This window comes from Phenylobacterium hankyongense, from assembly GCF_003254505.1.
Lineage (GTDB): Bacteria > Pseudomonadota > Alphaproteobacteria > Caulobacterales > Caulobacteraceae > Phenylobacterium > Phenylobacterium hankyongense.
Map to the genome: position 1 here is coordinate 3,553,098 of NZ_QFYP01000001.1, position 56,401 is coordinate 3,609,498.

Here is a 56,401-nt window from a genome sequence, read left to right on the forward strand (position 1 = left end):
CGGCATCTGGTCGATGATCAGGCGCGAGATGAAATAGGGGCACGACAGGTCGTCGTAGCCGTGGGCGATCAGCACCTTCATCTTAGGATCGGCGGCGACCGCCTGGCGCAGGTCGGTGGCCGCGTCGGTCAGCTCGATCCCCTTCTCCCAGTTCTCATTGACGTCATTGCTGAGCGCGTTGAAGCGGCCCTCCACCTTCCAGCCGACCACGCGGGTGTCGAAGTCGACCATGGCGCTGGTGGTCGGCGCGATGATGGCGTCGAGGATCGGGTCGCCGCGACGGCCGTCCGGCGACCACGGGAAGGGATCGTCCTGGGTGACGTTGGAATCGTACCAGCTGCCGATCCGGCCCTTGTCGCGATAGAGCTCGCGCAGGAAGGCGCGGCTTTCGATCCGGCCGCCCGACTGGCGCACGAAGGTCTCGTTCAGGCCGGTGTAGGCGGTGACCTTGCGCACCACCCTCGCCACCGCGTCGGGATCGCGCCGGCCTTTCAGGAGATCATTGACGAACTCGCCGCGGGCGTAGGCCTCCACCTCGGCCATGGCTTCCGGCGACAGGACCTTGCCCTGCCGCTCGTAGTTGGCGGCGGTCATCGACGGCAGGGTGGCCACCCAGGCCATCGGCGAGAAGTCCGGCGCGCTGTCGGCCGACGGCTCCAGGTAGGGCGAGACCATCACCACGCCGTTGACGCCCACCCCCAGCTTGGTCTGCAGGTAGTAGGTGATCTTCGGCGCCCGGAAGCCGCCGTAGCTCTCGCCGGCCACGTACTTGGGCGAGGCCATGCGGCCGTTCTTCAAGAGCCAGTCGTAGACGATCCGCGACAGGTACTCGATGTCCGGCTTGATCGAATAGAACTGCTTCTTGGTCTCGTCCTTGTCGACCAGCGAGCGTGAGAAGCCGGTGCCGACCGGGTCGATGAACACCATGTCGGTGAAGTCGAGCCAGGTGCCGGGATTGTCGGTGAGCCGGGCGGGGTCCGAGGGGCTGTCGCCCTGGGCGCCGAACTGCACCCGCTTGGGGCCGATGGCGCCGAGGTTGAGGTAGACCGACGCCGCGCCGGGGCCGCCGTTGAAGGCGAAGGTCACCGGCCGGTTCGGGTCCTTCGGGCCGTCGAGCACATAGGCGGTGAACACCACCTCGGCGATCTTCTTGCCCTTCTCGTCGCGCACCGGCAGCGAGCCGACGGTGGCGGTGTAGTTGAGAGTCTTGCCGGCGACGTGGGTGACCTGCTTGACGCTGGCGTCGGCGGGGAACGGCGGCAGCTCGACCTTGTCCTTGTCGCCGTCCTTCTTGGCGGCGTCGGCCTTGGCCGGGGCGTCGTCCGCCCACGCAGCCGGGCCGGCGGCGACCAGCCCGAACGCCAGCGCCAGGGCGGCCGCGGCCGCCATCATCGTCCTTCGCATGCAGAATCCCCTCTCGACCGCGGCAAAGATGGCGCAGATCGGGGCTCCGGCAAGCAAAACCGGGGTTGGGCGAGCGCCGGGAGGCCGATCCGGCCGAGCGGGGCCACCGCGGCTCCGGCGCGGTCCTAACGTCGCCAGGCGACCTGGCGGCAGCCCCGCTCAGGCGGCGGGTTGGCCTTCGTGGATGCCCTGCTTGATCATGCTGCGCAGCTCCGGGGTGTCCTGGTGCTGGTGCACGGCCACGGCGTGCTGCACGGCGGCCTCGAGAAGCTCGGACTCGCTATCGGCCGAGATCGCAACGGTGCAGTTGCGCTCGCTCGGGACCTCGCGGCAGTCGATGTACTTGCGCATGACGCCCTCTCGGTTGGGATGCGTCCGCCTGACGGCCAGGCGGGCTGACCTGGCCGCATCATACCCGATCCCCGCCCCGCCGGCAGCAATCGCCGCAGCGGGCGCGGTCCCCGTTCAGGCCACCGCGCCGAGCCGCGCCAGGGCGCTTTCGAGCTTGGCCTTGGCGGTCTCCGCCTCCGCCAGCCGCTCGCGGTTCTCCTCCACCACCTCGTCCGGGGCGCGGGCCACGAAGTCGGCGTTGGCGAGCTTCTTGGCGGTGCGGTCGATGTCGGACGCCAGGGTGGCGACCTCCTTCGACAGGCGGGCGCGTTCGGCCGTCAGGTCGATGAACTCCGCCACCGGCAGGGCCAGCGTCGCGCCCTCCACCACGTAGGGGATCGCGCCCTCCGGCACGGCGTCGACGAAGCGGATCTCCGACACCCGCAGGAGCTGGGCGATCAGCGGCGCGCTGGACTTCAGCACCTGGGCCTGGGCGGGCGTCGCCTCGGCCACCAGCAGCGGCGGCCGGGCCGAATTGGGCACCCGCAGGCCTTCGCGCACGGAGCGGCCTTCGGAGATCGTCTCGATGATCAGCCCGATCTCGGCGTCGGCGACCGGGTCGATCAGGCTCGACGGCAGGTCCGGCCAGCGCGCGGTCATCAGCAGGCCCTGGTAGCCGCGGGCCGCGCCGAGGTCGGCGGTCTGGGCCCACAGCTCCTCGGTGACGAACGGCATCACCGGGTGCAGCAGCTTGAGGATCACGTCCAACGCCCAGGCGGCGGTCGCCTGGGTCTCGGCCTGGGCCTCTAGGTCGGCCGGCGGCTCGTCGGGCTTGCCGAGCAGCGGCTTGGCGAGTTCGACGTACCAGTCGCAGTACTGGCGCCAGATGAAGCGGTAGAGGCCGTTGGCGGCCTCGTCGAAGCCGCAGTCGGCCAGGGCCGCGGTCACCGCCTGGGCCGTGCGGGTGGTCTCGCCGACGATCCAGCGGTTCAGCGGGACCTTGACCTGCGCCGGGTCGAAGCCCTCCGCCCGGGCGCAGCCGTTCATCTGGGTGAAGCGGGTGGCGTTCCACAGCTTGGTGCCGAAGTTGCGGTAGCCCTCGATCCGCTCGCGCGACAGCTTGATGTCGCGCGCCGCCCCGGACATCGCCGTCAGCGTGAAGCGCAGCGCATCCGCGCCGAACTCGTCCACCAGCTCCAGGGGGTCCAGGACGTTGCCCTTGGACTTGGACATCTTCTTCCCCTCGGCGTCGCGCACCAGGGCGTTGATGAAGACGCGCTTGAAGGGGACCTCGCCCATGAAGTGGATGCCCTGCATCATCATCCGGGCGACCCAGAAGAAGATGATGTCGAAACCGGTGATCAGGGTGTGGGTCGGGTAGAACCGGCGCAGGTCGTCGGTCTCGTCCGGCCAGCCGAGCGTCGAGAACGGCCACAGCGCCGAGGAGAACCAGGTGTCGAGGACGTCCTCGTCCTGGCGCAGGACTTCGTCGTGGCCGTAGTGCTCGCGCGCCTCGGCCTTGGCGGCTTCCTCGGTCTCGGCGACGAAGATCCGGCCGTCCGGCCCGAACCAGGCCGGGATGCGGTGACCCCACCACAGCTGGCGCGAGATGCACCAGGGCTGGATGTTCCGCATCCACTCGAAATAGGTCTTCTCCCAGTGCTTGGGGACGAAGACGGTGGCGTCATCCTCGACCGCCTTGATGGCGGGCTTCGCCAGCTCCTCGGCATTCACATACCATTGGTCGGTCAGGTAAGGCTCGACCACGACGCCGGAGCGGTCGCCATGTGGGACCATATGGCGGGTCTTCTCGATCCCGCGCAGCAGGCCAAGCTCTTCGAACTGCGCGACCACCTTCTTGCGGGCCGCGAACCGGTCGAGGCCGCGGTACTCGGGCGGGGCGTTGTCGTTGATCCGCGCGAAGTCGTCGAAGACGTTGATCATCGGCAGGTTGTTGCGCTTGCCGACCATGAAGTCGTTGAAGTCGTGCGCCGGGGTGATCTTCACCGCGCCGGAGCCCTTTTCCGGATCGGCGTACTCGTCGGCGATGATCGGCACCGGTCGACCCACGATCGGCAGCCGCACGGCGCGGCCGATCAGGTCCTTGTAGCGCTCGTCCTTGGGGTGCACGGCGACCGCGGTGTCGGCGAGCATGGTCTCCGGCCGCGTGGTGGCGACCACGATCTCGCCGGAGCCGTCCTCCAGCGGATAGGCGAAGTGCCAGTAGTGGCCGTCGACCTCGCGCTGCTCGACCTCCAGGTCGGAGATCGCCGTCTGGAAGTGCGGGTCCCAGTTCACCAGCCGCTTGTCGCGGTAGATGAGCTTTTCCTTGTAAAGGGTCACAAAGACCTTGCGAACCGCCGCCGAGAGGCCCTCGTCGAGGGTGAACCGCTCGCGGCTCCAGTCGCAGGAGGCGCCCAGGCGGCGCAGCTGGTTGACGATCTGGCCGCCGGACTTGGCCTTCCACTCCCAGACCTTGGCCACGAAGGCCTCGCGGCCCAGGTCGCGACGGCTGTGATTGCCCTGCTCGGCCAGCTGGCGCTCGACGACCATCTGGGTGGCGATGCCGGCGTGGTCGGTGCCGGGCAGCCACAGCGCCGCCTTGCCGCGCATCCGCTCGAAGCGGATCAGCACGTCCTGCAGGGTGTTGTTCAGCGCGTGGCCGATGTGCAGGGAGCCGGTGACGTTCGGCGGCGGGATGACGATGGAGAACGGCTCGGCGGCCGGGTCGTCGATGGGCGCAAAGCCGCCCGACGCCTCCCAGGCGGCGTAGAGGCGCGGTTCGACGGTCTTGGGATCGAAGGTCTTGTCGAGCATGTCCGAAATTCTGGCTGGGCCGGTCCAATACAAGTCCGCTCGCCCCCACGGAAGCAGGGACCCAGGCTTTTTCCGTTTTCAGCGGGATGGCTGGCGACGGCCTGCGAGCGACAGGCTCAGTAGCACAAAAGCACCGGGGTCCCCGCTTTCGCGGGGATGAGCCGCGAGGGTTAGCGTACTCGGCCGCGGGCGATGCGTTCGACTTCGGATTCCACCGCCTGCTGGACGATCACCGGCAGGTTGTCGTCGAGCCACTGCTGCAGCAGCGGCCGCAGGAGTTCGCGCACCACGTCCTCCAGCGTGCGGCCGTGCTCCGGCATCAGCATCGCCGCGGACAACTGCCCGAAGGACGAGGCCGCAGCCGTCGCGGCGCGCTCGCTCACCAGGGCTTCCACCGCGCGGGCCGCGGGCGCAGCCGGTGCGGACACGGGCGCAGGCGCGACGGCGGCCGGCGCGCTGGGCGTGTAGACGTCGAGATCGCCGTGGGTTTCGACCTTCTCGGTCAGCTCCAGGGCGTCGTCGTCCTCTTCGATCGGCTCGGCGGCGGCCTGCACCGGCTCCGGCTCCGGCGCGGGCGGCGGAGGCGATTCGGGCTCTTCGGCCGCCTCCGGCTCAGCCGCGGCCTCGGCCTCGACGGGGGCCGGCGGCTCGTCAACCTGCGGCGAGGTCTCGTCTGCAGCGGCCGGCGGCGCATCGTCTTCGGAGATGATGCGGCGGATGGAGGCGAGGATCTCCTCCATCGTCGGTTCTTGCGAAGTCTGTTCGGACATGGGCTGACCGCCGAGTGAAAGGGAGAATCCGTTGGCCTAGCCTAGGCCTGCCGCAGCGATCCTGCAATTTCCGGCGCCGCTTTATACGCGCGGCGGATTCGCCCGCCACGCGAGTCGTCGCCGGCGGACCCTTAAGGCCGGGGCGCGGGGGCCGGCGGCGCGGGCGGCGGTTGCAGCCCTGGCGCGATCGGCGCCTCGACCGGCCGGTCCCTGGGAACCGGCGCCGGCGCGGCGGTGACGACCCGGTCGATGATGGAGATCGGCTCTTCCCACGGCACCCAGCCCCAGGTCAGCCGCAGCCGGCGGAAATTGGCCTTGGCGTCGTACTGCGGCTGCGTCGGGATCAGGTCGCGGGCTTCCAGCCGGCCCATGGTCAGCAGCACCGTGGCGGAGGCCACGTACTCGTCGTGGCTGGCGCTGATCTGGTTGAGCTGCGCGGCGCGCAGCTCCTGTTCGGCGTTCAGGACGTCGAGGGTGGTGCGCAGGCCGACCTGCTGCTCCTGGCGCGTGCCCTCGGCGGCGATGAGCGTGGCGCGCACCTGCTCGGCGGTCGAGGCGATGTTGGCCCGGTCGGCGATCAACTGGTTCCACGACTGGGTGAGCGTCTGCAGGACGCTGCGGCGCTGGGTCTCGATGGTGATCCGGTCGGAGTTGTTGCGCTCGATGGCCTGGCGGATGCGCGAGGTGGTGAGCCCGCCGTTGAACAGCGGCACCGTCAGCGTCACCGCCGCCTGCACTTCGGTGTTGTAGCGACCCTGGTTGAAGGGCGCCACGGGGCCGTTGTTGAAGCTCAGGCTGCTCGACCCGGAAAGGCTTGGCATCCGCTCCGCCCGGGCGCCCGCCACCCGCGCGCGGCTCGCCGCCTCGGCGTACTGCTGGGCGCGCAGCGTCGGATTGTTCTGCTCGGCGATGGTGAAGGCGTCGTCGACGTTGCCGGGCATCAGATAGGCCAGCGACGGCTCGGGCGCGAGATCGCCGGGGTTGTGCCCGACCAGGGCGGCGTAGGTCGCCCGGCTGACCGCCAGCTGCGCCTGAGCGCTCTGGAGCTGCGCCTGGGAGGCCGCGAGCCGCGCCTGCGACAGGGCGACGTCGGTGCGGGTGATCTCGCCCACGTCGAACCGGGCCTGGGATTCTTCGAGCTGCTTGCGCAGGACCTCCCGGTCCTGCTGGTGGACGTCCAGCGCCTGCTGGTCGCGGCGCACGTCCACATAGGCCTGGATCACGGATCCGAGCACCTGGCCCTCGACCCGCCGCAGGTTCTCCCTGCCCTGGAGGATGTCGCCGGTGGCCGCGGAAACCGCCGCCGCCACCCGGCCGCCGGTCCAGATCGGCTGCGAGAACGACAGCACCGCGACCCCGAAGTTCGCCTCTCCGATCGTCCGCTGGCCAAACTGGGTCAGAGCCGCGCGCGGGGTGCGGATCTCCTGGTAAGCCGCCTGCGTCTGGAACGTCAGCGTCGGGCGCCATCCGGACCGCGCCTGCACGTAGTTCTCGTCCAGCGCCCGCTGGGTGGCGCGCTGCGCCTGCAGGGTGGGGTTGGAATCGTAGGCCAGCGCAATGGCGTCGGCGAGGGTTTCGGCGCAGGCCGGCGCGGCTGCGACGACGGCGACTCCCCCGCTGAAGATCGCGGCGAGCAACCGTCCGCGAAAGCTCTTCGACATACCTGATCCCCGAGGTCAGAAAAGATTTGGACCCTATATGCCGGGGCATGCCGCCCAGACCAAGTGGCCTTCTGCTTAAGCTTTTGTCACCGAGACATTAATTTCCGGCGGCGTTTCTAATCAGTCCTATAGGGCGAAACCGTGTTGCGCCTCGAACCCCGGCATGACCGGCGGCGTGGCGTCGAAGAGCTCGCGACGTCCGACGCCGTCCTCGGCGCGGACATAGAGGCAGGCCCGGCCCACCGGACCGTCCCGCTCCACCACGCCCAGCCGGCCGCCGAGCGCCAGCGCATCGCGCCAGGCCTGCGGCGCGCGGGCCACCGCGCCTTCGCAGACGATCAGGTCGTAGGTCTCGTCGCCCAGGGCGGTTAGGTCTTCGCCGTCCAGGCGGGTGACCGGCAGGCCGATGGCCTCGATCACCGCGGCCGCGTAGGGCGCGGCGATGGCCAACGCGCGCTCGCCCGGCATGGGCCGGAGCGCCTGCAGCAGCTTGCCCACGTCCCGCGGCTTCAGCAGCCAGCGGCCGGGCTCGTAGGCCACTTCCATGTCGGCGTAGGCCATGTAGACCCGGTCCGGGACGAACCGCTCCCGGGCGATCTCCCGCATGGCGTCGTGGATGCGCACGTCGGTGACGTCGGCGGTGCGCACCTGGCTTTCCACCATGTTCAATCGGGCGGCGGCGAGGTCAGCCATCAGGTCCTCTGGATGGAAGGAAGCGTCGGCGGCTTATAGGTCCGCGCCGCGGCCTTAGGCAATCGGCGCGTGTGCGGAGAGAGATTGCCGCGAGCAGGACCTTTTGTTAGTCATCCGGCCCTTCGGCGGCCTGATGGCGGAGTGGTTACGCAGCGGACTGCAAATCCGTGCACCCGAGTTCGATTCTCGGTCAGGCCTCCAACCCTCCCCCGCGTAAAATCCGGTGGTTAGCCGCCCTGCCCCAGCCCTTCTGGCTGTCGGCCCGTCGCGTCCGCGCCGCAAGTTAAATCCCGAGGGTTTTCAACGGCCGCAATCCGCTGGCGCTGCGCAGCCGGGAGACGCCCCGGCCGGCCCTGAAGCTGGAAGGTAGGGGTCCGGCCCTCATTGGCCGTCTCTACAGTAGCCCTACGTCCCAGTGGCAGAGTGGTTATGCAGCGGGCGGCAACCCCGCAGTCTCCCTCAGGAGCACCGGGTTCTATCCCTGGCTGCTCCTGTGGGGGCACCCAGGTTCGATTCCTGGCTGGGACTCCTACCTCTCAGGGCGATGTTCTCGGCCAGGCCCTCCGCTTTCCCCGACATTCGCAACCACCCGCCGCCGCCGCGGCCGGAACAAAGCTCGGCAGATCAGGTTCTGGCGCCGGGTGTGAGAACGCGGGCGCCGCAAGGCGCGCGGCTTTGGGAATGCCAGGATGGATGGGGCCTTCGCCGGCGCTGACGCCATGCGGGCCGCGGTGCTCTTCGGGCCGGGTCAGATCCGGACCGACAGGGTCGCACGGCCGGCGCCGGGGGCCGGCCAGGTCCGGGTGCGGCTGGAAGGCTGCGGGGTCTGCGCGTCCAACCTGACGCCCTGGGAAGGCCCGGAGTGGATGCGGTTCCCCACCGAGCCCGGCGCGCTCGGCCACGAGGGCTGGGGCGTCATCGACGCGGTGGGCGACGGTGTCGGAGACCTGGCGGTCGGCGATCGGGTGGCCGCCCTCTCCTACAGCAGCTACGCCGAGTACGACCTTGTCGACGCCGAGGCGGCCATCCCCCTGCCCGACGCGCTCGCCGGCCAGCCCTTCCCCGGCGAGCCGCTGGGCTGCGCCATGAACATCTTCCGCCGCAGCGAGATCCGCGCCGGCCAGACGGTGGCCATCGTCGGCATCGGCTTCCTGGGCGCGATCCTCACCCGGCTGGCGACCGAGGCCGGCGCACGGGTGATCGCCATCTCGCGGCGCGAATTCGCCCTGGACGTCGCGCGCCGGATGGGCGCGGCCGAGGTGGTCCCCATGGACGACCACAACGCCATCATCGCGCGGGTGAAGGCGCTCACCGGCGGCGTCTTCTGTGACCGGGTGATCGAGGCGGTCGGCAAGCAGTGGCCGCTGGACCTCGCCGCCGAGCTGACCCGGGAGCGCGGCAGGCTGATCGTCGCCGGCTATCACCAGGACGGGCCGCGGCAGGTCAACATGCAGCTGTGGAACTGGCGCGGGCTCGACGTGATCAACGCCCATGAGCGCGATCCCAAGGCCTATGCCGACGGCGTCCGCGAGGCGATCGGGGCGGTCGCCTCCGGCCGGCTCGACCCCAGCAGCCTCTACACCCACATCTATCCGCTGGAGCGGCTGGACGAGGCGCTGAACGCCACCCGGGACCGCCCCGACGGCTTCCTCAAGGCGCTGGTGATCCCGTGAGCGAGGCGCCGGCCGGCAAGCCGGCGCAAGGCCGCGTCGTCGCCCGCCCCCGCGTGGGCTTCCTCGGCGTCGGTTGGATCGGCCGCCATCGCCTGGAGGCGATCCTGGAAGCTGGCGCGGTCGAGGTCGCCGCCATCGCCGATCCCTCCGTCGAGATGGCCGCGGAGGCGGGCAGGCTCGCGCCCGGCGCCGCCCTGGTCGGCACACTCGACGACCTCCTCGACAGCGGCGTCGACGGCGTGGCGATCGCCAGCCCCAGCGCCCTGCACGCCGAACAGGCGATCCGCGCCCTGGCCTGGGGCGCGGCGGTGTTCTGCCAGAAGCCGCTCGGCCGCACGGCCGACGAGGCCCAGGCGGTGGTCGACGCCGCGCGGGCGGCCGACCGGTTGCTGTGCATCGACCTCTCCTATCGCTTCACCGAGGGCATGCGGCAGATCCGCGAACTGCTGGCGGCCGGCGAGCTGGGCCGCGTCCATGCCGTCGACCTGGTCTTCCACAACGCCTACGGCCCGGACAAGCCGTGGTTCTACGACCCTGCTCTCGCCGGCGGCGGCTGCGTGATGGACCTGGGCGTGCACCTGGTGGACCTGGCGCTCTGGGCGCTCGATTTCCCGCAGGTAAACGAGGCTGCCGGCAAGCTGTTCGCCGGCGGCGAACCGCTGGCCGGCCGGTCCGACACGGTCGAGGACTACGCCGTCGCCACCCTGGAGCTGGCGACCGGCGCCGTGGTGCGGCTCGCCTGCTCGTGGCGGCTGCAGGCCGGGTGCGACGCGGTGATCTCCGCCAGCTTCTACGGCACGGAAGGTGGGGCGGCGCTGAAGAACCTCGGCGGCTCGTTCTACGACTTCACCGCCGAGCGCTACCGCGGCACGGCGCGCGAAACCCTGGCCTCGCCACCGGACGCGTGGGGCGGCCGCGCCGCCGCCGACTGGGCCCGGCGCCTGGCGGCCGGCGAGCGCTTCGATCCCGCCGCCCAGCGGCTGGTGGACGTCGCCCGGGTGCTCGACCGGATCTACGGCCGCTAGGCGTCAGTCCATCAGCCGCTGCGAGAGGTAGGTGTACTCCAACGCCTGGCGCATCGCCCGTTCGTTGAGGTTGGCCGCCGCCGCGTGGCCGCCGTCGATGTTCTCGTAATAGAGGAAGTCGTAGCCGAGCTCCTTCAGGCGCGCGGCGGCCTTGCGCGCGTGCGCCGGATGCACCCGGTCGTCCTTGGTGGAGGTCTCGATCAGCACCTTCGGATAGGGCTGCCCCGCCTTCAGGCGCTGGTAGGGCGAATAGGTCTCGATCACCGCCCGCTCGGCCGGGATCGCCGGGTCGCCGTACTCGCCGACCCAGGAGGCGCCGGCCCCGATGTGGGTGTAGCCGATCATGTCGAACAGCGGCACCTGCACCACCACGGCGTTGTAGAGCTCCGGGTGCTGAGTCAGGGCCACGCCCATCAGGAGGCCGCCGTTCGACCCGCCCATGATGCCGAGCTTCTTCGGGTTGGTGATCTTGCGGTCGATCAGGTCGCGGCTGACGGCGAAGAAGTCGTCATAGACCCGCATGCGGTTCAGCTTCAGGCCGGCGTTGTGCCAGCGCGGCCCGAACTCGCCGCCGCCGCGGATGTTGGCGATGACGTAGACCCCGCCGCGCTCCAGCCACAGCTTGCCCACCGTCGCCGCGTACGACGGGGTCTGGCTGACCTGGAAGCCGCCGTAGGCGTAGAGCAAGGTCGGCGCCTGGCCGTCCAGCTTCAGGTCCTTCGGCCGGACCACGAAGTACGGAACCTTGGTCCCGTCCTTCGACGTCGCCCAGAACTGCTCGACCACGTCCCGGGAGGCGTCGAACCGGGCCGGCGTGGTCTTCAGGAGCTCCGGCTTGCCGGCGGTGGCGTCGGCCAGCCACTGGCTGGAGGGCTCCAGGAAGCTGGTCACGCCGATCAGCATGCGGTCGTCGTGGTCGGAGGCGGAGCTGATGCCGATCGAGGAGTCCTTCGGCAGGTCGAGGCGGGTCGACGTCCAGCCCTGGGGGCCGCGCCGGAAACTCAGCACCTGGCCTTTGACGTTGTCGTAGAGCGCCACGACCAGCCGGCTGCGGGTGGTGGCCACCTGCTCGATCGCCTGGCTCTGCGTCGGCCGCAGCACCAGGGAGGCCGCCAGCTGGGCGGGGTGGGCCTTCACGGCGGCGAGGTCGAAGTCGATCAGGTCGCCCTGTTTGAACCCCTTGGCCGTCCAGTCCTCCTCCAGGCTGACCACCAGGCGCCCGTCCACGAAGCCCTGCACGGTGGACTTGGTCGGCAGGTCCAGCTTCACCACGCCGTTGGCGGTGAGCAGGTGATGCTCGGTGTTGAAGAAGTCGGTCGCCCGCTCGATCAGCACCGCCTGGACCTGGCCGGAGGGGTCGCGCAGGACCGTCGGTGCGACCGACACGTCCTTGACGTCGCCGCGGAACAGCTCCGTGGCCGACGACAGCGGCTGGCCGCGCTTCAGCCGCTTGACCACGTAGGGATAGCCGGACTCGGTCACCTCGCCCTTGGCCCACTCGGTGCCGAGGATCAGGGTGTCGCGGTCGAGCCAGGCGTAGTTGGACTTGGCTTCGGGCAGGCTGAAGCCGCCGGTGACAAACTGGCCGGTGACGGTGTCGAACTCGCGCACCGAAGCGGCGTCCTTGCCGCCGTCCGACAGCTCCACCAGGCAGAGCCGGTCTTCGGGCGCCAGGCAGGTCGCCCCGTGCCAGACCCAGTTGGCTTTCTCGGACCTGGCGAGCGCGTCGAGGTCGATGAGGGTGCGGAACTGCGGCTCGCCGCTGCGGTAGCTGGCCAGGGTCGTGGTGCGCCAGATCCCACGCACATGGGTCGCGTCCTGCCAGAAGTCGCGCAGCTCGCCCGTCCCGGCGAAGCCCACCGCCGGAATGCGGTCGGTGGCGGTGGCGATCTTCAGGGCGTCGGCATAGAAGCCGGCATAGCGCGGATCGTTCTGCAGCTGCGGCAGGGATCGGGCGTTCTCCGCCTTGGCGAAGTCGAGCGCACGGGCGCCGTTGATCTCCTCCAGGTAGGCGTTGGGATCGTCGGTCGGCGCCGGCGCCGCAGCCATCAGGAACACTCCCGCCATCAGCGTCGCGAACGCACGCATCTTCATGTGGTCAACCCCCGCTCCGGTCCCAGATGACGGGAAGGCGGCGGCGAGCTCAAGACGATTTTCCATGCTGCATCGCCGGATCGCGGCGCGCGCCTGGGCGTTTCCGGACAGTCGATATCCGCCCCCTGAAGCGCCGGGATCGTCTTCCGTGTCCCTTGGAGCGCCCGATGCCCGCTTCCGAGGAGCTGACGGGATTCCTGCCCGTCTCAAGGAGAACCGCAATGCACGCAGGCGCAGCGCTTGGCGCAACGGCCGTCCTGGGGCTTGGCGACGCCACCGCCGCGCCGCAGGCCCGAACGCCTGAGACCGCGACGATCCGCCTGAAGGTCAACGGCCAGGAGCGCAGCCTGACGCTCGACACCCGCACCAGCCTGCTGGATGCGCTGCGCGAGCACCTGGAACTGACCGGCTCGAAGAAGGGTTGCGACCACGGCCAGTGCGGCGCCTGCACGGTGCTGGTGAACGGGCGGCGCATCAACGCCTGCCTGTCGCTGGCGGTGATGCACGAGGGCGACGAGGTCACCACCATCGAGGGGCTCGGCGATCCCGACCACCTGCATCCGATGCAGGCCGCCTTCCTCGAACACGACGGCTTCCAGTGCGGCTACTGCACGCCGGGCCAGATCTGCTCGGCGGTCGGCATGCTGGCGGAGTCCGCGCCCGGCGTGCCCAGCTACGTGACCGCCGACCTCGCCGCGGCGGCGGCGCTGGACGACCACGAGATCCGCGAGCGGATGAGCGGCAACATCTGCCGCTGCGCCGCCTACCCGAACATCGTCGCCGCCATCAAGCAGGCGGGAGGCCTGGCATGAGGGCCTTCAGCTACGAACGGGCGGAGACGCCTGAGGGCGCGGTCAAGGCCGCGGCCGGCCATCCCAACGCCAAGTACATCGGCGGCGGCACCAACCTGCTCGACCTGATGAAGCTGGAGATCGAGACCCCGAGCCATCTGGTCGACGTCAACCACCTGGGGCTCGACAGGATCGAGGAGACGCCCGACGGCGGGCTGCGCATCGGCGCCCAGGTGCGCAACAGCGACCTGGCCTGGGATCCGCGCGTGCGGACGCGCTACGGCGTGCTGTCGCGGGCGCTGCTGGCGGGGGCGTCCGGCCAGCTGCGCAACAAGGCCACCACCGGCGGCAACCTGCTGCAGCGGACCCGCTGCTACTACTTCTACGACCCCGCCAAGCCCTGCAACAAACGTGACCCCGGCTCCGGCTGCTCGGCGCTCGACGGCTTCAACCGCATCCTGGCGGTGGTCGGGACCAGTCCCAAGTGCATCGCCACCCACCCCTCCGACATGGCCGTCGCCATGCGGGCGCTGGACGCCACCGTCGAGACGGTGTCCGCCGAGGGTCGCCGCGCGATCCCGATCGCCGAGCTCCACCGCCTGCCCGGCGACCATCCCGAACGGGACACCACCCTGAGCGCCGGCGAGCTGATCACCCACGTCACCCTGCCCCCGCCGCCGCCGGGCGTGCAGATCTATCGCAAGGTCCGCGACCGGGCTTCCTACGCCTTCGCCCTGGTCTCGGTCGCCGCCGTGGTCGACACCCGCGGCGGCGAGATCCGCGGCGGCCGCCTGGCGTTCGGCGGCCTGGCGCACAAGCCGTGGCGGGTGGAGGCCGCCGAGCAGGCGCTGGCCGGACACCCCGCGTCCGCCGCCGCCAACGCCGCGGCCGACCGCGTGCTGGAGGGGGCGAAGGGCTTCGGCTCCAACGACTTCAAGATCCCGCTGACCCGCCAGACGCTGGCGGCGGTGCTGTCCCAAGCGGCCCAGGCCTAGGAGCCGGCGATGGAATTCAAGGCTCCGATCCCCGACACCCCGCTCGACCACCGCCGCAATCCGGTCCTCGGCAAGCCCATCGACCGGGTGGACGGCCGGCTGAAGGTCACCGGCCGGGCGACCTACGCCGCGGAGTACGCCGGCCAGGGCAAGGTCGCCTACGGCTACGTCCTGCCGTCGGCCATCGCCAAGGGCCGCATCGCCGCCATCGACACCGCGGCGGCCGAGCGCGCGCCGGGCGTCCTGGCGGTGCTGACCTACAAGAACGCCAGTCCGCCGCAGGGCCAGGGCAAGCGCAGCCCGGACGGCCCGATCGCCGCCAAGAAGGCGGTGCCGCAGCTCGCGGACCCCCGCATCGACCACTACGGCCAGCCGGTGGCGCTGGTCGTCGCCGAGACCTTCGAGCAGGCGCGGTCGGCCTCGCGGCTGATCCAGCCGGTCTACGACCGCACCCCGCCGGCCTCGGAGCTGAAACCGCACCTCGCCCAGGCGATCAAGCCGGAGGAGCGCGAGCCGGACAGCGCCGTGGGCGACGTCGACGCCGCCTTCGCCGCGGCGCCCGTGAAGCTCGACGTCACCTACACCACGCCGCCGCAGAGCCAGGCGATGATGGAGCCGCACGCCACCATCGCCGCCTGGGAGGGCGACAAGCTCACCCTGCACACCTCCCACCAGATGATCTCGCACGGGATCGGCAGCGTCGCGGCCACCCTGAACATGCGCAAGGAGAACGTCCGCATGGTCAGCCGCTTCGTCGGCGGCGGGTTCGGCGGCAAGCTGGACGTCTGGCCGGACTGCATCCTCGCCGCGCTAGCCTCGCGCAAGTTGGGCGGGCGACCGGTGAAGGTGGTGCTGGCGCGGCCGCAGATGTTCGAGATGACCGGCCACCGCCCGCAGACCCTCCAGCGCCTGAAGCTGGGCGCCGAGCGCGACGGCCGGCTGACCGCCATCGCCCACGACACCTGGTGCGACAACAATCCGAACGAGACCTTCTACGAGACCGCGGCCATGGCGACGCGCAGCCTCTACGCCGCGCCCAACCGGCGCACGAGCCACCGGCTGGTGCACCTGGACATCCCGGTGGGCTGCTCGATGCGCGCGCCGGGCGAGGCGGTCGGCCTCCTGGCGCTGGAGTGCGCCATGGACGAGCTGGCGGAAAAGCTCGACCTCGACCCCATCGAACTGCGCGTCCGCAACGAGCCGAAGGAGGACCCGGAGAAGCACGTCCCCTACTCCACCCGCCAGCTGATCCCCTGCATGCGCGAAGGTGCGCGGCGGATCGGCTGGGAGCGGCGCAAGGCCAGGCCGGGCGACGTCCGCGACGGCCGCTGGCAGGTGGGCCTCGGGATGGCCGCGGCGACCCGCAACGTCATCCTGCAGCCGTCAAGCTGCCGCATCACGCTCAATCCGGACGGCACGGCGACCGCGCGGATGGCGATGACCGACATCGGCACCGGGACCTACACCATCATGACCCAGGTCGCGGCCGACATGCTGGGCCTGCCGATCGACAAGGTGAGCGTGCTGATGGGCGACACGGACTTTCCCCACGCCGCCGGGTCCGGCGGGTCGTTCGGGGCCAACAGCGCCGGCTCGGCCCTCTACGCCGCCTGCGAGGTGCTGCGGGAGAAGCTCGCCCAGGCCGCCGGCGTCGATCCGGCCCAGGCGCGGCTGGAGGACGGCCGGCTGGTGGCGGGCAACGTCTCCAAGACCCTGGTGCAGCTGGCCGCCGGGCAGCCCGTCGAGGCCGCGGCGGAGTTCAAGCCGGGAGACCTGACGGAGCAGTACGCCCAGCAGTCCTACGGCGCCCATTTCGTGGAGGCCGCGGTGGACATGGACACCGGCGAGATTCGCGTGCGGCGGATGGTCAGCGTGGTGACCGCCGGACGGATCCTCAACGAGAAGACCGCCCGCTCCCAGTGCCTTGGCGGCATGACCATGGGGCTGGGCGCGGCGCTCACCGAGGAGCTGGTGATGGATCCCCGCTTCACCTCCTACGTGAACCACGACCTGGCGGAATACCACGTGCCGGTGAACGCCGACGTGGCCGACCTGGAGGTGATCTTCCTGCCGGAGCTCGACGACAAGGCCAGCCCGCTGAAGTCGAAGGGCCTGGGCGAGCTGGGCATCTGCGGGGTCGGGGCGGCGGTGGCCAACGCGGTCTACAACGCCTGCGGCGTGCGGATCCGCGACTATCCGCTCACCCTCGACAAGGTCATGGCCGGCCGTCGACCGGCGTGAAGCGTTCGCGCCAGATCGTCAGCGCCAGGTTCGGGCGCACCAGGAACAGCGCGCTCCAGACCGCGAGCACGCCAAGGTAGCGCAAGCCCCGGCGGCGGCCGCGGACCTTAGTTTCGTAGAAGCTGGCGTAGTCGGCGGTGGCGGTCATGGCGGTCTCCTCGTCTGGTGAGGAGAAGCTCTAGGCGCCGCCTGCGTCAGATCCGGACGTATGCGCGCGCCCGGCCAGCACGATCTGCTCGAGCAGGGTCTCGCGCAGGATAGGCGGGGCCAGCACCTGCACCTTGTCGCCCCAGGTGAACAGGTGCCAGGCGAGCTCCAGCATGCCGCTGGCGCGGAAGCGGACCAGGACGGAGCCGTCGGCCTGCGGCTCGACGCTCTGGTTGGCGTGGAAGCGCCACCGCACCGCCTCGTCGGCGCCCGCCTGGGTGATCCGCAGCACCACGTCCTGCACCTCGTCGTGGTAGATGCCGAAGCTCTCGTCGGCGTAGTCCTGCAGCGAGAAGGCCTCGGGCCGGGCGGCGGGGCGATCGACCACCTCCACGTCGTGGATCCGGTCCAGCCGCCAGTTGCGCGGCCCGGCCTGCACGTCCTCCGCCGCCACCAGATAGTTCGAGCGCCCGAACAACACGCCGAACGGCGTCACCTCCCGCACCCGCCCGGGGGTCGAGCCGCCTTCGTAGCGGAAGCGCAGCGCCGACAGCGACTTCACCGCCTCGCGCACCGCCGACAGCACCGTCTCGTCCTCGAACGGCCGGGGCCCCGCCTGGACGGCGATGGTCTCGGCCTGCAGCAGGGCCTCGAGGTCGGGCGCCAGCCTGCGCCGCGCCGCCGCCCGCGTCGCCGAGAGCACCTTCTGCTCCAGCGACAGGAGGGCGCCGGCCCGGGTCTGGGCGCCCTGGGCTGAAAACATCTCCGCCGCGCCGCGCAACGCCGCCAGCTCGTCGGCGGTGGGCGCCTGGAAGAGCCCGTCGAGCCCCGACGGGATGCGGAAGCGCCGAGTGGGCGGGTCGTCCACCTCTTCGAGCTGCGGGAACACCTCGCGTACGGCGTCGCGCATCCGCTCGGCGGTGCGCCGGCCGACGCCCAGCCGCTCGGCCATCTCGTCCAGGGTCAGCCCCTCGGCGGTGCTGGCCAACAGCCGCGCCAGGTCCAGCAGCCGACCGGCTTTTTCATGGCGCATAAAACCTACGTCCGATTCTGTCGCACCGGGACATCAGAACCGAAGCAGACCCGACCTGCAACGGAGTTTCGCCCGATGGCCTCCCAGTTCCGCCCCCGCAGCTTCGCCCCCAAGGCCGCCCCCAGGACGGCGAAACGTCCCGCCCGCCCGCTCACCCCGGCCCCGCTGCCCGGCGCGGTGGTCGACGCCCTGCTGCGCTACCACGACGAGGAGCTGGACCAGGGCGGCGGCCGCACCTTGCTGCGGTTCAGCGCCCGGCGGCTGCGCGACGCCGAGGTAAAGGCCGCGCTCGGCGACCAGGCGGCCCGTGCGGCCGGCGTCTCGATCCTCTGGAACGCCCGCGAGGAGGAGATCATCCGGGTGTTCGAAGCCGCCGACGCCCGGTTGGCAGCCTAAGCCCCCTCGTGCCGATAGCCCGGCTGGTCGATGGCCAGCTGGTCGACGACGTTCGCCCGCAGCGCGGCCAGCAGCCCCGGCGTGGCCGCGTCCATCCCGCCGTCGCGCAGGCGCTCGCAAAGCTCCCAGGTGAGGCCCTCGTAGGTGCCGCCATGGCCCAGCAGGTCCGACAGCCGCTCCACCGCCGCGGCCTTGGCGGCCTCGCCCTGGGCCAGCTCGCGGCCGACCGCGGCCAGCGCATTGGCCGCCACGCGCGCCAGGAAGGCGTTGCGAGGGTCGAGGCCGGGGCGGATCTGCTCGATCCAGCGGGCCACCGCCTCGGTCAGCTCCTCCGGCTTCGGATGGGTGATCACAGGCCCGCCTCCAGCAGGTTCAGTAGATCGATCTCGGTCTCGGAAACTCTACGCCCGATCATCGGCCGCTCCACCGAGGGCGCCGCCCCGGTGGCCCAGCTGGCGTACATCATCAGGCACATGACGCCCCACTTCAGCGACCCCAGCGCCTGCCAGTAGCGCAGGCGGGCGAGCGCGATCGGTTCGCCGCCCGCCGCGGCGTAGCCCGCCAGCAGGTCCTCGTAGGCGCCGAACCCGCCCACCGGCCGGTCGGGTCGGCCGAACCGCCAGGAATTGACGCAGATCCAGCCCAGGTCCTCCGCCGGATCGCCCAGGTGCGACAGCTCCCAGTCCAGCACCGCCGCCACGCCCTTCTCCGCATCGATCATCAGATTGCCGTTGCGGAAGTCCCCGTGCAGCAGCACCGGCGGCCGCGGCTCCGGCGCATGGGCCCGCAGGTGCTGGAACGCCAGCTCCAGCACCGGCCGCTCGGCGCCGCTGGCCCGATAGATCTCCTCGTAGCGGCCGAGCTCCGCCAGGGCGTCGGCGGTCTTCAGCTGCGCCTGCGGCGGCGCCGGCGTGGCGTGGATCCTCGCCAGGATCTCGCCGCACTGCCGCGCCAGCCTCGGCCGCACGGCCTCGAAGCGCGGGTCGCCGACGATCTTGCGGCCCAGGGTCTCGCCGGCCACGCGGCGGGTGACGTGCGCCTCGCCCAGGCCGTCAGCGGCGTCGCACAGGTGGACCAGCGGCGGCGCGGGCGCGCCGTGGGCGGCCACCGCCCGGATCAACGCGGCCTCCGCCGCCAGGCTGGTGGAACGGGAGCTTTCCGGATCGAAGGCCCCGGCGCGGCGGCGCAGGATCAGGGCCTCGCGCGCATGTCCCCGCACGACCTCGAAGGCCCAGGTCTCCATGCTCGCGCCGCCGGTCAGCCGCTGGGCGTTCTCCAGGCGCGCGCCCGGTCCGGCCAGCCTCACGGCCAGACGCGAGAGCGCCTCTGGAACGTCGACGTCCATGACCCGACGGAACCTCCCTTTTATGTTCTAGTCGGTGATCTGGCGGGGGTTCCGGCGGCTTGTAAATGCCTCCCTGGGGTCAAGCCCGCCCAAGAGCAGATGAGGAAACGCCATGGACTTCGACCTGCCGCAGGACCTCCTCGACTACCTCGACGAGCTTGACCGCTTCATCGAGGCCGAGATCCGGCCGCTGGAGCAACAGGACGACAACATCCGCTTCTTCGACCACCGGCGCGAACACGCCCGCACCGACTGGGACAACCAGGGTCTGCCGCGCAAGGAGTGGGAGGAGCTGCTCGCGGTCGCCCGCCGCAAGGCCGACGCAGCCGGCCACTACCGCTACGCCTGGCCGCCGGAGATGGGCGGCAAGGGCGGCAGCCAGCTGTCCATGGCGGTGATCCGCGAGCACCTGGCCGCCAAGGGGCTCGGCCTGCACAACGACCTGCAGAACGAGCACTCGATCGTCGGCAACAACCCGTTCGTGCTGATGTTCAAGGAGTTCGCCACCAACGCCCAGTACGAGCGCGACGCCGACAAGCTGCTGAACGGCGGCATGCGCACGGGCTTCGGCCTGACCGAGCCCAACCACGGCTCCGACGCCACCTTCATGGAGACCACCGCCGTCCGGCAGGACAAGGACGGCCGGCCCGGCTGGCTGATCCGCGGCGAAAAGATGTGGACGACGGGCATGCACGTGGCGACCCACGTGATGGTCTTCGCCCGCACCTCCGGCAAGGACGGCGACGCCGCCGGCATCACCTGCTTCATCGTCCCGGCCGACACCCCCGGGGTGAAGGTCGAGGAGTACCTCTGGACCTTCAACATGCCCACCGACCACCCGCGGGTGAGCTTCACCGACGTCTGGGTGCCGGAGGACAGCTACTGGGGCCAGATCGACCGCGGGCTGGGGCTGGGCCAGAGCTTCGTGCACCAGAACCGCATCCGCCAGGCGGCGTCGTCGCTGGGGGCCGCGGTCTACTGCATCGAGGAGAGCGTGAAGTACGCCCGCGAGCGCAAGCCGTTCGGCAAGGCGCTGGCCGAGAACCAGGCCATCCAGTGGCCGCTGGTGGAACTCTCCACCCAGGCCGAGATGCTGCGCCTGCTGATCCGCAAGACCGCCTGGCAGATGGACCGGATGGAGCACAAGGAGATCGAGCGGACGATCTCCGACAAGGTCTCCATGTGCAATTACTGGGCGAACCGGCTGGTCTGCGAGGCCGCCGACCGGGCCATGCAGGTGCACGGCGGCATCGGCTATTCGCGGCACAAGCCCTTCGAGCACATCTACCGCCACCACCGCCGCTACCGGATCACCGAGGGCTCGGAGGAGATCCAGATGCGCAAGGTCGCCGCCTACCTGTTCGGCTACGCCGGTCCCAAGCGGCGGGCGTTCGAGGCGGCTCAGGCGGCTACGGCCTCGGCGTAGAGCTCGTCGAACACCGCGGGCAGGCTGTCGGGCAAGCCGAGCAGCGGGCCGGAGGACAACAGCAGGACGACCTCGCCGCCGCTGAGGCCGCTCAGCGCTTCGGTCGCCTCGTCGGCGGTGCGCACGCCCTCGACCGGGATGCCGGTCGCAGCCGCGCGGGCGAGGATCTCCTCGAAGGCGGATTGGTGGTGGCTGTCGGCGCCGTGGGTCGGCGGCGGGACGATCAGCACCCGCGCGGCGCCTTCGAACACCGTGTCGTACCAGGCGAGCGCGTCGCGGCTGCGCCAGGAGAAGGTGTGCGGCTCGAACACCACGGTCAGGGGCCGCTCCGGATAGTGCAGCAGCAGGGCCTCGATGGCCGAGCGCGCCTTCTCGTAGGAGGAGCCGAAGCCCTCGATGATCGGAACGGCCGAGCGCTGCGTCAGACGGTCGAGCCGTCGGCGGATGCCCGCGAAGCTGGCGATGGCGCGCACCAGCGCCGCCTCTCCCACCAGCCCGCGCTCCAGCAGGTAGGCGCAGACGCCGACGATGTTCTCGATGTTGTGCTCGCCGAGCAGCGAGGTGGACAGCGACAGCCGGCGCTCGCCCGGCCCCACCAGCGTGAACCGGGTGGTCTCGCCGAACACCACGGCCTCGGAATACCAGCCGTCGCAGGGGGCGGTGTCGTACCAGACGACGCGGCTGGCGGCCTCGCCGACGATGGCGCGGATGGCCGGATGCTCGCGCGCCGCCAGCAGGCCGTCGGCGGGCAGCAGCCGCAGCAGCTCGTGGAACGGCGCCTCGTAGTCGGCGAAGGTCGTAAAGACGTTGACGTGGTCGTGGATCAGCGAGGTCAGCAGCACGTCGCGCGGGTGGTAGAGCACGAACTTCGAGCGCCGGTCGCCGGGGGCCACGATGTACTCGTCGCCCTCCAGCACCACTTCGGGCGCGCCGCCCCAGTGGCCGGTGGCCGGCAGCGAGGGCGAGATGGCGCCGATCATCCAGCCGGCGTCGTGGCCGGCCTCGCGCAGCACATGGGCCATCAGGGCGGTGCAGGTGGACTTGCCGAACGAGCCGGCGACGACGGTGTTCAGGCGGCCGGCGGTCGCCTCCCCCACCAGCTCGGGGAAGGTGGTGACCTTCACGCCGCGGCGGCGGGCCTCGGCGACCTCGGGATTGGCCTCCCCGCCGAGCTTGGCGCTGGCGCCCAGCACCAGGACGTCGAGGCCGGCCGGCAGGTTGGCGGCGTCGAATCGGCGGTGGAAGGGGAAGCCGAGGCCCTCCACATAGGTCGACATCGGCGGGAAGACGTCCGCGTCGGACCCGGAGACCTCGTGGCCCGCGTCGCGCATCATCAGCGCCACGGCGCTCATGCCGGCCCCGGCCATCCCGGTGAAATGAATGCGCATTCCGACTCTCCGGCCGCTCAGATCCTGTGACTAGACGATCCGTGGACGGCGTCCAGCCGGGCGCGACAATGAACCCGACGGTCGCCGTTCGCCGATCCGCGCCGCGAAGGGATTAAGCGGGTGTTGGAACCCGCTCCCAACGTTAACGCGCCCTTTACCAACTCGGCCGAGTCTCTCGCTTGTCTTCCTTGAAGACACCCCACCATCACCGACTTTTCAAAGCCCGGCGCTCGCGCCGGGCTCTTTTTTCGCCGGTGCGGGCGTATGCCGCCAGAAGCGGTTGACCATGTGCTCCGCACCGGCTTGCATGCCTGCCCGGGCCAGCGTATAGGCCCGGCCCTCGACGGCCTGATCCCCGGTAGCTCAGTTGGTAGAGCAGTCGGCTGTTAACCGACTTGTCGCAGGTTCGAGTCCTGCCCGGGGAGCCATCGCGGTTCAAGACCGCGAAGCTCACTAGCCGTCGAGCATTCCCTAGCGTCCGCCAACGCGCTTATCAGCCGCTCCGGCGCGCGGGTTGAGAATTCTCAACATTCGCCATCGCAGCCGCGGAGCATTGCTTCGCGACACCGAAAAACGCTCGACATTTCAGACCTCTCGCTGCGCCGAGCCAGCAAATCCCGCCGTCCGCTGTCGTGTTTTCTTCATTTGAACCGCGGCCTGCCCGCGACGATGGAGGTCGTGCGGGCGGGACCGGGACGAAGACCTCAAGCCTTACTGATTCCGTCGCGATCGAGCCCGCAGAGCCCATCAACCTGACGACGCCCGTCCCTCGACGCGGCCGTCACGGACGCGAGGAACACGACGATGCGCACCCGATCGAGAACCGCCATGTTCGCCGCGACGGCGGCGCTCCTGCTCTGCGGCGCCGCCGCCAGCGCCGCCCAGCCCGTGGCCGCCGCGGCGCCCACCATGGCCAAGCCGGCGAAGACGCTGAAGATCCTGACGCCGGAGCAGGTCGACCCTGGCCGGCTGCTGCCGCCGCCGCCGGAAGACGGCTCGCCGATCCAGAAGGCCGACCTGGCCGAGGTCCAGCGCATCTATCGCACCCGCACGCCGGAGCGCTACGAGACGGCGAAATGGGACGACGCCCACGAAGACTCGATGATCTTCGCGCGCACGCTCGGCCCCAAGTTCGACCTCGCCAAGCTGCCCGCGACCGCCAAGCTGCTCGCGCTCGTCGAGAACGACCAGTCGGTCAGCGCCAACATGGCCAAGCGCTATTTCCTGCGCAACCGGCCCTGGGCGATCGATCCGAGCATCGTGGCCTGCGACTACAAGCCGAACGCCGCGCCGAAGACCTCCTATCCCAGCGGCCACGCGACGCTGGCCTATTCGGTCGGCGGGGTCCTGGCGGACCTCATGCCCGAGAAGTCGCAGGCGATCCTGACGCGGGCGGCCGAATACGCCTACAGCCGCGAAGTCTGCGGCGCGCACTACGGGTCGGACACCGAGGCCAGCCATGTGCTCGGGACCATCGTGGCGCGGGAGTTCCTGGCCAGTCCCAAGGTCGCGCCGATGTTGCAGGCGGCCCGGGAAGAGCTGCAGGCCGCCCGGCTCACCGGGCCGAACGCGGTGGCGACCGCGAGCCGGTAGCCTCTCGGAACATTGAGCAAATTCAATGTTGTCGTGCGTGCGCCGGCGTCGATGTCACGATGCTGTCGCCGGCGCCGCCTAGCTTGGGCGCATGCAGACCGCGGGTACGATCCCCAACGCGGCCCCCGCAGCGCTCAAGGCGGTTGGCCTCCGGCTCCTCCTCGTCGAGGACGAGCCGGAGGCCGCGCGCGACATGGCCGACAGCCTGGCCGCTGAAGGCCACCAGGTCCAGGTGGTCGGCGACGGCCTGAAGGCGCTGGGCGCGGGCTCCAGCGAAACCTTCGACGTCATGATCATCGATCGCCTGTTGCCCGGCCTGGACGGACTTTCACTGGTCCGCGCGCTGCGCACCCGCGGGATCGGCACCCCCGCCCTGTTCCTGACCGCCCTGGGTACGGTGGCCGACCGGGTCGCGGGCCTGGAAAGCGGCGGCGACGACTACCTGGTCAAGCCGTTCGCCTTCGACGAGCTGCACGCACGGGTGAAGGCGCTGACGCGACGCAGCCCGGAGAAGCGGCGCGAGCCCACCCGCCTGGAGTGCGAGGACCTGGTGATGGATCGCCTCGCCCGCCAGGTGCGCCGCGCCGGCGAGCCGATCGACCTGCTGCCGCTGGAGTACCGCCTGCTGGAGGTCCTGTTGCTGAACGCCGGCGAGCCGGTCACCCGCATGATGCTGCTCGAGCAGGTCTGGGGCTTTCACTTCGATCCGCGGACCAACATCGTCGAGACCCACATCAGCCGGATGCGGTCGAAGCTTGAACGCGGCGACGGGCGGCCGCTGATCCGCACGGTCCGCGGCGCAGGCTATGTGATCGGCGCCGCGGCGGCGAAGCCCTGGTGAGCGGCCTCCTGCCGACGTTGCGGCGCGCCGAGGCCCTGCGCCGGCGCCTCTGGCGACGCACCGGCGTGCGCCTGGCCGCGGTCCAGGTGATCGTGGTGCTGCTGTCGTTCGGCGTCGCCGGGATCATGACCCGGGCCGACATCCACCAGTCCAACCAGCGCACCCTTCAGCGCGAAATCCGCGGCGAGATGGCCTCGCTGCAGGACGAGATCGTGCGCCAGGGCGAGGCGCGGCTGCCAGCCACGGTGGAGCGGCGGACGCGACTCTGGCGGGGCTTCGAATATGGCCTGGTGACGCAGAGAGGCCAGCTTCTCGGCGGGCGCCTCGGGGGCCCGCGCGGTGAGCCGGGCTGGTCGCGGATCCACGGCCGCGGCGCCTGGGGCGCAAGCCGCACCTTCCTGGCCTTCACGGCGCGCACGCCCAGCGGGGCCTGGCTCTCGGTCGGCAAGAACCTCGCCGACGTCGAGCACGAGATGCTGCTGGTGACCTGGCGGCTGGTCATGGCGTCCGCCTGCGGGGCGCTCGTGTGCGTGGCGGCCGGCATCTACTTCGGCCGGCACACGTGGCGGCGCCTCGCCGCGATGTCGGACACGGCCCACCTGGTGGCGGAAGGCCGCCTGAACGTCCGGGTGCCTGCTGCGGGGGCCGGAACGCCCGACGACCTCGACGAGCTCGGCGGCGCATTGAACGTCATGCTGGACCGGATCGGCGGCCTGGTGAGCCAACTGAGGCGGGTGACCACCGACGTGGCGCACGACCTGCGCACGCCCCTCACCCGCATGCGCCAGAAGCTCGAACGCCTGGAGCGGGCGCGCGACCTCGGAGCCCACCACCGCGCCTCCATCGGCGCCGTGCATGGCGACCTCCTGGAGCTTCTCAGGACCTTCGACGCGCTGCTGCAGCTCGCCGAGATCGAGGGGCGCAGCCTGGCCGACGAAGGGGTGGCCTTCGACCTTGCCGACGTGGCGCGCCGGGTCTGCGACGCCTTCCGGCCGGACCTGGAGGAAAGCGGCCGCCGGCTGGAGCTCGACGCCAGCCCCGTCGCGCTCGCCGGCGACCCCGCGCTCATCGCCCAGATGCTGGCCAACCTGATCGAGAACGGGCTTCGTCACACGCCTGTCGGGTCGACCATCAGGGTCACGGTCGCCCCCGCGCCCGAAGGGCCGCGCCTGACGGTGGCCGATGACGGCCCTGGAATTGCGGCGCACATGCGCCAGGCCGTGTTGGCGCCCTACTTCCGGCTGGATGCGAGCCGCGGCACGGCGGGCGCCGGCCTCGGGCTTTCGCTGGTGGCCGCGGTCGCGGCCCGTCACCGGGCGCGGCTGGAGCTGGATGACAATCGGCCGGGCCTTGCGGTCACGGTCGCGTTCCCCGCTTCCGGCGATCGCGTGGCCGCCGGCCAGACGCCGGCGGCAAGCGCCTATCCCCGGGCGGCTTGAGATCAGCCGACCCCAATGTCTCATGCGCGCGTGACGATATTGTAATCGCACGGCGTACCCGTGGCGCACCCTGGATGATCTCGGCGCGCCATAAACATAAAGAAAACTCAATAGTTCTCGCAGAGCCCGGACTTTGGGCGCACACCCCTGATTTTACTGGCGATTTCAAAACTACTGACGCCGATCCCCAGACCTGTCGCATTCTCTTCATTTGAGCCGTCCCCGCACGACTGATGGAAGGGCCCCGCGTGGAGCCGTTCCGGAGCGAGACCTCCGGAGGCGATGGCGTCGAAACCTGGGGACAGACATGCGACTTTCGAACAGCGGCAGGCGCCGCATTGGCTGCTCGGCTTGGGCTCTGATCGTTGCGGCGGGCCTGTCGGCGACCACAAGCCATGCCCGGGCGGCTGACGCCGCGGAGGCGCCGAAGGACGAGACCGAGGTCTCGGAGGTCGTCGTCACCAACCAGGGCAGCCGCGCCGCGGCCGTCGCGCCGGTGCGCAGCTCGCTCACCGCGACCGAGCCGCAGGCGATCATCACCCGCAAGTTCATCGAGGAGGCGGCGCCGCGCGTCGGCGACTTCAGCAGCACGGTGCTCCTGGCCCCCGGCGTTTCGGGCGTCCCGTCGAGCAACGGCGCGGGCCTCTCCGACGGCGGCAAGATCACCCTGCGGGGGTTCAGCGACGGCCAGTACAATGTCACCTACGACGGCATCGCCTGGGGCGACACCAACGGCCCCTCGCACCACGGCACCGCCTTCTTCCCGGCCTCCACCATCGGCGGCGTGATCATCGACCGGGGCCCGGGCGCGGCCACCGACCTCGGCCAGGCCAACTTCGGCGGCTCGATCAACCTGCTCTCACCGGCGCTGGACCAGGAGCGCAGCGTCAGCGAGGTCGCGACGGCGGGCTCGTGGAACACCTGGCAGTCCGTCACCAACCTGCAAAGCGGCGTGGTCCCGCAACTGGCGGACGGCCAGTTCCTCGCCACCTACCAGCAGTACGGCTCGGACGGCTACCTGTCCTACAACCGCAGCCACGGCTCTACCCTGATGCTGAAAGGGGCCGTGCCGATCACCGACCGCCTGACGGTGACCGGCCTCTTCACCCGCACCGACAACTTCTACAACAAGTCCGACATCGGCGACGCCAGCGTCGCCCAGCAGGAACTCTACGGCCCGTCGTTCTCGCTCTCGAACGACCCGTCCATGCAGAACTTCTACGGCTACAACTGGGCGAGCAAGAAGACCGACTTCGAATACGTCAAGCTGGCCGGCGACCTGGGCGGCGGCTTCGGCGTCGATCAGACCGTCTACAGCTACGGCTACGACAACGCGACGATGTCCGGCGCCAACAACCTGGCGACCGCCTCGGCCAACAAGGTCACGCTCACGCCGGGCGCGACCTATCCGGCGCCCGGAGGCGGCTACAGCACCGCCCTGCAGGTGAACGGCGTCCCCGGCTACGAGAAGCTCAACCTCTACCGCGTCACCGGCGACATCCTGAAGTTCACCAAGGCCTTCGACGTCGGGACCCTGACCGTCGGCGGCATGTACGAGGTGGCGCGCACCCAGCGCTTCATCCACGACCTCGACATGCTCACCGGCCAGCCGGACTACCGCCAGAAGGCGGCCAAGCTCCCGGGCCCGTCCGGCGTCTACGTGCAGGTCCCGCTCAACGTCCAGTACGACGAGTACTCGGGCTGGCATCAGTACCAGACCTTCGCCCAGTTCGAGTGGCGGCCGAGCGACAAGCTGACCGTCACCCCCGGCGTCAAGTACGTGAACTTCGACCTCTACGTGCACGCCCCGGCCGAGCTGATCGGCAGCACCAGCCAGCCGCTGTACATCGACCAGACCTACACCAAGACCCTGCCGTTCCTGACGGCCAACTACCGGCTGCGGTCCAATTGGTCGGCCTATGCGCAGTACGCCCAGGGCTTCCTGGTGCCGAAGATCGGCAACCTCTACGTCGGCAGCGCCGAGCAGACCAAGATCGTCCCGCAGGAATCGACCAACTACCAGCTGGGCAGCGTCTTCCAGGCCGGGCGGTTCTCGTTCGACGGCGACATCTACTACATTGAATTCAAACACAAGATCCAGTCGTTCACCGACGCGGTCACCGGCCAGCCCTACGACACCAACAGCGGCGGGGCGATCTATCGGGGCCTCGAGGTGCAGGGCAGCTACCTGCTCACCGACAACCTCAGCCTGTTCGGCAACTGGTCGAAGGCGCGGGCGATCGGCAAGGACGACCCCAGCAATCCGCTGTCGAACGGACATCAGCTGACCGGCGTCGCCGACTGGACCGCCGCGGCCGGCGTCCGCTACGAGCACGACCACCTCCTGACCGACGACGACAACCTGATCGTCGCGCTGAACAGCAAGTGGATTGGCCCGCAGTGGGCGACCGCGGCGAAGTGCTCGTCGGCGCCGAACGGCGTCTGCGCGGCGAACGCGGTGCTGTCGCCGGTGACCGGCCGGCTTCCGACCATCAACACGGTGGATCTCTCGGTGACCTACCGCGTCGGCCGCTACAGCCTGGAGGCCCAGGTCATCAACCTCACCGACCGCAACGACATCACCGCGGTGAAGGGCACAGCCCTGATCCCCGGGACCGATCGGTTCGCAACGACCTCGGCCGATGGCGGCGCGCAGAACGCCTTCCAGAGGCTTCCGCCGCGGAACTACCAGCTCACCCTCAAGGCCAAGTTCTGAGGCCCGGATGGCGGGAAATCAGCGCGCGCGGCCCATTGGGCTGCGCGCCATCCACAAGTGGTCCGGGCTGTTCTTCGCGCCGGCGATCCTGTTCTTCAGCCTGACCGGAGCGGTGCAGACCCTGGACCTGCACAAGGCGTGGCCGAACCAGGCGTCGCCGCCGGAGGTCGTTCGGCGCCTGGCGTCGCTGCACAAGAACCAGACGGCGACCGTAGCGCCGCGTCCAGCGACCGCCCCCGCGCGGGCGGCCGGGCGGCGGGAGCCGGGCGGCGCGGCCTCCATCATCGTGACGGTGCTGAAGGCGTTCGTCCTCTGCATGTCGGTCGCGCTGAGCTGTACGACGGCGCTGGGCGTGTGGATGGCCGTCAAGCTCCCGCGATCTCGGCGGCGGGCCCTTCTGGTCCTGGCCGCCGGCGCGCTCCTCCCGGCCCTGGCGGCCTGGTTCAGCTGAGCCGTCGCCTCCGCGGCTTGGCGCCTTCCGACTTCGCCCCCGCTCGCTCTCATGCCGGCGCCTCGGGACCTATGTTAGGGTCTTTGGGAGTTCGGGAGCGAGCACATGGCCGGCCCTATCCGCATCCTTCTGCAGACCACCATCGAGCCGACCACCGATGACTGGCACATCGGCCGCTTCTCGCGACTGCGTCACCATCTCGAGTCCATGGCGGGCGTGGAGGTCACCGCGCGCGACCGCGAAGCCCGGTCCGGGGACACCGATCCGGTGCTGGGCGGCCTCGACACCTCGGACTTCGACGAGCTCTGGCTGTTCGCGGTCGACACCGGCGACGGGCTGAACACGGACGAGTGCGGCGCGATCAGCCGCTTCCGCAAGCAGGGCGGCGGGCTGATGGTCACCCGCGACCACATGGACCTCGGCAGCTCCGTCTGCACCCTCGGCGGCGTCGGCGAGGCCCACTACTTCCACAGCCGCAACCTCGACCCCGACGAGAGCCGTCGAACCCGCGACGACCCCTACACGACCAACATCGACTGGCCGAACTACCACTCCGGCGCCAACGGCGACTTCCAGACCATCAGCCTGCAGGGCGAGCCGCACCCGGTGTTCCGCAAGCCCGACGGCGGCCTCATCAGCCACCTGCCCGCGCACCCGCACGAGGGCGCGGTCGCCGCGCCGCCCGGCGATCCCTCCGCGCGGGTGATCGCCACCGGCCTCAGCCAGGCGACCGGCCGGCCGTTCAACATCGCCGTGGCCTTCGAGCCCAGCGAGGCGGGCGGGCCGGCCATCGCCCAGAGCACCTTCCACCATTTCGCGGATTACAACCTGGATCCGCGGCTGGGCTCGCCCAGCTTCGTCACCGAGCCGCCGGGGGACGCCGTGCTGCGCGACGAGGCGGCCATGGCCGAGACGGTCGGCTACTTCCAGAACGTCGCGCGCTGGTTGGCCGGCCGACCGCTCTGACCGCCGCCGCCCGCTAGCCGAAGGCCAGCGGATCGGGGCCGATCCGGCCGGCGGGATCGTCCAGCCGGGCGAACGCGGCCATGTCCTCGTCGTCGAGCCGGAAGTCGAAGACGTCGAAGTTCTCGGCGATGCGGTCGGGGTTCACCGACTTCGGGATGACGATCAGGCCGAGGTCGATGTGCCAGCGGATGATCACCTGGGCCGGGGTGGTGGCGTGCTTGGCCGCCACCTTGGCCACCACCGGATCGGCCAGCAGCCGGCCGCGCCCGAGCGGGCTCCAGGACTCGGTGACGATCCCCTGGCCCGCATGAAAGGCGCGCAGATCCGTCTGCTGGAACTTCGGATGCAGCTCGATCTGGTTCACGGCCGGGGCCACGCCGGTCTCGCCAATGATCCGGCGCAGGTGCTCGATCATGAAGTTGGAGACCCCGATCGAGCGCGCGCGCCCTTCCTCCCGCAGCCGCACCAGCGCCCGCCAGCTGTCGAGGTAGCGGTCCTGCGTCGGCGCCGGCCAGTGGATCAGGTAGAGGTCGACCTCCTCCAGCCCCAGCCGCGCCAGGCTGGCCTCGAAGGCCCGGAGCGTCGCGTCATAGCCGTGGTCGTCGTTCCACAGCTTGGTGGTGACGAACACCTTCTCGCGGTCGACGCCGGAGCTTCGCACCCCCTCGCCCACCCCCCGCTCGTTGCGGTAGGCGGCCGCGGTATCGACGGAGCGGTAGCCGACCGTGAGCGCGGCGCGCACCACCTCGGCGGTGACCTCGGCCGGCGCCTGCCAGACCCCCAACCCCACCTGCGGCATGGTCCGGCCGTCGTTCAGAGGGATGGCCGGCGCGGCGGAGAGGGTCTGGACAGACATGGTCGAAGCTCCAGGGAAACGGGGCAGTGGCGCCCCGCCCCAGATGGGTTCGGCGGCGCGGCTCTACCAGACCCCGACGTTGGGCATCGAGGCCCACGGCTCGGCGGGCGGCAGGCGCTCGCCGGCCTGCAGGAGCTCGATGGAGATGTTGTCGGGCGAGCGGACGAAGGCCATGTGACCGTCCCGCGGCGGGCGGTTGATGGTCACGCCGGCGTCCTTCAGCCGCTGGCAGACGGCGTAGATGTCGTCCACCGCATAGGCCAGGTGGCCGAAGTTGCGACCGCCTTCGTAGGCTTCCGGATCCCAGTTGTAGGTCAGCTCGACCATGGGGGCCTTGTCGGCCTTGGCCTGCGCCTCGTCGCCGGGCGCGCAGAGGAACACCAGGGTGAACCGGCCGCCGGAGTTCTCGACGCGCGAGACCTCCGTCAGGCCGAGCTTGGCGCAGTAGAAGTCGAGCGCGGCGTCGAGGTCCGCCACCCGGACCATGGTGTGAAGGTATCTCACTGGCGGTATTTTCCCTTACGATGTAAGTTGCGCGACATGACGCCACGCGGCGCGGCGCACGAGGCCGCGCTGCAATAGCAGATAGGTGCGCGCAGAAAATCCGCCCCACCGCCATCATCATGTCCGCGAATTCATTTGCGCTGACATAACGGTGGCATCAGAAGCCGCGTAGGCGCCTCAGGTGGGTCGCGCGACGGCGGGGGAGGCTGATCGCACGGGCTGGGAGTGCTCGGGGGAGCGGCTATGCGGATCAAATCACAGTATCTTTTCGTCATAGGCATCGCCGGCGTCGTGGCGCTCTACTTCATCGTGCGCGGCCTGTTCGGCGGCGGCCATTCGGACGCCAACGCCAAGCCCATCGCCCCCTCCGGCCCGCCCAGCGTCCAGGTCCAGCTCACCCCCGAGACCGTCCGCGAGTACGAGGTGGTGCTGCGCGGCCGCACCCAGTCGACTCGCACCGTCGTGGTGCGGTCCGAGACCGCCGGCGTGGTCGCCGCGGCCCCGGTGCTGCAGGGCACGGCCGTGGCCAAGGGCGCGGTGCTGTGCCGGCTGGCCGTCGACGCGCGCCAGGCCACCCTCGACCAGGCCAAGGCCACCTTGCGCTCGCGCCAGCTGCAGCAGCAGGCCATGGCCGAACTCGCCCGCAAGGGCTTCCGCTCCCAGACCCAGCTGCTGGAGGGCCAAGCCAGCCTCGATGTCGCCCAGGCCGCGGTGCGCCAGTCCGAGATCGCCCTCAACCAGATGAACATCCGCGCGCCGTTCACCGGCGTCTTCGACCGCCGCGACGCCGAGATCGGGACCTACCTGTCGCCCGGCCAGCCCTGCGGGACGATGATCGAGCTCAATCCCCTGCTGGTGGTCGGCGACGTGCCCGAGACCGAGGCCGCGCGGCTGCACGTCGGCGCGCCGGCCACGGCCCGGCTGGTGTCCGGCCAGACGATCAACGGCCGCATCCGCTACGTCGCTCGGGACGCCGACCCGCAGACCCGCACCTATCACCTGGAGATCACCGCCGCGAACCCGCGCATGGACGTCCGCTCGGGCCTCTCCGCCGACGTGCGCGTGGTGGCCGGCGCGGGGCCCGCGCACCTGGTGCCGGTGTCCGCCCTGGTGCTGGACGCCGCCGGCCGCCAGGGCGTGCGCTACGTGCAGGCCGACGACCGCGTGGCCTTCGCGCCCGTCGCGGTCATGGAGGAGACGCCGCAAGGCGCCTGGGTGACCGGCCTGCGCGGCGCCCTGCGCATCATCACCGTCGGCCAGTCCTATGTGGCCGAGGGTCAGAAGGTTCGCGTCGGCGCGGCCTGAGGCCCGCCGACCCTGGAGACGGATCATGATCGGCGCCCTGATCGACGGAGCCATCAAACGGCGCAAGGTCGTCCTTGGCGTCACCATCATCGCGGCGCTGTTCGGCCTGTTCGCCTACCTGAGCATGCCGCGGGAAGCCGACCCCGACATCCCCTTCCCGTTCGTGGCCGTGGTGGTGCCGTTCCCGGGCGTCAGCCCCGAGGACGCCGAGCGCCTGCTGATCAAGCCGCTGGAACTGCAACTCCAGACCCTGGAAGGGCTGAAGGAGATGAACGCGGTGGCGCGCGAGAACGTGGCCATCGTCCAGCTGGAGTTCGAGCCGAACTTCAAGAAGGACAAGGTGCTGGCCGACGTCCGCGCCAAGGTCGACCTGGCCCGCGCCCGCTTTCCGCCCGACGCCGAGCAGCCGATCATCGAAGAGGCCAACACCTCCGAGAACCCGGTGATCGGCATCGCGCTGCACGGCGTGGCGCCGGAGCGTGAGCTGTTCCAGGTGACCCGCGACCTGCGCGACCGGCTGCTGACCATCCCCGGCGTGCTGGACGCCATCGTCAACGGCGCCCGCGACGAGATGCTGGAGGTCACCGTCGATCCCCTGCGGATGGAGGCCTACAACGTCACGGTCAACGACCTGGCGGGCGTCATCGGCCGCAACAACCAGCTGGTGCCGGCCGGCGACCTGCAGTCGGGCGCCGGCAAGTTCGCCGTCAAGGTGCCGGGCGTGGTGGCCAACCCCGCCGACATCCTGTCGCTGCCGATCAAGAAGGCCGGCGACAAGCTGGTCACCATCGGCGACATCGGCGACGTCCGGCGGACCTTCAAGGAGCCGGCCTCGATCACCCGCTACAACGGCGAGCAGGCCTTCACCCTGGAGGTGCAGAAGCGCAGCGGGGCCAACGTGCTCGCCACCACCGCCCAGGTGCGCGCCATGGTCGCCGCCGAGAGCGCGCATTGGCCCAAGACGATCAGCGTCGACTACACCTACGACAACTCCGAGTTCATCGGCCGCACGCTGATCGTGCTGGAGTCCGGCCTGATCACCGCCACCCTGCTGGTGATGATGATCGTGGTCGGCAGCCTGGGCATCCGCCAGGGGCTGATGGTCGGCGCGGCGATCCCGGTCTGCTTCCTGCTGGCCTTCCTGATGCTCAACGCCCGCGGCGTCACCCTCAACCAGATGGTGATGTTCGGCCTGGTGCTGGCGGTCGGCATCCTGGTCGACGGCGGCATCGTGGTGGTCGAGTACGCCGACCGGAAGATGGCCGAGGGCCTGCCCAAGGAGGAGGCCTTCGCCGCCGCCGGCAAGCGGATGTTCTGGCCGGTGGTCAACGGCACCCTCACCACGCTCTGCGCCTTCGTGCCGTTCATGTTCTGGAACTCGATCGCCGGGAAGTTCATGAGCTTCCTGCCGCTGACCCTGTTCTTCGTACTGGGCGCCTCGATCTTCGTGGCCCTGATCTTCACCCCGGCGGTGGGGTCGCTGTTCGGGCGCAAGGCCGCCATCGACGCCGCGCACCTGGCCGAGATCGAGAAGTCCGAGCACGGCGACCCGCGCGAGATGACCGGCTTCATGGGCTGGTACGCGCGCCTGATCTCCCGGCTCGGCCTGCACCCGTTCGCGACCATCGCCGCGGCCCTGGCCATCGTGGTCGGCATCTTCATGTGGTTCGGCAAGACGCCCCACGAGACCCAGTTCTTCCTCAAGGAAGATCCCGAGTTCGTCGCGGTCTACGTCAAGGCGCGGGGCAACCTGTCCCCCACCGCCGACGACGCCCTGGTGGCCTCGGTGGAGCGGCGGCTGGTGGACATCAAGGGGGTGAAGTCCCTCTACGTCCGCTCCGGTCCCTTGAGCGCCGGCGGCAACCAGGGCGGCCCGCCCAACGACACCATCGGCCGCATCCAGGTGGAGTTCGAGAACTACGAAGGCCGCCACGCGCTTGGCCTGCGCGGCGAGGACATCGCCAAGGTGGTCCGCCAGCGGGTGGCCAATATCCCCGGCCTGCAGATCGAGGTCCGCGAGCCGCAGGGCGGGCCGCCGACCGGCAAGGACGTCCAGGTGGAGTTCCGCAGCCGCGACCCGGTCGCCCTGGGCCGCGCCGCCGACATCATGAAGGCCAAGCTGGCCGCCGATCCGGGCCTCAAGGACCTGGAGGACAACCGCACCTCGCCCGGCATCGAATGGAACCTGACCGTCGACCGCGAGGCGGCCGGCCGCTACGGCGTCGACGTGCTCTCGGTGGGCCAAGCCATCCAGTTCGTCACCGGCGGGGTGCTGGCCGGCCGCTTCCGGCCCGACGATTCCGACAACGAGCTAGACATCCGCGTCCGCTTCCCGCCGGAAGCCCGCAACATCGCCGCCTTCGACGCCCTGAAGGTCTCCACGGCCCAGGGGCCGGTGCCGGCCAGCTACTTCGTCCGCCGCGTGCCGGCCCAGCAGGTGACCTCCATCCAGCGCCGGGATTCCCAGCGGGTGGTGATCGTCCAGGCCAACACCCTGCCCGGCGTCGCCGCCAACCAGAAGCTCGCCGCGCTCAAGCCCTGGCTGGAGAAGGCCGGCATCGACCCGTCGGTGCGCTGGAAATTCCGGGGCGCCGACGAGGAGAACAAGAAGGCGCAGACCTTCTTCATGGTCGCCATGTCGGTCTCGCTGTTCATGATGGGCGTGATCCTGCTCTGGCAGTTCAACAGCTTCTACGGCGTCCTGGTGACGCTCTCGGCCGTCGCCCTCTCCACCGTCGGCGTGCTGCTGGGCATCCAGCTGAACATCGCCCACACCTTCGACTACGTGTCGGTGATCATGCTGGGTACCGGCGTGGTGGCGCTGGCCGGCGTGGTCGTGGGCCACAACATCGTGCTGGTGGACACCTTCTACCAGCTGCGGCGGCAGGGCTTCGAAGCCGACGACGCCTCGGTCCGCGCCGCAGCCCAGCGGTTCCGCCCGGTGATGCTGACCACGGTAGTGACCGTGGTGGGCCTGCTGCCGCTGATGTTCCAGATCCACCCGAACTTCCACGTCGGCCAGCTGGAGTACAAGGCGCCGGGCTCGGAGTGGTGGGTGCAGCTCTCCGGCGCGGTGGTCTGGGGCCTGTCGTTCGCGACCCTTCTGACCCTGGTGCTGACGCCGGTCCTGCTCGCCGCCCCGAAGGTGGTCTCCGTCCGCTTCGGCCGCATGTGGGGCGGGAGCCAGCGGACGCTGGCCGGTCGGCCGCAACCGCAGCCTGAGCCGGCCTATCCCGAGCTGCCCAAGGCCGCCGAGTAGCCGTGAGCGGCCTGTCGCACCGGCTGGCTCGCCTGGAGGACGTCCCGGCGCTGGAACCGCTGATGGCGGCGTCCATCTCCGAGCTGCAGCGCGGCTTCCTCAGCCCGGCGCAGATCGAGGCCAGCCGCACGATCATGGGCCTCGACCGCCAGCTGATCGCCGACGGGACCTATTTCGTGGTCGACGCCGAGGAGCGGATCGCCGGCTGCGGCGGCTGGAGCCGGCGCGCCACCCTCTATGGCGGCGACCACACGCCCGGGCGCGACGCCGCCCTGCTCGACCCGGCGACCGAGGCTGCGCGGGTGCGGGCCATGTACACCCATCCGGAATTCGCCCGGCGTGGGGTCGGGCGCCTGATCCTGCAGCTGTGCGAGACCGCGGCCGCAGCCGAGGGCTTCACCCGCCTGGAGCTGATGGCCACCCTCGCCGGCCGCGAACTCTACGCCCGCCACGGGTTCGTGGCCCTGGAGGCCATCGAGGACTCCCGCGGCGGGGCCGCGGTGCCGTTGATCCGCATGGGCAAGCCGATCGCCGTCCGGAGCCTGCGCTAGCCAGCGGCCCGGGCTTCGTCCCCCAGCACGCCCACAAGCTCCAGGATCTGCCGGCGGATTTTCCGAGCCTTGATCTTCGGGAAGGTGGCGGCGAGTTCCAGTCCTTCGGGCATCAGCATGAAATCGGCGGCCGCCGGCAGGCCGTTGGAGTCCGGATCCTCCGCGCCTTGATAGAAATAGCCGATCGGCACCGTCAGGGCCGAGGCGATGGCCCAGAGCTTCGAGGCGCTCACGCGGTTGGAGGCGCGCTCGTACTTCTGGATCTGCTGGAAGGTGAGGCCGAGCCGTTCGGCCAATTGCTCCTGGGTGATCCTCAGCTCCTTACGGCGCATTCGAATCTGCACGCCGACGTGGACGTCGATGGGATGCGGGCCCCCGGCTCCGGAATTGTCCACTACGGCTGCTGCCCGATGGCTTGAGGTGTCGAAAGTGGTCTGGCGCATAGGCGCTCCCTGCTCGTGAGAGCGCGCCTTGTCTCACCCCGACCAAGACAGAGCCAATCGATTGAATTTGGCATTTGCATAGAGACAGCCGATGGAAAAGCCGCTTCGGTCCGGGCGCTCGCTAGATTGCGGCGCCGAGCCGGAACTCGGCCATGGAGACCGTCGTCTCAAGCTTGGCCTCGTCGCGCGTCCAGGCGTGCACCTGGTGACAGACCGGGCAACGGAAGGCGTGGCCGCCTGTGAAGGCGCCCAGGAGCGGATCGTTGCTGCGGTGGCCGGTGGGAACCGAACCACCGGTCTGGGAGCAGGTCGTCATGATGCGAGGCATGTGACCTTAACTCTTTGAAGATACTTTGGTTCCGGCGGCCGGAAATCCGCCTGCCCTAGCCCAGCTTTTCGCCCAGCAAGCCCTCGACGAAGGGGCTGAGCCAGCCCTGACGGTCCCGCTTCAGACGCTCGGCGTGGTAGATGTGCGCCAGGTCGGCATAGGCCTGGTCGTAGTCCACGTTGACGATCGCATAGTCGTAGACCCGCCACTGGGCGATCTCGTCATAGGCGCGGCGCAGCCGGCCCTCGATCACCGGCACGCTGTCCTGGGCCCGCGCATAGAGCCGGCGCGACAGCTCGTGCATGGACGGCGGCAGGATGAACACCCGCACGCTGTCTTCCGGGGCGTTCTCGGCGATCGACTTGGCGCCCTGCCAGTCGATGTCGAACAGCACGTCCTTGCCGGCCTCCAGCGCCGCCATCACCGGCGTGCGCGGGGTGCCGTAGCGGTGGTCGTGGACATGCGCCCACTCCAGCAGCTCGCCCCGCTCCACCATGTCGTCGAACTCGGCGTCAGAGACGAAGTAGTACTCCCGGGCGTGCTCCTCGCCGGGCCGCGGGGGCCGGGTGGTCGCCGAGATCGACAGGGTCAGGTCGGCGTGGTCGGCCACCAGCCGTCGCGACAGCGAGGTCTTGCCCGCGCCGGAGGGACTGGAGACCAGCAGCAGCAGGCCGCGGCGTCTGCGATGTTCGAGGTGGGCGTTCACGCGTACCAGCTCCACACTTCCGGCCTACTCCACATTCTGGACCTGCTCGCGGAACTGCTCGATCACCGCTTTGAGGTCCAGCCCCACCGTGGTCAAGGCGGCGATGGCGGATTTCGAACACAAGGTGTTGGCCTCGCGCATGAACTCCTGGGTCAGGAAGTCCAGTCGGCGGCCCACCGCGCCGTCGCCGGAGAACAACCCGCGGGCGGCGGCCACATGGCCGGTCAGGCGGTCCAGCTCCTCGCGCACGTCGGCCTTGGTGGCCAGGGCGGCGGCTTCCAGCAGCACGCGATCGGCGTCGACCGCCTCGCCCGCCAGTTCGGCCATGCGCCGCTCGAATCGTTCCTTGATGGCGGCCGGCTGGGCGGCGGCATGGCCCTGGGCCTGGCCGACCAGCTCGGCGATGCGCTCGACGAGCCCGCCGAGCACGCCGTCCAGCGCCAGGCCCTCCTCGCGTCGCGCCGCGGCCAGCGCGTCCAGGGCCGCGGCGATCGAGGCGCCCATGGCGGCTTCGAGCGCGGCCAGGGCGTCAGGGTCGTCCACTCCGTCGGCGGCCTCGATGACGCCACGCAGGCTCAACAGCCCGTCCAGCCGCGGCGGCGCGGCCATGCCGGTGGCCACATAGGGCGCGCCGGCCTGGAGGTAGCGCTCCAGCTGCTCGGTGTTGATGCGCACCGACCCGGCGCCCTCGGTGCGCTTGGCCTGCAGGCCGACGTTCAGCTGGCCGCGCTGGAAACGGGCCTGCGCGCCCTCGCGGGCGACGCGCTCCAGGCCCTCGAAACCCGGAGGCCCGCGGAAACGGACCTCGAGATTGCGCCCGTTCACCGAGCGCGCCTCCACGGCCCAGCTCCAGGCGCCGGCGGCGCCCTCGGCGCGGCCGAAGCCGGTCATGCCGGACAGGCTCATGCTCCACTCACTTTCCGCTCTCCGCCGCCGCATGCTGGCGCTCGACCGCCCGCCAGCGCGCGACGTTCTTCTCATGCTCGGCGAAGGTCGAGGAGAACACGTGCCCGCCGCCGCCGTCGGCGACGAAGAACAGCTCCGTGGTCTTCGGCGGATTGAGCACCGCGGCCAGCGACGCCCGCCCCGGGTTGGCGATCGGCGTCGGCGGCAGGCCGGCGACCAGATAGGTGTTGTAGGGCGTCAAGGTGGTCAGCTCCGCGCGGCTGATCCCCCGCCCGAGCGGCCGTCCCTTGGAGACGCCGTAGATGATCGTCGGGTCGCTCTCCAGCCGCATGCCGGCGCGCAGGCGGTTGATGTAGACCGCCGCGATCCGCGGCCGCTCGGCCGGCAGGGCGGTCTCCTTCTCGACGATGGATGCCAGGGCGACCGCCTCCTCGGGGGTACGGAACGGCAGGTCGGGCTGGCGGCTGGCCCAGAGCTCGGCCAGCACCTTGTCCTGCGCCGCCGTCATCCGCCGCAGCACCGCGGCGCGGGCCTCGCCGCGTTCCACCTGATAGCTGTCGGGCAGGATCGCGCCTTCGGGCGGCGCTTCGGCCTGGCCGGTCAGCACCGGCGAGCGGGCCACGGCGTCGGCCGCCATCTCGCTGGTCCAGCCTTCCGGAACCGTGATCAGGTGACGGACCACCCGGCCGGCGCGGATGTCGCCGAGGATGCGGGCCATGGAGGCGTGGCTCGGCACGTCGTACTCGCCGGCCTTCAGCGAACGTCCGGCTCCGGAGAGCTTGGCGGCGGCGATGAACAGGCTGGACGAGCGGATCACCCCGGCCTTGGCGAGGTCCCGGGCGATCTGCGCCACGCCGGAGCCATGCTCCAGGATGACGGTGGTCGCGGGTCCCTGCCGGGCCGCCGGGCCGGGGCCCGAGTAGGTCCAGACCACCCAGCCCGACGCCGCGATCACGACGATCAGGGCCGCCAGCACGGCCTTTCCCGCCATCCGCAAGGGATGCGGACCCCGTCGGACGGGCGCGCGTCGGCGCGGGCGGCGCTTACGGCTCACGCGACCTTCTTGAACACCACGGAGGCGTTGGTGCCGCCGAACCCGAAGGAGTTCGACATGGCGATGTTGATCTCCCGCGGACGGGCCTTGTTGGGCGCCAGGTCGATGGGCGTCTCCACCGAGGGGTTGTCCAGGTTGATGGTCGGCGGCGCGATCTGGTCGCGGATCGCCAGACAGGTGAAGGCCGCCTCGATGGCGCCGGCCGCGCCCAGCAGGTGGCCGGTGGCCGACTTGGTCGAGCTCATGGTCACCGTGGAGGCCGCGTTGCCGAGCAGGCGTTGGACCGCGTTCAGCTCGATCTCGTCGCCGAGCGGCGTCGAGGTGCCGTGGGCGTTGATGTAGTCGATGTCCGACGGCGTGATCCCGGCGTCCTTGATCGCCGCCTTCATCGCCCGGAAGCCGCCGTCGCCGTCCTCGGCCGGGGCGGTGATGTGATAGGCGTCGCCCGCGAGGCCATAGCCGGCCACCTCGGCGTAGATCTTCGCGCCGCGGGCCTTGGCGTGCTCGTATTCCTCGAGCACCAGGATGCCGGCGCCCTCGCCCATGACGAAGCCGTCGCGGTCCTTGTCGTAAGGGCGGCTGGCGCGCTGCGGCTCATCGTTGAAGCCGGTGGACATGGCGCGGCAGGCGATGAAGCCGGCGATGCCCAGCGGCACCACCGAGGCCTCGGCCCCGCCGGCGACCATCACGTCCGCGTCGCCGTACTTGATCAGCCGCGCCGCGTCGCCGATCGCGTGGGCGCCGGTGGCGCAGGCGGTGACCACGGAATGGTTGGGGCCCTTGAAGCCGTGGCGGATCGACACCTGACCGCTGGCCAGGTTGATCAGGCTGGCGGGGATGAAGAAGGGCGAGATGCGGCGCGGGCCCTTCTCGTGCAGCTCGATGGCGGTTTCGGCGATGGTGCCGAGGCCGCCGATGCCGGAGCCGATCATCACGCCGGTGCGCTCGCGGCCCTCGTCGTCCTGCGGCGCCCAGCCCGAATCGCGCACGGCCTCGTCGGCCGCGGCGATCGCATAGAGGATGAAGTCGTCGACACGCCGCCGGTCCTTCGGCGACAGGGTCTTGTCGGGGTCGTAGGAGCCCTCGATGTCCGGGCCGCCGCCGCCGCGGCCGTCGACGCGGGGCACCTCGCAGGCCACCCGGCAGGCGTAGTCGGTGGCGTCGAAGGCGGTGATCGGGCCTGCGCCCGACTTGCCGGCCAGGATCGCCTGCCAGCTGAGTTCCGTGCCCTGCCCCAGCGGGGTGAGCAGACCGATGCCGGTGACGACGACTCGACGCATGGCGATCCTCAAACGAAGACCGCCGCGGCCGAGGGCTGGACCCTCAGCGACGCGGCGGCCGGAAAGCTGGGCGAAATCAGGGCCTTAGGCGCCCAGGCGCTCCTGGATGAACTTCACCGCGTCGCCGACCGTCTGGATATGCTCGGCCGCGTCGTCGGGGATTTCGATGTCGAATTCTTCCTCGAACGCCATCACCAGCTCGACGTTGTCGAGACTGTCGGCGCCCAGGTCGTCGATGAAGCTGGCCTTTTCAGTGACCTTCTCCGGATCGGCGTCGAGGTGTTCGATGACGATCTTACGGACGCGTTCTAGGACGTCGGACATTAGGTAGGTCCCTCAAGGCTTAGTCAGGCTTTTGCATCGGCGACACGGACGGTGAAGTCAACTGTCGCCGGGGGTGATGGGTGGTTCGGGCCGCCGGGTAGCATGTTCCTCCCGGGGTGGCGAGCGTCAGATCATCGCCATGCCGCCGTTCACATGCAGCGTCTGGCCGGTGACGTAGGCGGCCTCCTGACTGGCGAGATAGACGCAGGCTGCGGCGATGTCGCCGCCCGCGCCCAGGCGTCCGGCGGGGATGGTCGACAGGATATGGCTCTTCTGCTGCTCGTTCAGGGCGTCGGTCATCGGGCTTTCGATGAAGCCCGGCGCCACGCAGTTGACGGTGATCCCGCGGGTGGCGACTTCCTGGGCCAGCGCCTTGGAGAAGCCGATCATCCCGGCCTTCGAGGCGGCGTAGTTCGCCTGCCCCGGATTGCCCATCACCCCGACGATCGAGGTGATTCCGATGATCCGGCCCGAGCGGCGGCGCATCATCCCCTTGATGGCGGCGCGGGACAGCCGGAAATAGCTCTCCAGGTTGACCTTGAGGACCGTGTCCCAGTCGTCGTCCTTCATCCGCAGCAGCAGGCCGTCCTTGGTGATGCCGGCGTTGGCCACCAGGATGTCCAGCGGCTGGCCGGCGGCGGCTTCCGCTGCGTCCACCAGGCCATCCACCGCATCCGGATCGGAGAGGTTGGCCGGGACGGCGGAGGTGCGCTCGCCCAGCGTCTGGGCCAGGTCCTGCAGCACCGCCTCGCGGGTGCCGGACAGCACCACGTGCGCGCCCTGGGCGTGCAGGGCGCGGGCGATCTCGGCGCCGATGCCGCCGGTGGCCCCGGTGACGAGGGCGGTCTTGCCGGTGAGGTCGAACATGCGGGGCTCTCTACAGGGACTTGGCGAAGGCTTCGAGGTCGGCGGGGGTGTTCAGCGGCGTGGCCTCGGCGTCCGGCGCGATCCGCTTGGCCATGCCCGACAGCACCTTGCCGGCCCCGGCCTCGGCGAAGCGGGTCACTCCGCCCTGCTCCACCAGCCACAGCATGCTCTCACGCCAGCGGACCCGGCCGGTGACCTGCTCCACCAGCAGGCGGCGGATCTCCTCGGGATCGTGGGTCGGCCGGGCGGTGACGTTGGCCACCAGCGGCGCGCGCGGCGCGAGGATCGTGGCCTCGGCGAGCGCCCGGGCCATCTCGTCGGCGGCCGGCTGCATCAGCGGGCAGTGGAAGGGCGCGGAGACGTTCAGCGGAATGGCGCGGGCGCCCAGCGCCTTGGCCTTCTCGATGGCGGCGTCGACGGCGGCCTTTTCGCCGGAGATCACCACGTTGCCCTGGTTGTTGTCGTTGGCGACGACGCAGACGCCGATCTTGGCGCCCTCCGCGGCGGCTTCTTCGGCCAGGGCGACGTCGGTCTTCGGGCCGATCAGCGAGGCCATGGCGCCCGCCCCCACCGGCACGGCGCGCTGCATGGCCTGGCCGCGCAGCTTCAGGAGCCGGGCGGTGTCGGCCACGCTGATGGCGCCGGCCGCGGCCAGGGCCGAATATTCCCCGAGGCTGTGGCCGGCCACGAAGGCCGCCTTCTCCACCCCGACGCCGAACTCCCGCTCGAGCGTGCGCATCACCGCCAGGCTGACGGCCATCAGCGCCGGCTGGGCGTTCTCGGTCAGGGTCAGCTGATCCTCCGGCCCCTCGCGCATCAGCCGCGACAGGTGCTGGCCGAGCGCATCGTCGACTTCCTGCAGCACCTCGCGCGCGGAGGCGAACGCCTCGGCGAGATCGGCGCCCATGCCGATCGCCTGGCTGCCCTGGCCGGGGAAGAGGAAGGCTAGGCTCATCACGGCGCTCCGCGCTCTATCGATTCCGAGCGGCGAGGGTTAGGGGATAAGAAAAGCCCCGGCAAGGCGGGGGCGAAGGAGGCGCCGATGCGCGCAGTGGTCCGACGCAACAAGCAGCTGGTGTGCGACGAAATCGCCGAGCTGACTCCGGGCCCCGGCCAGGTGCTGGTCCGCACCCTCGCCTGCGGGATCTGCGGCTCCGACCTGCACGCCCTGCACCACATGGAGCACATGGTGGAGCTCAGCCGGCGGGCCGGGGCGGGCCTGGACTTCGACCCCACCGCCGACACCGTCTTCGGCCACGAATTCTGCGCCGAGGTGCTGGACTACGGCCCCGGGAGCGAGCGGCGGCTGAAGCCCGGCGCGCGGGTGGTCAGCATTCCCGCCACCCTGACCGCCACCGGCGTGGAACTGCTGGGCTACTCCAACCGCCTGCCCGGCGGGTTCGCCGAGCGCATGCTGCTGAGCGAAGCCCTGCTGCTGGAAACGCCGAACGGCCTGCCGACCGAGGCCGCGGCGCTGACCGAACCGTTCGCCGTCGGCGCGCACGCCGTCGCCATGGCCCGCCTGGACGCCGACTCGGCGAGCCTGGTGGTGGGCTGCGGCCCGGTCGGGCTGGCGGTGGTCGCCGCCCTGAAGGCGGCGGGCCACGGCCCGGTGATCGCCGCCGACTTCTCGCCCCGGCGCCGCGCGGCGGCCGAGCGGCTGGGGGCCGACATCGTGGTCGATCCCGCCCTGGAGTCGCCGCACGACCGCTGGGAGGCGCTCGGCGTGCCGAGAACCCGCGCGGCGCAGAACATGATCCGCATGATGGGCGGACGCTTCGGCCGACCCGTAGTGTTCGAATGCGTCGGCGCGCCGGGCGTCCTGCAGGGGCTGATCGAGGCGGCGCCGGCCGGGGCGCAGATCGTCGTCGCCGGGGTCTGCATGGAAAGCGACCGGATCGAGCCGTCGATCGCCATCACCAAGGAGATCGAGCTGACCTTCATCTTCGGCTACACGCCCGACGAGTTCGCCGCGACCCTGCGCCAGCTGGCGGAAGGCGTGATCGACGTCTCCGGCCTGGTCACCGGGACGGTGGGCCTGGACGGCGTGGCCGGCGCCTTCCGGGACCTCGCCGATCCGGAAGCGCACGTGAAGATCCTGGTCCGACCCGCCGACTGATTCGGCTTCGCCGCGCAATGCGCGCGCCGCGTGCAATTTTCGGCAGACCTTCAACCTATACGGTTTTCACTTCCGAAATTGCGAATACCTCTTCGCGATTACATGACCTGACGCGGCCAGGCCCGTACCGCGTTATGCGACGCGAGCCGCAGATCGGCGGCCGCCGTCGTGCCAATACGGCACAAGTTCGCCCGTCGCGGGCTTGAAGCGTCGTTGCGCCGCAATCGAAATCGAGACGTTTCCCCTCGGAAACCCCGTATTCTCGGGAGCCTGGGACCTCAAGGCGGTTGAATTCACCGCTGGCACGGAGCTTGCGCTGCCGTCCAGGTCTAGGACGTCTTGAAGATCGCCCCACCGATCTGAATAGGCGACCTGAAACACTTATAAGTAGATTGGTCACTCCCCCAATATGGGTATTCCCAATTGTCCTCAACCTTGACAGTGAGATACCCAGGTTCTAGATGGCCCAATCGATCATCGGTCACAGCAGAGATTACGCAACCATAAGTCCTCATGGGGTAAAAAATACCCCAAATGCGCGACTTTAAGATGCTATTCAAGTCTATGCCAAGATCAAGTGCAAGCTTACATTGAATCAACTCTCGCCAGGGGCGAACATGAACATCCTCCGGAACATCCTGATCGGCGCCGTGAGCGCCGCCGCCGTGGCCGCCATCGCGACCTCGGCCTCCGCCCAGACCAGCACCGGCACCGGCGCCAGCGCTGACCTGACCGTCTCGGCCAAGCTGATCACCCCGCTGACCATCTCCGGCGTCACCGGCATCGACTTCGGCACGGCTGTGACGCCCTCCGGCGGCAGCAAGACGATCATCATGAGCCCGACGGGCGCCCGGTCCGGTACGGCCACCCTGCTGGCCAGCGCGGCCGGCAGCGCCGGCGCCTTCACGATCGGCGGCGAGCTGGGCCAGGTGTTCACGACCACCGTCACCCCGACGGTTCCCGACGGCTTCACCCTGGTCCCGGCGCTGGCCGGGGACACCAACTGCACCTTCGCCTCGGGCCTTCCGACGACCATCACGACCGGCACGTCCTGCAGCGTCGGCGTGGGCGGGACCCTGACGGTCCCGACCGGCTTCCACGGAACCGTGGCCGACTCCAAGCTGTCGATCACCATCGCCTACAACTAGTCACGTTGCTGACGACGCAGGTGAGCGCCGGGAAACCGGCGCTCACCCTTGCGCAACCTGTTACAGCTAAGCCATGGCCATGACCCGAGCGCCCGCCTACATCATCGCGTCGGTCGTCGCCCTGGCGTTCGGAGCCCAGGCGTTCGCCGCGGCGCGCGCGGACCTTCCGGTCCAGGCGACGATCGTCGAGAGCGCCGGCATCGACATCGTCAGCCCGCTGCTTCTGCCGAGCGTCACCACCAGCGTGGCCGGCCAGACGGCCGGACGGGCCGGCTCCACCTCGAGCTCGAGCGGCCCGGGCAACGCCACATTAACCATTCACGGACAGTCTGGCGACGCTGTGTCGATGGCCGTTCCTGAGAGCTTCAGGGTCGTCCGCAGCGGGGGGACTGAAGCCTTGACGGTGAACACCAGCACAAACGCCGGCCTCAACGACAATGGGGTCGTCCTCGGAACCGTGATGAACGGCGACACCATGAGCGTGAACGTCGGCGGGGCCGTCAACCTGGCCTCCGCCGACCGCCTCGTTCCGGGGCCCTACGCAGGGCTGCTGGTTGTCGTGGTTCAATACAATTGACCCGCGCCGTCCTCGCGGCCGCCGCCGCCCTCCTCGCGGCCTTCGCGGCCGCCCAGGCCACGGCCCAGCCCGCAGCGCCCGCGCCGGTGACCACCGTGACCACGGTCGGCGCCAACCTCAACATCTCGCCCAAGCGGGTGACGTTCGACCGCTCGCGGCGCTCGGCGACCGTCTACATCTATAACCAGGGCTCCGCGCCGGCGACGTTCGACATCGCCCTCGTCGACCGGGCCATGCTGCCGGACGGCCAGATCGTGACGGTCGAGGACGCCGCCGCCAAACCCGACTCCAAGACGGTGGCCGACCAGGTGAAGTCCGCCAAGGCGATGCTGCAGGTCTCCCCCCGCCGCGCCACGCTCGCGCCCGGCCAGGGCCAGACCATTCGGCTGCGGGTCGCCAGCGTGCCGGACGGCGCCAGCGGCGAGTACCGCAGCCATCTGACGATCACCACCATCCCGCCCGCCGACGTCGGCCTGACCGCCGAGCAGGCCGCGGCGGGACAGCCCAACGAACTGCGTTTCCAAATCAACTCCGTCTTCGGCCTCAGCATCCCGGCCATCGTCCGCATGGGCGACCTGGACGTGCGCGCGGGCATCGAAAACGCCCGCGTCGAGTACGCCGACGTCTCGCTCGACGGCAAATCGCCGCCGCGCCGCACCGCGATCATGGTCTTCGACCTCGTGCGCCAGGGGAGCAACTCGCTGTTCGGCAACATCGAGATCCGGCCGGTTGGCCAGCGGCGCGGCGATCCGATCGGGGTCGCACGCGGCGTCGGCGTCTACACCGAGATCGCCCGCCGGACGGTGCGCGTGCCGCTGAGCAGCGCGCCGCCGGCCGGAACCAAGCTGGAGATAACGTTCACCGACGACGACACGTCTCCGGGCAAGCTGCTTGCGAAACAAGCGCCGTAGGTGGTTCGCGTGGTCAGTAACCGCGGCGCTTGCCCTTCTTTGTCTATCTCCTAGCGCGGCCGCTGAGGCCGCCGCTGCGGCTTCGGCCGCGCACGCGACCCCTGCGGCAACCATCGCCGCCGCCCCTAGCGAAATCGACCCGGCCAACCTGCTGCTGTTCTCCGTGGAGCTGGACGGCCTCACGCTGACCGACAGCCTTACGGCCTACGGCGCGCCCGCCGACCCCCTCCTGCCGATCGGCGAACTCACACGGCTGCTGGAACTCGACGTCGACGTCTCCCCCGCCGAACGCCGCATCGTCGGCCGTCTCGGCGAATCCCGCCGCGCCCTGCTGGTCGACCTCGCCTCCGGCGCCGCCCGCGACGGCCCGCGCACGGTCCAGCTCGGCCCCGGCGACGTGGTGGTGAGCCCCAGCGAAATCTATATGCGGGCCTCCGCCGTCCAGAAGCTGTTCCCGCTGAAATTCGACGTCGATCCCGAGGCGCTCAGCATCAAGCTCACGGCCACGGAGCTGCTGCCGATCCAGGGGCGGCTCGAGCGGATGGCGCACCGGCGCGACCCCTCGCAGGACCTGCAGAGCCGCGACCAGTCGCTATCGGTGGCGACGCCGTACCGGCTGTTCTCCTGGCCGGCCTTCGACGTGAACCTTGGGGTCGGCGCCGGGACGACCTCGCCGCGGGAACCGCTGCGATATGACATCCGCGCCGGCGGCGACCTCCTCTACTCAGGTTTCGAGGGCTACCTGGGCTCCGACGAACGCGGCCAGCCGGCCACCGCGCGGCTGCTCTTCGAGCGCCGGTCCCTGGAAGGCCACCTGCTCGGCCCCCTCCACGCGCGCACGGTCAGCGTCGGGGACGTCTTCACGCCCGCCCTGTCGCTGGGACCGCGCAGCCTGGGCGGACCCGGGATCGCCTTCTCCACCGTGCCGCTCGACCAGGCCAACGTCTTCAACCGCATCGACCTGCGCGGCGAGTTGCCGATCGGCTACGACGTGGAGCTCTACGTCAACGATGTGCTGCGAAGCGGTCAGAACACCCCGACCAAGGGCCGCTACGAGTTCCTGAACGTGCCACTGACCTCCGGGGTCAATGTCGTGCGGATCGTCACCTACGGGCCGCACGGCGAGCGCAACGAGGACGTCCGCGTCGTCAACGTCGGCGCAGGCCTGCTGCAACGCGGCGAGGCCACCTTCGCGTTCGGCGCGGTCCAGCAGGACGACTCCCTGATCAGCTTTCCGACGCCGGCCGGCGACACCACCACCACGACCCCGGGCAAGGGCCGGATGCGGATCGTGGGGACCGCCAACTACGGCCTGACGCAATTCCTGACGATGTCCCTCGGGGCGGCTCTCGTGCCCACGACGGCCACGGCCTCGCGGCAGATCTACACCCTCGGCGCGCGCACCTCGCTTTTCGGGTTCGCCAGCAACCTCGACCTGGCGCAGGACAGCCGCGGCGGCACGGCTGCGTCGCTCGGCCTGGCCGGCCAGGTGTTCGGATCCTCGGTGGTCCTGCGCCACGCCGAGTACCGCGGCGGCTTCATCGACGAGAACGGCGCCGGCGTCGACCTCACCCGGCCGCTGTCCAACCGCAGCGAAATCTCCCTCGACAGCAACGTCAAGCTGGGCGGCCAGGTGGTGCCGGTGTCCCTGCACGGCCTGCACGACGTCTATGCGGACGGCGGCAGCGACTATATCGCCTCCGCCCGGGGCTCGGCGACCGCGGTCGACATCCTGTTCTCGGCGGGCCTGGAGTACGCCAGGACCAATCCGGTGCTCGGCTCCAGCACGCAGACCCTCAGCGGCTATTTCGCGGGCTCCACCTTCCGCAGCTACAAGTGGCAGCTCCGCTCGACCATCGACTTTGACATTCTTCCGGATCTGAAGGCTCGCTCCCTGGCCATCACCGCCGACCGGGACATCTCCAAGGTGGCCTCGCTGCGACTGGGCGTCGGCGAGGCGCTGGACGACTTCAAGAGCTTCAACCTGACCGCCAGCAGCACCTTCAAGCTGCGCTACGGGGACCTGGCCCTGACCGCCGACTACAACAACGCCGACCGGAGCTGGGAAACCGGCGTGCAGCTCAACTTCGGCCTCAGCTACGATCCCTCCCGGGGCGGCTACGGCGTGACGCGGCCGGGTCCCGGATCGGGCGGCAGCGTCCTGTTCGAGGCCTTCCTGGACCGCAACGGCAACGGCATCTTCGACGCCGGCGACGAGCCGGTGCCCAACGTCACCGTCGAGGGCGGCGACAAGCATGCGGTGACCGGTAAGGACGGTCGCGTCTTCATCACCGGCCTGGGCGCAGGCCCCACCGCCCGCCTGCTCGTCGGGCTGGAGAACGTCGAGAACACCTCGGTGCAGGCCCCGCCCGGCACGATCCAGTTCACGCCGCACGCCGGCAGCTTCACCATCATTCGCTATCCCATGCGCCCCACCGGCGAAATCATGGTGAAGGTCTCGCTGCGGCGTCCGGACGGAGCCCTTGTTGGGCTTTCGGCGGTGCAGGTGCGGATGGTCGGCGACAAGGCCCAGGTCGTCGAGGCCAAGACGGAGTTCGACGGCTCGGCCAATTTCCAGAGCCTGCCCGCCGGGACCTATCACCTGGAGCTCGACCCCGATCAGGCCGCCCGGCTCCGCATGAGCCTGGTCAAGCCCGTCACCGTCACCATCAAGGGCGACGGCGAGTTCCTTCCCGACGCCGAAGCGGAAGTGAAATTCCAGCCGCGACCCGAGGAGAAGCCCCAAGACTCCGCATCATTGGAAGTTAAGTGATTTCGGTGTAACGAGACTCATGAAGGCAAGTAAGTCTCAGGTGAGATCGGGGCTCCCAAGTATATTTCAACCGCTTGGTGTGTTGTTCGCCCTGCTCGCGGCGATTGCATTCGCGCCGGCCGCGCAGGCCCAGAGCTATAGCGTCGGCAACGCCAGCCTCGGGACGATCGCTGCGGCCGCCAGCGGCGACACCAGCTTCAGCTTCAATTCGGCTAGCGGCGCGGTGACGAAGAACAGCGGCGCCGGCGCCCGGGTGTCGGCCGGAACCGCCCGCGCCAGCGTCACCATCACCTGTTCGGTGGCCTACTGCGACAAGGGCAATACGGTCGTAACGGTGGGATCGGTCGGATCGCCGAGCGGGCGCGCCAAGGCGCTGTCGGCCTTCAATGTCACCATGGGCGCAGGCGCCGTGCTGGCGAGCGGGCCGACGGGCAGCAATCCCGTCACCTTCACGCTCAAGCCGATCGGCAAGAGCGCGGCCGCCACGGTCTACATCGGCGCCAGCCTCTCGATCGCCGGCGACGAGACGACCCTGGCGACGGGTTCCGCCGCCTCCGGCTTCTATCTCGCGACCACCGACTCCAAGGGCGCCAGTTCGTCGAGCACAAGCGGGTCGGCGACGGCCACGGTCTTCCGGCGGCTTTCCATCGCCAAGGGCTCGGACCTGGCGTTCGGCCGCATCGTCAAGCCTGCGACGGGAACCGGGGGCGTCGTGAGCGTGACGACCGCGGGGGCGCGGGTCGCCTCCGGCGGCGCGATCCTGCTGAGCTCCACGTTCTCGCGCGCTGCCTACACCGTCACCGGCGAAGGCGGTCAGACCCTCGCGGTGACCGTGCCGTCCAGCTTCACCATGTCGAACGGGACCAACGCCCTGAGCGTGACCACCAGCAACACCGCGATCGGCATCACCGGCCTGACGGGCAGCCTCGGCGCCGCCGGGACCTACAGCTTCTACGTGGGCGGCTCGATCCCGATCGCGCCCGCGACGCCCACGGGGGCCTACGCCGGGACCTTCGCCGTGACAGTGGCTTACAACTGAGACGCGGCGCCGTTCTTGCGGCGCAGCCGACAAATTCAGCGTGCCGGGCGCCTAGGTTGTTCCCACGGGGATCAAGCTGTACCAGACCGGCACATGGGGACTGACGAATGCCGACGCTCACCTTCGACACGACGCCCGCCGGCCTCTTCGCCAGCTACGGCGAATCCCAGTTCACGTTGACGACGCAGCAGGCGACTGACCTGCACCTGACGGACGTCCTGTGGAACGGCGGCCTGACGTCGCCGCAGGGGACCGGCGGATACCTCATCAACGAATACAGCCAGGACACGGTCGTCCTGAAATACAGCGGCACGACGACGTTCGGGGTCCTTTCGCTGGACGTGAACGGCTACCGGAACGCCGGCTTCGACGCCAACAACAACGTCATTCCCGGCTCATCGACGGTGAGCTTCAACTTTACCGGCGTGCGGGCCGACTACACCGAGGTGCACTTCACCTTCACGACCGATGCGGTCGACGGCTTCCAGCAGGTGGTCTTGCCGACCGACTTCGCCACCGGTCTCACCGCCCTCACCTGGACGACGACCAACCCGGTGGAAGCCTGGGGCGCGTTCGACAACGTGTCGCTCGTGGTCGACACCACGCAGGCGCCGCCGCCGGTGACGCCGCCCCCGGTCACGCCGCCGCCCGTCAACCACGCCCCCGTCGCCGTGCAGGACGTCGCGGCGGCCACGGTCCACGGCACGGTGCTGATCAATGTCCTCGGCAACGACACCGATGCGGACGGCGACACGCTTGGCATCGCCGGCTTCGGGCCCAGCGCGTCGGCGATCAGCGCGAGCCTGAGCGCCAAGAGCGCGCTCGGCGCGACCATCAGCTTCCAGAGCGGGCAACTGCTGTACACCGCCAACGCCGTCAGCTTCGACGCCGTGGCTCCCGGCCACAGCGTCACCGACACCTTCTACTACACCGTGACCGACGCGGCCGGCGCCACGAGCACGGCGTCCGTGACGGTGACGGTCAGCAGCCCGCCCCCGCCTCCCGCGCCGCCGCCGTCGGCCACCGGCCCGGACATCGTCGGCGGCAATCATCCGCAGGTCCTCAACGGCACGGCGCTGGGCGAGCAGATCTTCGGCGGCAACAGCTCGGACGTCCTGATGGGCAACGGCGGGGCCGACACCCTGCACGGCAATAACGGCGCGGACCTGCTCTACGGCGGAGCCGGCAACGACCTGCTGCTGGGCGACAACGGCTCCGACCTGCTGGACGGCGGCGCCGGCAACGACACGCTGACCGGCGGAAACAGCCCCGACGCCTTCGTGTTCAGCCAGCACTTCGGGCTCGACACGATCACCGACTTCGACAGCAAGAACGAAGTCATCACCATGAGCCGCTCGACCTTCTCGTCGTTCAACGACCTGAAGGCCCACGCCGTGCAGAGCGGCGCCAACGTGGTGATCACCCACGACGCCGACGAAGTCCTGACCCTGCTGAACGTGAAGCTGTCGGCGCTCAACTCCGGCGACTTCCTGTTCGTCTAGGCAAGCCGCACCTTCGCCAGGCGACACCGGCCCCTGGCTGCGTATAGACTGCCGGAAACAGGGGAGACCGCCATGAACCGCCTCGTCGCCATCCTTGCCGCCGGCGTCGCGCTGACCGCAGCGCCCGCCTGGGCGGACCTGCAGCCCGGAGCCAAGGCCCCCGAGTTCACGGCCCCCGCCTACCTCGCCGGCCAGCCCTTCACCTACAAGCTCTCCGACGCCCTGAAGAAGGGCCCGGTGGTGGTCTATTTCTTCCCGTCGGCGCATACCAAGGGCTGCAACCTCGAGGCCCACCTGTTCTCCGAGGCCATCGACCAGTTCAAGGCCGAGAAGGCCTCGGTGATCGGCGTCACCGCCGGCAAGGTCGACGAGCTCGCCGACTTCTCCAAGGAGACCGAGCACTGCGGCGGCAAGTTCCCGGTGGCCGCCGATCCCGGCGCCAAGATCGCCAGGCAGTACGACGCGCCCCTGAAGATCGCCGGCGTCACCATCCCGAAGGACCTGTCGGCGCGGACGTCCTACGTGGTCGCTCCCGACGGCAAGATCCTCGCGGCCTACACGAACATGGACCCCTCGGAGCACGTCAACCAGACGCTGGGGGCCGTGAAGGCCTGGCGGGCCAGCCACAAGTAGGCGGCGGGCCACACGTCGCCGGGACGACCGCGGGGCTGAAAAACCTTGCTCGGCGGGCGGATTTCCCTTATTTGCCCGCCTCTTCACGGAAGACGGTCTCACGCGGAACGCGAATGGGCCGGGAAACCCCCGGTCGCCGCGCTTGAGAGCCATCGTATCCGGCGGACCTTCCGCCGCCGGACGCGCCGTCTCCCAACTGGAAGAAGGAACCTATGGCGCTCTACGAACACGTAGTCATCTCGCGGCAGGATATCTCGCCGCAACAGGCCGAAGCCCTCAACGACACCCTCAAGGGTCTGATCGAAACCGGCGGCGGATCCGTCGCCAAGATCGAGTACTGGGGCCTGCGCAACCTGACCTACCGGATCAAGAAGAACCGCAAGGGTCACTATTCCCTGCTCGCCATCGACGCGCCCGCCGACGCGGTGAAGGAGATGGAACGCCAGCTGTCGATCAACGAAGACGTGCTGCGCTACCTGACCGTCCGCGTCGAAGAGCTGGACCTCGAGCTTTCCCCGATCCTCGCCCGCCGCGATCGCGACCGCGAACGCGAACCGCGCCGGGATGATTTCGCTCCGAAGGAAGGGGGCTTCTGATGACCGACGAAACCGCAACCGCTCCCGCCGCGGGAGCCGCCGCGGGCGGCCAACGCCGTCCGTTCTTCCGTCGCCGCAAGGTGTGCCCGTTCTCCGGCGCCAACGCCCCGAAGATCGACTACAAGGACGTCAAGCTCCTGCAGCGCTACGTTTCCGAGCGCGGCAAGATCGTGCCGTCGCGCATCACCGCGGTGTCGGCGAAGAAGCAGCGTGAACTGGCCAAGGCCATCAAGCGCGCCCGCTTCCTCGCCCTCCTCCCCTACGTCGTGAAGTAAGGGAGACTGAGCACATGAAAGTCATTCTGCTCGAACGCGTGGAAGGCTGGGGTGGCCTCGGCGACGTCGTCAACGTCAAGGACGGCTACGCCCGCAACTACCTGCTGCCGCGCTCCAAGGCGCTGCGTGCGAACTCGGCGAACCTGAAGGTCTTCGAAGGCCAGCGCGCCGAGATCGAAGCCCGCAACGCCCGCGCCAAGGCCGAGGCCGGCAAGGCCGGCGAAGGCCTGGACGGCACGTCCTACATCCTGATCCGTCAGGCCGGCGAGAGCGGTCAGCTCTACGGCTCGGTGGCGGGACGCGACGTGTCTGACGCGGTCACCGCGGCCGGCGGCAAGGTGGAACGCGCGATGGTCGTGCTCGACAAGCCGATCAAGACGCTCGGCCTGCACGAGGTGAAGATCCGTCTGCACCCCGAGGTCACCGTCACCGTCACGCTCAACATCGCCCGCAGCCAGGACGAAGCCGAGCGCCAGGCGCGCGGCGAGAACGTGATCAACTCGCAATTCGAGGAAGACCGGATCGCCGACGAACAGGCGGTCGCCGACCTCCTCGAAGGTGGCGCGGGCTCGATCGAAGGCAATTACGTCGAGGCGTAAGCCCTGGCGAAATCGCTGGACTGAATCGCGGCGCGGGAGCTTCTCCCGCGCCGTTTTTCGTCAGCGCTCGTCGTAGAGCCGGCGCAGCACCGCCGGCGCCAGGCCCGGCAGGTCCTCGGCGATCAGGCCCGGGCCGTGCAGGTCGGCCGCCTCGGCGTGGATCCAGGCCGCCGCGCAGGCCGCCTCGAAGCTCTCCATGCCCTGCGCCACCAGGCCGCCGATGAAACCGGCCAGCACGTCGCCGGAGCCGGCGGTGGCGAGCCACGGCGAGCCGTTGACGTTGACCGCCGTGCGGCCGTCCGGCGCCGCCACCACCGTGTCCGGCCCCTTCAGCAGCACCACCGCATCGGCCCGCTCGGCGGCGCGCCGGGCCGCGGTGATCCGCTCCGGCGCGGAGGCCAGCAGGCCCGGGAACAGCCGCTCGAACTCGCCGGGATGCGGGGTGAGCACGTCGTCGCGGTCGAGCACCGAGAACAGCTCTTCCGGATCGTCGCGGAACACGGTGATGGCGTCGGCGTCCAGCACCAGCGCCGCGCCCGTGCGGGCCAGCGCCAGGACGTTGAGCAGGGTGGTCTCGGTGACGCCCGCCGCCGGCCCGATCACCGCCACGTCCACATCGGCGGCGGCCTGCTCCAGCTCCAGGTCGGTCTCGAAGGCGCGCAGCATCACCGCCTCCAGGTGGGCGGCGTTCACCGCCAGCGCGTCGGGCGGCGACAGCACGGTCACCAGTCCGGCCCCGATCCGCAGGCCCGCTCGCGCGGACAGCCGCGCCGCACCGGTGCTCCACGCCTCGCCGCTCACCACGATCAGCCGCCCGCGGGCATGCTTGTGCGACGTCGCGGACGGCCAGGGGAAGCGGCTGAGCCACAGCTCCGGCCCGTTCTCCACCAACCGCGAGCTGGTGGCGCCCAGGCCGATGTCGGCGACGACGATCTCGCCGCAGCGGCCGCGGCCGGGCTCGAGCACATGGGCGGGCTTCTTGGCGTGGAAGGTGACGGTGAGTCCGGCGCAGACGCTGGCGCCCCGCGCCAAGCCCGTGTCCCCCGGCAGCCCGCTCGGCACGTCGACGGCCACCACCCGCTCCGGCCGCTCGGCCATGCGCAGGGCCGCCGCAGCCGCCTCCCCGTCCAGCGGCCGCGAGAGGCCGGCGCCGAACAGCGCGTCGATCCACAGCACCGGCTCCAGGCGGCCTGCCAGCGGCGCGGTCGGGCCGGTCCAGCGGGCCCGTGCGGCCCTGGCGTCATCGGTCGCCGGCTCGCGCAGGGCGCGGACCTCCACCGGCCAGCCCCGGCCGGCCAGGACGCGGGCGATCACATAGCCGTCGCCCCCGTTGTTGCCCGGACCGCACAGCACCAGGGCCGGCTGCGGCCGGAACCGCGCGCAGATCGCGTCGGCCACAGCCGTCCCGGCCCGCTCCATCAGCTCCACGCCGGAGGTCCCAGCGGCGATGGCGGCCGCATCGGCCGCGGCCATCTCCGCCACGGTGAGGATCTGGCGCGGCCCCCCGGCCTGTTCCACGGACCTGTTCAAAGGACCCCGGTGGCGGCTTCCCGCCCCTTCTCGACCAGGGTCAGGGTTTCGCCGTCGGTTTCCAGCACGGTGATCGAAGCG

Annotated in this window: 52 protein-coding genes and 3 tRNA genes (2 of these 55 only partly in view); 30 read left to right on the forward strand and 25 right to left on the reverse strand. The window is 70.1% G+C overall.

What is annotated here, in order from left to right; all coding sequences use genetic code 11:
* The 6 genes from DJ021_RS17050 to DJ021_RS17075 all read right to left on the reverse strand — a co-directional run.
* Positions 1–1,404: the 5' portion of a S10 family peptidase gene (locus DJ021_RS17050; RefSeq protein WP_111458677.1), read on the reverse strand. 126 nt of this gene lie to the left of the window's left edge; 1,404 of the gene's 1,530 nt are visible here — the first part of the coding sequence; the start codon lies at positions 1,402–1,404; its stop codon lies off the left edge, out of view.
* Between the two features lie 159 nt (positions 1,405–1,563).
* Positions 1,564–1,755 carry a DUF1059 domain-containing protein gene (locus tag DJ021_RS17055; RefSeq protein WP_111458678.1) on the reverse strand — a complete coding sequence of 64 codons (192 nt, stop codon included), beginning with the start codon at positions 1,753–1,755 and terminating at the stop codon, positions 1,564–1,566.
* A gap of 114 nt (positions 1,756–1,869) precedes the next feature.
* Positions 1,870–4,551, reverse strand: coding sequence for a valine--tRNA ligase (locus tag DJ021_RS17060; protein ID WP_111458679.1), 2,682 nt, complete (start codon positions 4,549–4,551; stop codon positions 1,870–1,872).
* Positions 4,552–4,721: 170 nt separating this feature from the next.
* Positions 4,722–5,321: a DUF2497 domain-containing protein gene (locus tag DJ021_RS17065; protein WP_111458680.1), complete on the reverse strand. Its 600-nt coding sequence runs from the start codon at positions 5,319–5,321 to the stop codon at positions 4,722–4,724.
* 131 nt (positions 5,322–5,452) lie between these two features.
* Positions 5,453–6,982 (reverse strand): TolC family outer membrane protein, encoded by a 1,530-nt coding sequence (locus DJ021_RS17070; protein ID WP_111458681.1) that lies wholly within the window; start codon positions 6,980–6,982, stop codon positions 5,453–5,455.
* A gap of 126 nt (positions 6,983–7,108) precedes the next feature.
* Positions 7,109–7,678, reverse strand: coding sequence for a protein-L-isoaspartate O-methyltransferase family protein (locus DJ021_RS17075; protein WP_111458682.1), 570 nt, complete (start codon positions 7,676–7,678; stop codon positions 7,109–7,111).
* Positions 7,679–7,802: 124 nt separating this feature from the next.
* On the opposite strand from DJ021_RS17075, the gene DJ021_RS17080 reads away from it, so the two are divergent.
* The 4 genes from DJ021_RS17080 to DJ021_RS17090 all read left to right on the forward strand — a co-directional run bounded on the left by DJ021_RS17080 (position 7,803) and on the right by DJ021_RS17090 (position 10,373).
* Positions 7,803–7,876 (forward strand) — tRNA-Cys (locus DJ021_RS17080).
* 208 nt (positions 7,877–8,084) lie between these two features.
* Positions 8,085–8,203 (forward strand) — tRNA-Cys (locus tag DJ021_RS19010).
* Between the two features lie 161 nt (positions 8,204–8,364).
* Positions 8,365–9,348 carry an MDR/zinc-dependent alcohol dehydrogenase-like family protein gene (locus DJ021_RS17085; protein ID WP_111458683.1) on the forward strand — a complete coding sequence of 328 codons (984 nt, stop codon included), beginning with the start codon at positions 8,365–8,367 and terminating at the stop codon, positions 9,346–9,348.
* Positions 9,345–10,373, forward strand: a complete 1,029-nt coding sequence (locus DJ021_RS17090; RefSeq protein ID WP_111458684.1) for a Gfo/Idh/MocA family protein — start codon at positions 9,345–9,347, stop codon at positions 10,371–10,373. Before DJ021_RS17085 ends, DJ021_RS17090 begins: the two co-directional genes overlap by 4 nt.
* Positions 10,374–10,376: 3 nt before the next feature.
* Here DJ021_RS17090 and DJ021_RS17095 read toward each other — a convergent pair whose 3' ends face one another.
* Complete coding sequence (locus DJ021_RS17095; RefSeq protein ID WP_111458685.1) at positions 10,377–12,467, reverse strand: prolyl oligopeptidase family serine peptidase; 2,091 nt, start codon at positions 12,465–12,467, stop codon at positions 10,377–10,379.
* A 167-nt stretch (positions 12,468–12,634) separates the two neighbouring features.
* On the opposite strand from DJ021_RS17095, the gene paoA reads away from it, so the two are divergent.
* The 3 genes from paoA to DJ021_RS17110 are packed head-to-tail and all read left to right on the forward strand — an operon-like array spanning position 12,635 to position 16,494.
* Positions 12,635–13,279 (forward strand): aldehyde dehydrogenase iron-sulfur subunit PaoA, encoded by a 645-nt coding sequence (paoA, locus tag DJ021_RS17100; protein ID WP_111458686.1) that lies wholly within the window; start codon positions 12,635–12,637, stop codon positions 13,277–13,279.
* Positions 13,276–14,253 (forward strand): FAD binding domain-containing protein, encoded by a 978-nt coding sequence (locus tag DJ021_RS17105; protein ID WP_111458687.1) that lies wholly within the window; start codon positions 13,276–13,278, stop codon positions 14,251–14,253. The genes paoA and DJ021_RS17105 overlap by 4 nt, the downstream gene beginning before the upstream one ends.
* A gap of 9 nt (positions 14,254–14,262) precedes the next feature.
* Entirely contained in the window at positions 14,263–16,494 is a 2,232-nt protein-coding gene (locus DJ021_RS17110) for a xanthine dehydrogenase family protein molybdopterin-binding subunit (RefSeq protein ID WP_111458688.1), read from the forward strand.
* Here DJ021_RS17110 and DJ021_RS19015 read toward each other — a convergent pair.
* On the reverse strand, positions 16,469–16,642 hold the full coding sequence (locus DJ021_RS19015; RefSeq protein WP_165837252.1) for a hypothetical protein: 174 nt from the start codon (positions 16,640–16,642) through the stop codon (positions 16,469–16,471). The two genes, DJ021_RS17110 and DJ021_RS19015, sit on opposite strands and share 26 nt — an antisense overlap.
* Positions 16,643–16,672: 30 nt before the next feature.
* Entirely contained in the window at positions 16,673–17,674 is a 1,002-nt protein-coding gene (locus tag DJ021_RS17115; RefSeq protein ID WP_111458689.1) for a helix-turn-helix transcriptional regulator, read from the reverse strand.
* 75 nt (positions 17,675–17,749) lie between these two features.
* Between DJ021_RS17115 and DJ021_RS17120 the strand changes: the two genes are divergently transcribed.
* A complete protein-coding gene (locus DJ021_RS17120; RefSeq protein WP_111458690.1) occupies positions 17,750–18,070 on the forward strand; it encodes a hypothetical protein in 321 nt (106 codons plus the stop codon).
* On the opposite strand, the gene DJ021_RS17125 is transcribed toward DJ021_RS17120, so the two are convergent.
* Both DJ021_RS17125 and DJ021_RS17130 read right to left on the reverse strand, forming a co-directional pair.
* Complete coding sequence (locus DJ021_RS17125) at positions 18,067–18,423, reverse strand: DUF6285 domain-containing protein (RefSeq protein ID WP_111458691.1); 357 nt, start codon at positions 18,421–18,423, stop codon at positions 18,067–18,069. The two genes, DJ021_RS17120 and DJ021_RS17125, sit on opposite strands and share 4 nt — an antisense overlap.
* The gene (locus tag DJ021_RS17130; protein WP_111458692.1) at positions 18,420–19,415 is read right to left on the reverse strand and encodes a phosphotransferase family protein; all 996 of its coding nucleotides are present in this window, start codon (positions 19,413–19,415) and stop codon (positions 18,420–18,422) included. The genes DJ021_RS17125 and DJ021_RS17130 overlap by 4 nt, the downstream gene beginning before the upstream one ends.
* 112 nt (positions 19,416–19,527) lie before the next feature.
* Here DJ021_RS17130 and DJ021_RS17135 point away from each other — a divergent pair, with 112 nt between their 5' ends.
* Complete coding sequence (locus tag DJ021_RS17135; RefSeq protein ID WP_111458693.1) at positions 19,528–20,841, forward strand: acyl-CoA dehydrogenase family protein; 1,314 nt, start codon at positions 19,528–19,530, stop codon at positions 20,839–20,841.
* Here DJ021_RS17135 and DJ021_RS17140 read toward each other — a convergent pair.
* Positions 20,817–22,229 (reverse strand): Mur ligase domain-containing protein, encoded by a 1,413-nt coding sequence (locus DJ021_RS17140; RefSeq protein ID WP_111458694.1) that lies wholly within the window; start codon positions 22,227–22,229, stop codon positions 20,817–20,819. The genes DJ021_RS17135 and DJ021_RS17140 overlap by 25 nt on opposite strands.
* A gap of 352 nt (positions 22,230–22,581) precedes the next feature.
* Between DJ021_RS17140 and DJ021_RS17145 the strand changes: the two genes are divergently transcribed.
* From DJ021_RS17145 to DJ021_RS17175, 7 genes are all read left to right on the forward strand, one after another.
* Positions 22,582–22,657, forward strand: a tRNA-Asn gene (locus DJ021_RS17145).
* A gap of 376 nt (positions 22,658–23,033) precedes the next feature.
* Positions 23,034–23,822 carry an acid phosphatase gene (locus tag DJ021_RS17150; RefSeq protein ID WP_133255052.1) on the forward strand — a complete coding sequence of 263 codons (789 nt, stop codon included), beginning with the start codon at positions 23,034–23,036 and terminating at the stop codon, positions 23,820–23,822.
* 91 nt (positions 23,823–23,913) lie between these two features.
* A complete protein-coding gene (locus DJ021_RS17155; protein ID WP_111458696.1) occupies positions 23,914–24,663 on the forward strand; it encodes a response regulator transcription factor in 750 nt (249 codons plus the stop codon).
* On the forward strand, positions 24,660–26,102 hold the full coding sequence (locus DJ021_RS17160; protein ID WP_111458697.1) for a sensor histidine kinase: 1,443 nt from the start codon (positions 24,660–24,662) through the stop codon (positions 26,100–26,102). Before DJ021_RS17155 ends, DJ021_RS17160 begins: the two co-directional genes overlap by 4 nt.
* Positions 26,103–26,409: 307 nt before the next feature.
* Positions 26,410–28,818: a TonB-dependent receptor domain-containing protein gene (locus DJ021_RS17165; RefSeq protein WP_111458698.1), complete on the forward strand. Its 2,409-nt coding sequence runs from the start codon at positions 26,410–26,412 to the stop codon at positions 28,816–28,818.
* A gap of 7 nt (positions 28,819–28,825) precedes the next feature.
* Positions 28,826–29,269, forward strand: coding sequence for a hypothetical protein (locus DJ021_RS17170; protein WP_111458699.1), 444 nt, complete (start codon positions 28,826–28,828; stop codon positions 29,267–29,269).
* A 105-nt stretch (positions 29,270–29,374) separates the two neighbouring features.
* Positions 29,375–30,235, forward strand: coding sequence for a hypothetical protein (locus DJ021_RS17175; protein ID WP_111458700.1), 861 nt, complete (start codon positions 29,375–29,377; stop codon positions 30,233–30,235).
* Between the two features lie 13 nt (positions 30,236–30,248).
* Here DJ021_RS17175 and DJ021_RS17180 read toward each other — a convergent pair whose 3' ends face one another.
* Both DJ021_RS17180 and DJ021_RS17185 read right to left on the reverse strand, forming a co-directional pair.
* Positions 30,249–31,091 carry an aldo/keto reductase gene (locus tag DJ021_RS17180; protein ID WP_111458701.1) on the reverse strand — a complete coding sequence of 281 codons (843 nt, stop codon included), beginning with the start codon at positions 31,089–31,091 and terminating at the stop codon, positions 30,249–30,251.
* Between the two features lie 63 nt (positions 31,092–31,154).
* The gene (locus tag DJ021_RS17185) at positions 31,155–31,595 is read right to left on the reverse strand and encodes a VOC family protein (RefSeq protein WP_111458702.1); all 441 of its coding nucleotides are present in this window, start codon (positions 31,593–31,595) and stop codon (positions 31,155–31,157) included.
* A 243-nt stretch (positions 31,596–31,838) separates the two neighbouring features.
* Between DJ021_RS17185 and DJ021_RS17190 the strand changes: the two genes are divergently transcribed.
* The 3 genes from DJ021_RS17190 to DJ021_RS17200 are packed head-to-tail and all read left to right on the forward strand — an operon-like array spanning position 31,839 to position 36,710.
* Positions 31,839–32,900 carry an efflux RND transporter periplasmic adaptor subunit gene (locus DJ021_RS17190; protein ID WP_111458703.1) on the forward strand — a complete coding sequence of 354 codons (1,062 nt, stop codon included), beginning with the start codon at positions 31,839–31,841 and terminating at the stop codon, positions 32,898–32,900.
* Between the two features lie 25 nt (positions 32,901–32,925).
* Positions 32,926–36,159, forward strand: coding sequence for an efflux RND transporter permease subunit (locus DJ021_RS17195; protein WP_165837253.1), 3,234 nt, complete (start codon positions 32,926–32,928; stop codon positions 36,157–36,159).
* Positions 36,160–36,161: 2 nt separating this feature from the next.
* Positions 36,162–36,710, forward strand: a complete 549-nt coding sequence (locus tag DJ021_RS17200; RefSeq protein ID WP_341538143.1) for a GNAT family N-acetyltransferase — start codon at positions 36,162–36,164, stop codon at positions 36,708–36,710.
* Here DJ021_RS17200 and DJ021_RS17205 read toward each other — a convergent pair.
* The 9 genes from DJ021_RS17205 to fabD form a co-directional block, all read right to left on the reverse strand.
* Entirely contained in the window at positions 36,707–37,153 is a 447-nt protein-coding gene (locus DJ021_RS17205) for a helix-turn-helix domain-containing protein (protein WP_111458705.1), read from the reverse strand. The two genes, DJ021_RS17200 and DJ021_RS17205, sit on opposite strands and share 4 nt — an antisense overlap.
* 121 nt (positions 37,154–37,274) lie before the next feature.
* Complete coding sequence (locus DJ021_RS17210) at positions 37,275–37,481, reverse strand: hypothetical protein (RefSeq protein WP_133255053.1); 207 nt, start codon at positions 37,479–37,481, stop codon at positions 37,275–37,277.
* A 55-nt stretch (positions 37,482–37,536) separates the two neighbouring features.
* Entirely contained in the window at positions 37,537–38,187 is a 651-nt protein-coding gene (gmk, locus tag DJ021_RS17215; protein ID WP_111459159.1) for a guanylate kinase, read from the reverse strand.
* A gap of 24 nt (positions 38,188–38,211) precedes the next feature.
* Complete coding sequence (locus DJ021_RS17220) at positions 38,212–39,093, reverse strand: YicC/YloC family endoribonuclease (protein WP_111458707.1); 882 nt, start codon at positions 39,091–39,093, stop codon at positions 38,212–38,214.
* A 7-nt stretch (positions 39,094–39,100) separates the two neighbouring features.
* Positions 39,101–40,147, reverse strand: a complete 1,047-nt coding sequence (mltG, locus tag DJ021_RS17225; RefSeq protein WP_424444103.1) for an endolytic transglycosylase MltG — start codon at positions 40,145–40,147, stop codon at positions 39,101–39,103.
* Positions 40,144–41,427, reverse strand: coding sequence for a beta-ketoacyl-ACP synthase II (gene fabF / locus DJ021_RS17230; protein ID WP_111458709.1), 1,284 nt, complete (start codon positions 41,425–41,427; stop codon positions 40,144–40,146). Before fabF ends, mltG begins: the two co-directional genes overlap by 4 nt.
* Before the next feature lie 84 nt (positions 41,428–41,511).
* The gene (locus DJ021_RS17235; protein ID WP_012522113.1) at positions 41,512–41,751 is read right to left on the reverse strand and encodes an acyl carrier protein; all 240 of its coding nucleotides are present in this window, start codon (positions 41,749–41,751) and stop codon (positions 41,512–41,514) included.
* A 126-nt stretch (positions 41,752–41,877) separates the two neighbouring features.
* Positions 41,878–42,618 carry a 3-oxoacyl-[acyl-carrier-protein] reductase gene (fabG, locus tag DJ021_RS17240; protein WP_111458710.1) on the reverse strand — a complete coding sequence of 247 codons (741 nt, stop codon included), beginning with the start codon at positions 42,616–42,618 and terminating at the stop codon, positions 41,878–41,880.
* Positions 42,619–42,628: 10 nt separating this feature from the next.
* Positions 42,629–43,573 carry an ACP S-malonyltransferase gene (gene fabD / locus DJ021_RS17245; protein WP_111458711.1) on the reverse strand — a complete coding sequence of 315 codons (945 nt, stop codon included), beginning with the start codon at positions 43,571–43,573 and terminating at the stop codon, positions 42,629–42,631.
* 87 nt (positions 43,574–43,660) lie between these two features.
* Between fabD and DJ021_RS17250 the strand changes: the two genes are divergently transcribed.
* The 11 genes from DJ021_RS17250 (at position 43,661) to rplI (ending at position 54,790) form a co-directional block, all read left to right on the forward strand.
* A complete protein-coding gene (locus DJ021_RS17250; protein WP_111458712.1) occupies positions 43,661–44,737 on the forward strand; it encodes a zinc-binding dehydrogenase in 1,077 nt (358 codons plus the stop codon).
* A gap of 617 nt (positions 44,738–45,354) precedes the next feature.
* A complete protein-coding gene (locus tag DJ021_RS17255; RefSeq protein ID WP_111458713.1) occupies positions 45,355–45,885 on the forward strand; it encodes a DUF4402 domain-containing protein in 531 nt (176 codons plus the stop codon).
* A gap of 79 nt (positions 45,886–45,964) precedes the next feature.
* Positions 45,965–46,462, forward strand: a complete 498-nt coding sequence (locus DJ021_RS17260) for a DUF4402 domain-containing protein (protein WP_207801871.1) — start codon at positions 45,965–45,967, stop codon at positions 46,460–46,462.
* Complete coding sequence (locus DJ021_RS17265; protein ID WP_111458715.1) at positions 46,459–47,373, forward strand: fimbrial biogenesis chaperone; 915 nt, start codon at positions 46,459–46,461, stop codon at positions 47,371–47,373. Before DJ021_RS17260 ends, DJ021_RS17265 begins: the two co-directional genes overlap by 4 nt.
* Before the next feature lie 163 nt (positions 47,374–47,536).
* Entirely contained in the window at positions 47,537–50,146 is a 2,610-nt protein-coding gene (locus tag DJ021_RS17270; protein WP_111458716.1) for a collagen binding domain-containing protein, read from the forward strand.
* Positions 50,147–50,228: 82 nt separating this feature from the next.
* A complete protein-coding gene (locus tag DJ021_RS17275; RefSeq protein ID WP_165837254.1) occupies positions 50,229–51,185 on the forward strand; it encodes a DUF4402 domain-containing protein in 957 nt (318 codons plus the stop codon).
* A 107-nt stretch (positions 51,186–51,292) separates the two neighbouring features.
* On the forward strand, positions 51,293–52,687 hold the full coding sequence (locus DJ021_RS17280; protein WP_111458718.1) for a calcium-binding protein: 1,395 nt from the start codon (positions 51,293–51,295) through the stop codon (positions 52,685–52,687).
* 72 nt (positions 52,688–52,759) lie between these two features.
* Positions 52,760–53,320, forward strand: a complete 561-nt coding sequence (locus tag DJ021_RS17285; protein WP_111458719.1) for a peroxiredoxin — start codon at positions 52,760–52,762, stop codon at positions 53,318–53,320.
* Between the two features lie 212 nt (positions 53,321–53,532).
* Entirely contained in the window at positions 53,533–53,916 is a 384-nt protein-coding gene (gene rpsF, locus DJ021_RS17290) for a 30S ribosomal protein S6 (protein WP_111458720.1), read from the forward strand.
* Complete coding sequence (gene rpsR, locus DJ021_RS17295) at positions 53,916–54,191, forward strand: 30S ribosomal protein S18 (RefSeq protein ID WP_111458721.1); 276 nt, start codon at positions 53,916–53,918, stop codon at positions 54,189–54,191. The genes rpsF and rpsR overlap by 1 nt, the downstream gene beginning before the upstream one ends.
* 14 nt (positions 54,192–54,205) lie before the next feature.
* Positions 54,206–54,790, forward strand: coding sequence for a 50S ribosomal protein L9 (rplI, locus tag DJ021_RS17300; RefSeq protein WP_111458722.1), 585 nt, complete (start codon positions 54,206–54,208; stop codon positions 54,788–54,790).
* Positions 54,791–54,850: 60 nt separating this feature from the next.
* Here rplI and DJ021_RS17305 read toward each other — a convergent pair whose 3' ends face one another.
* Together DJ021_RS17305 and DJ021_RS17310 are read right to left on the reverse strand one after the other, a co-directional pair.
* On the reverse strand, positions 54,851–56,308 hold the full coding sequence (locus DJ021_RS17305; RefSeq protein ID WP_279386498.1) for an NAD(P)H-hydrate dehydratase: 1,458 nt from the start codon (positions 56,306–56,308) through the stop codon (positions 54,851–54,853).
* An 8-nt stretch (positions 56,309–56,316) separates the two neighbouring features.
* Positions 56,317–56,401: the 3' end of a histidine phosphatase family protein gene (locus DJ021_RS17310; protein WP_111458723.1), read on the reverse strand. The gene runs 485 nt beyond the window's last position; the window shows 85 of its 570 coding nt (coding positions 486–570); the start codon falls outside the window, past its right edge; it ends in the stop codon at positions 56,317–56,319.

Bases quoted from the DNA above. Each gene is read 5' to 3' on its own strand.
- DJ021_RS17055 (WP_111458678.1), bottom strand. From the start codon at position 1,755: ATGCGCAAGTACATCGACTGCCGCGAGGTCCCGAGCGAGCGCAACTGC.
- DJ021_RS17060 (WP_111458679.1), bottom strand. From the start codon at position 4,551: ATGCTCGACAAGACCTTCGATCCCAAGACCGTCGAACCGCGCCTCTAC.
- DJ021_RS17065 (WP_111458680.1), bottom strand. From the start codon at position 5,321: ATGTCCGAACAGACTTCGCAAGAACCGACGATGGAGGAGATCCTCGCC.
- DJ021_RS17070 (WP_111458681.1), bottom strand. From the start codon at position 6,982: ATGTCGAAGAGCTTTCGCGGACGGTTGCTCGCCGCGATCTTCAGCGGG.
- DJ021_RS17085 (WP_111458683.1), top strand. From the start codon at position 8,365: ATGGATGGGGCCTTCGCCGGCGCTGACGCCATGCGGGCCGCGGTGCTC.
- DJ021_RS17095 (WP_111458685.1), bottom strand. From the start codon at position 12,467: ATGAAGATGCGTGCGTTCGCGACGCTGATGGCGGGAGTGTTCCTGATG.
- paoA (WP_111458686.1), top strand. From the start codon at position 12,635: ATGCCCGCTTCCGAGGAGCTGACGGGATTCCTGCCCGTCTCAAGGAGA.
- DJ021_RS17105 (WP_111458687.1), top strand. From the start codon at position 13,276: ATGAGGGCCTTCAGCTACGAACGGGCGGAGACGCCTGAGGGCGCGGTC.
- DJ021_RS17110 (WP_111458688.1), top strand. From the start codon at position 14,263: ATGGAATTCAAGGCTCCGATCCCCGACACCCCGCTCGACCACCGCCGC.
- DJ021_RS19015 (WP_165837252.1), bottom strand. From the start codon at position 16,642: ATGACCGCCACCGCCGACTACGCCAGCTTCTACGAAACTAAGGTCCGC.
- DJ021_RS17115 (WP_111458689.1), bottom strand. From the start codon at position 17,674: ATGCGCCATGAAAAAGCCGGTCGGCTGCTGGACCTGGCGCGGCTGTTG.
- DJ021_RS17120 (WP_111458690.1), top strand. From the start codon at position 17,750: ATGGCCTCCCAGTTCCGCCCCCGCAGCTTCGCCCCCAAGGCCGCCCCC.
- DJ021_RS17130 (WP_111458692.1), bottom strand. From the start codon at position 19,415: ATGGACGTCGACGTTCCAGAGGCGCTCTCGCGTCTGGCCGTGAGGCTG.
- DJ021_RS17135 (WP_111458693.1), top strand. From the start codon at position 19,528: ATGGACTTCGACCTGCCGCAGGACCTCCTCGACTACCTCGACGAGCTT.
- DJ021_RS17140 (WP_111458694.1), bottom strand. From the start codon at position 22,229: ATGCGCATTCATTTCACCGGGATGGCCGGGGCCGGCATGAGCGCCGTG.
- DJ021_RS17150 (WP_133255052.1), top strand. From the start codon at position 23,034: ATGCGCACCCGATCGAGAACCGCCATGTTCGCCGCGACGGCGGCGCTC.
- DJ021_RS17155 (WP_111458696.1), top strand. From the start codon at position 23,914: ATGCAGACCGCGGGTACGATCCCCAACGCGGCCCCCGCAGCGCTCAAG.
- DJ021_RS17165 (WP_111458698.1), top strand. From the start codon at position 26,410: ATGCGACTTTCGAACAGCGGCAGGCGCCGCATTGGCTGCTCGGCTTGG.
- DJ021_RS17170 (WP_111458699.1), top strand. From the start codon at position 28,826: ATGGCGGGAAATCAGCGCGCGCGGCCCATTGGGCTGCGCGCCATCCAC.
- DJ021_RS17175 (WP_111458700.1), top strand. From the start codon at position 29,375: ATGGCCGGCCCTATCCGCATCCTTCTGCAGACCACCATCGAGCCGACC.
- DJ021_RS17180 (WP_111458701.1), bottom strand. From the start codon at position 31,091: ATGTCTGTCCAGACCCTCTCCGCCGCGCCGGCCATCCCTCTGAACGAC.
- DJ021_RS17190 (WP_111458703.1), top strand. From the start codon at position 31,839: ATGCGGATCAAATCACAGTATCTTTTCGTCATAGGCATCGCCGGCGTC.
- DJ021_RS17195 (WP_165837253.1), top strand. From the start codon at position 32,926: ATGATCGGCGCCCTGATCGACGGAGCCATCAAACGGCGCAAGGTCGTC.
- DJ021_RS17205 (WP_111458705.1), bottom strand. From the start codon at position 37,153: ATGCGCCAGACCACTTTCGACACCTCAAGCCATCGGGCAGCAGCCGTA.
- DJ021_RS17210 (WP_133255053.1), bottom strand. From the start codon at position 37,481: ATGCCTCGCATCATGACGACCTGCTCCCAGACCGGTGGTTCGGTTCCC.
- DJ021_RS17220 (WP_111458707.1), bottom strand. From the start codon at position 39,093: ATGAGCCTGTCCGGCATGACCGGCTTCGGCCGCGCCGAGGGCGCCGCC.
- fabF (WP_111458709.1), bottom strand. From the start codon at position 41,427: ATGCGTCGAGTCGTCGTCACCGGCATCGGTCTGCTCACCCCGCTGGGG.
- DJ021_RS17235 (WP_012522113.1), bottom strand. From the start codon at position 41,751: ATGTCCGACGTCCTAGAACGCGTCCGTAAGATCGTCATCGAACACCTC.
- fabG (WP_111458710.1), bottom strand. From the start codon at position 42,618: ATGTTCGACCTCACCGGCAAGACCGCCCTCGTCACCGGGGCCACCGGC.
- fabD (WP_111458711.1), bottom strand. From the start codon at position 43,573: ATGAGCCTAGCCTTCCTCTTCCCCGGCCAGGGCAGCCAGGCGATCGGC.
- DJ021_RS17250 (WP_111458712.1), top strand. From the start codon at position 43,661: ATGCGCGCAGTGGTCCGACGCAACAAGCAGCTGGTGTGCGACGAAATC.
- DJ021_RS17255 (WP_111458713.1), top strand. From the start codon at position 45,355: ATGAACATCCTCCGGAACATCCTGATCGGCGCCGTGAGCGCCGCCGCC.
- DJ021_RS17260 (WP_207801871.1), top strand. From the start codon at position 45,965: ATGACCCGAGCGCCCGCCTACATCATCGCGTCGGTCGTCGCCCTGGCG.
- DJ021_RS17280 (WP_111458718.1), top strand. From the start codon at position 51,293: ATGCCGACGCTCACCTTCGACACGACGCCCGCCGGCCTCTTCGCCAGC.
- DJ021_RS17285 (WP_111458719.1), top strand. From the start codon at position 52,760: ATGAACCGCCTCGTCGCCATCCTTGCCGCCGGCGTCGCGCTGACCGCA.
- rpsF (WP_111458720.1), top strand. From the start codon at position 53,533: ATGGCGCTCTACGAACACGTAGTCATCTCGCGGCAGGATATCTCGCCG.
- rpsR (WP_111458721.1), top strand. From the start codon at position 53,916: ATGACCGACGAAACCGCAACCGCTCCCGCCGCGGGAGCCGCCGCGGGC.
- rplI (WP_111458722.1), top strand. From the start codon at position 54,206: ATGAAAGTCATTCTGCTCGAACGCGTGGAAGGCTGGGGTGGCCTCGGC.